This window comes from Nocardia sp. BSTN01, from assembly GCF_015354405.1.
Lineage (GTDB): Bacteria > Actinomycetota > Actinomycetes > Mycobacteriales > Mycobacteriaceae > Nocardia.
In genome coordinates this window covers 230,687-288,357 of sequence record NZ_JADKYP010000001.1, presented here as the reverse complement: position 1 = coordinate 288,357, position 57,671 = coordinate 230,687, and the positions used below count along the sequence as shown (strand labels likewise).

The 57,671-nt window shown below is 69.0% G+C and carries 41 protein-coding genes (2 of these 41 running past the window's edge); 10 read left to right on the top strand and 31 right to left on the bottom strand.

All coding sequences use genetic code 11. The features are described 5' to 3' along the window. On the top strand, window positions 1-352 hold the final stretch of the coding sequence (gene eccE / locus IRT45_RS01130) for a type VII secretion protein EccE (RefSeq protein WP_194803994.1). 1,325 nt of this gene lie to the left of the window's left edge; the window shows 352 of its 1,677 coding nt (coding positions 1,326-1,677); its start codon lies beyond the left edge, outside the window; its stop codon occupies window positions 350-352. 50 nt (window positions 353-402) lie between these two features. On the opposite strand, the gene IRT45_RS01125 is transcribed toward eccE (IRT45_RS01130), so the two are convergent. Then, window positions 403-963, bottom strand: coding sequence for an NADPH-dependent FMN reductase (locus IRT45_RS01125; protein WP_194803993.1), 561 nt, complete (start codon window positions 961-963; stop codon window positions 403-405). A gap of 121 nt (window positions 964-1,084) precedes the next feature. Between IRT45_RS01125 and IRT45_RS01120 the strand changes: the two genes are divergently transcribed. After that, window positions 1,085-2,128: a GAF domain-containing protein gene (locus IRT45_RS01120; protein WP_228533236.1), complete on the top strand. Its 1,044-nt coding sequence runs from the start codon at window positions 1,085-1,087 to the stop codon at window positions 2,126-2,128. A 26-nt stretch (window positions 2,129-2,154) separates the two neighbouring features. Here IRT45_RS01120 and IRT45_RS01115 read toward each other — a convergent pair whose 3' ends face one another. Beyond that, entirely contained in the window at window positions 2,155-2,964 is an 810-nt protein-coding gene (locus tag IRT45_RS01115) for an S-methyl-5'-thioadenosine phosphorylase (RefSeq protein ID WP_194803992.1), read from the bottom strand. A gap of 132 nt (window positions 2,965-3,096) precedes the next feature. Here IRT45_RS01115 and IRT45_RS01110 point away from each other — a divergent pair, with 132 nt between their 5' ends. After that, window positions 3,097-3,447, top strand: coding sequence for a metal-sensitive transcriptional regulator (locus IRT45_RS01110; RefSeq protein ID WP_369974845.1), 351 nt, complete (start codon window positions 3,097-3,099; stop codon window positions 3,445-3,447). Window positions 3,448-3,509: 62 nt separating this feature from the next. Here the strand turns inward: IRT45_RS01110 and IRT45_RS01105 are convergent, their stop codons facing one another. Further along, the gene (locus IRT45_RS01105; protein WP_194803991.1) at window positions 3,510-4,355 is read right to left on the bottom strand and encodes an LLM class F420-dependent oxidoreductase; all 846 of its coding nucleotides are present in this window, start codon (window positions 4,353-4,355) and stop codon (window positions 3,510-3,512) included. A 167-nt stretch (window positions 4,356-4,522) separates the two neighbouring features. On the opposite strand from IRT45_RS01105, the gene IRT45_RS01100 reads away from it, so the two are divergent. Continuing rightward, window positions 4,523-4,975: an Hsp20/alpha crystallin family protein gene (locus IRT45_RS01100; RefSeq protein WP_194803990.1), complete on the top strand. Its 453-nt coding sequence runs from the start codon at window positions 4,523-4,525 to the stop codon at window positions 4,973-4,975. 253 nt (window positions 4,976-5,228) lie between these two features. Here the strand turns inward: IRT45_RS01100 and truA are convergent, their stop codons facing one another. The 9 genes from truA to IRT45_RS01055 form a co-directional block, all read right to left on the bottom strand. Further along, a complete protein-coding gene (gene truA / locus IRT45_RS01095) occupies window positions 5,229-6,158 on the bottom strand; it encodes a tRNA pseudouridine(38-40) synthase TruA (protein WP_194804090.1) in 930 nt (309 codons plus the stop codon). A gap of 117 nt (window positions 6,159-6,275) precedes the next feature. Beyond that, complete coding sequence (rplQ, locus tag IRT45_RS01090) at window positions 6,276-6,815, bottom strand: 50S ribosomal protein L17 (protein ID WP_194803989.1); 540 nt, start codon at window positions 6,813-6,815, stop codon at window positions 6,276-6,278. Window positions 6,816-6,864: 49 nt separating this feature from the next. Further along, window positions 6,865-7,923, bottom strand: coding sequence for a DNA-directed RNA polymerase subunit alpha (locus IRT45_RS01085; protein WP_025347283.1), 1,059 nt, complete (start codon window positions 7,921-7,923; stop codon window positions 6,865-6,867). 96 nt (window positions 7,924-8,019) lie between these two features. Continuing rightward, complete coding sequence (rpsD, locus tag IRT45_RS01080; protein WP_194803988.1) at window positions 8,020-8,625, bottom strand: 30S ribosomal protein S4; 606 nt, start codon at window positions 8,623-8,625, stop codon at window positions 8,020-8,022. 21 nt (window positions 8,626-8,646) lie between these two features. Then, window positions 8,647-9,060, bottom strand: coding sequence for a 30S ribosomal protein S11 (gene rpsK / locus IRT45_RS01075; protein ID WP_025347281.1), 414 nt, complete (start codon window positions 9,058-9,060; stop codon window positions 8,647-8,649). 9 nt (window positions 9,061-9,069) lie between these two features. Then, window positions 9,070-9,441 (bottom strand): 30S ribosomal protein S13, encoded by a 372-nt coding sequence (gene rpsM, locus IRT45_RS01070; RefSeq protein ID WP_030513443.1) that lies wholly within the window; start codon window positions 9,439-9,441, stop codon window positions 9,070-9,072. A 223-nt stretch (window positions 9,442-9,664) separates the two neighbouring features. Beyond that, entirely contained in the window at window positions 9,665-9,778 is a 114-nt protein-coding gene (gene rpmJ / locus IRT45_RS01065; RefSeq protein ID WP_025347279.1) for a 50S ribosomal protein L36, read from the bottom strand. 168 nt (window positions 9,779-9,946) lie between these two features. Then, the gene (gene infA, locus IRT45_RS01060) at window positions 9,947-10,168 is read right to left on the bottom strand and encodes a translation initiation factor IF-1 (protein ID WP_003418601.1); all 222 of its coding nucleotides are present in this window, start codon (window positions 10,166-10,168) and stop codon (window positions 9,947-9,949) included. Between the two features lie 241 nt (window positions 10,169-10,409). Next, the gene (locus IRT45_RS01055) at window positions 10,410-11,678 is read right to left on the bottom strand and encodes an MFS transporter (RefSeq protein ID WP_194803987.1); all 1,269 of its coding nucleotides are present in this window, start codon (window positions 11,676-11,678) and stop codon (window positions 10,410-10,412) included. A 275-nt stretch (window positions 11,679-11,953) separates the two neighbouring features. Between IRT45_RS01055 and IRT45_RS37675 the strand changes: the two genes are divergently transcribed. After that, window positions 11,954-15,151, top strand: a complete 3,198-nt coding sequence (locus tag IRT45_RS37675; protein WP_309240746.1) for an AAA family ATPase — start codon at window positions 11,954-11,956, stop codon at window positions 15,149-15,151. Here the strand turns inward: IRT45_RS37675 and IRT45_RS01045 are convergent. Next, window positions 15,145-16,137, bottom strand: coding sequence for a GlxA family transcriptional regulator (locus tag IRT45_RS01045; protein ID WP_194803986.1), 993 nt, complete (start codon window positions 16,135-16,137; stop codon window positions 15,145-15,147). The genes IRT45_RS37675 and IRT45_RS01045 overlap by 7 nt on opposite strands. A 108-nt stretch (window positions 16,138-16,245) precedes the next feature. Between IRT45_RS01045 and IRT45_RS01040 the strand changes: the two genes are divergently transcribed. Continuing rightward, complete coding sequence (locus IRT45_RS01040) at window positions 16,246-16,755, top strand: hypothetical protein (RefSeq protein ID WP_194803985.1); 510 nt, start codon at window positions 16,246-16,248, stop codon at window positions 16,753-16,755. Window positions 16,756-16,761: 6 nt separating this feature from the next. On the opposite strand, the gene IRT45_RS01035 is transcribed toward IRT45_RS01040, so the two are convergent. Further along, a complete protein-coding gene (locus tag IRT45_RS01035; protein ID WP_228533231.1) occupies window positions 16,762-17,277 on the bottom strand; it encodes a DUF4254 domain-containing protein in 516 nt (171 codons plus the stop codon). 157 nt (window positions 17,278-17,434) lie between these two features. On the opposite strand from IRT45_RS01035, the gene IRT45_RS01030 reads away from it, so the two are divergent. Together IRT45_RS01030 and IRT45_RS01025 are read left to right on the top strand one after the other, a co-directional pair. After that, window positions 17,435-18,274, top strand: coding sequence for a GntR family transcriptional regulator (locus IRT45_RS01030; protein ID WP_194803984.1), 840 nt, complete (start codon window positions 17,435-17,437; stop codon window positions 18,272-18,274). Next, the gene (locus tag IRT45_RS01025; protein WP_194803983.1) at window positions 18,271-18,855 is read left to right on the top strand and encodes a GNAT family N-acetyltransferase; all 585 of its coding nucleotides are present in this window, start codon (window positions 18,271-18,273) and stop codon (window positions 18,853-18,855) included. The genes IRT45_RS01030 and IRT45_RS01025 overlap by 4 nt, the downstream gene beginning before the upstream one ends. A 1-nt stretch (window position 18,856) precedes the next feature. On the opposite strand, the gene eccCa is transcribed toward IRT45_RS01025, so the two are convergent. From eccCa to eccD, 3 genes are read right to left on the bottom strand one after another with little or no spacing between them, the layout of a single operon-like run. Continuing rightward, the gene (eccCa, locus tag IRT45_RS01020) at window positions 18,857-22,930 is read right to left on the bottom strand and encodes a type VII secretion protein EccCa (protein ID WP_194803982.1); all 4,074 of its coding nucleotides are present in this window, start codon (window positions 22,928-22,930) and stop codon (window positions 18,857-18,859) included. Between the two features lie 2 nt (window positions 22,931-22,932). Beyond that, on the bottom strand, window positions 22,933-24,426 hold the full coding sequence (mycP, locus tag IRT45_RS01015; RefSeq protein ID WP_194803981.1) for a type VII secretion-associated serine protease mycosin: 1,494 nt from the start codon (window positions 24,424-24,426) through the stop codon (window positions 22,933-22,935). A 7-nt stretch (window positions 24,427-24,433) separates the two neighbouring features. Then, entirely contained in the window at window positions 24,434-25,903 is a 1,470-nt protein-coding gene (gene eccD / locus IRT45_RS01010; RefSeq protein ID WP_194803980.1) for a type VII secretion integral membrane protein EccD, read from the bottom strand. Window positions 25,904-26,032: 129 nt separating this feature from the next. On the opposite strand from eccD, the gene eccA reads away from it, so the two are divergent. Further along, on the top strand, window positions 26,033-27,850 hold the full coding sequence (eccA, locus tag IRT45_RS01005; protein WP_194803979.1) for a type VII secretion AAA-ATPase EccA: 1,818 nt from the start codon (window positions 26,033-26,035) through the stop codon (window positions 27,848-27,850). 51 nt (window positions 27,851-27,901) lie between these two features. Here eccA and eccB read toward each other — a convergent pair whose 3' ends face one another. After that, window positions 27,902-29,413, bottom strand: a complete 1,512-nt coding sequence (gene eccB, locus IRT45_RS01000) for a type VII secretion protein EccB (RefSeq protein ID WP_194803978.1) — start codon at window positions 29,411-29,413, stop codon at window positions 27,902-27,904. 117 nt (window positions 29,414-29,530) lie between these two features. Here eccB and eccE (IRT45_RS00995) point away from each other — a divergent pair, with 117 nt between their 5' ends. Continuing rightward, entirely contained in the window at window positions 29,531-31,288 is a 1,758-nt protein-coding gene (eccE, locus tag IRT45_RS00995) for a type VII secretion protein EccE (RefSeq protein ID WP_194803977.1), read from the top strand. Between the two features lie 74 nt (window positions 31,289-31,362). Here the strand turns inward: eccE (IRT45_RS00995) and IRT45_RS00990 are convergent, their stop codons facing one another. The 13 genes from IRT45_RS00990 to IRT45_RS00930 form a co-directional block, all read right to left on the bottom strand. Further along, window positions 31,363-31,674, bottom strand: a complete 312-nt coding sequence (locus tag IRT45_RS00990) for a WXG100 family type VII secretion target (RefSeq protein ID WP_194803976.1) — start codon at window positions 31,672-31,674, stop codon at window positions 31,363-31,365. Window positions 31,675-31,723: 49 nt separating this feature from the next. Continuing rightward, entirely contained in the window at window positions 31,724-32,059 is a 336-nt protein-coding gene (locus IRT45_RS00985; protein ID WP_030513428.1) for a WXG100 family type VII secretion target, read from the bottom strand. A gap of 93 nt (window positions 32,060-32,152) precedes the next feature. Next, complete coding sequence (locus IRT45_RS00980) at window positions 32,153-32,941, bottom strand: ESX secretion-associated protein EspG (protein WP_194803975.1); 789 nt, start codon at window positions 32,939-32,941, stop codon at window positions 32,153-32,155. Between the two features lie 8 nt (window positions 32,942-32,949). Beyond that, window positions 32,950-33,918, bottom strand: a complete 969-nt coding sequence (locus tag IRT45_RS00975; protein WP_194803974.1) for a PPE domain-containing protein — start codon at window positions 33,916-33,918, stop codon at window positions 32,950-32,952. A 15-nt stretch (window positions 33,919-33,933) separates the two neighbouring features. Continuing rightward, window positions 33,934-34,230 (bottom strand): PE family protein, encoded by a 297-nt coding sequence (locus IRT45_RS00970; RefSeq protein WP_194803973.1) that lies wholly within the window; start codon window positions 34,228-34,230, stop codon window positions 33,934-33,936. Between the two features lie 9 nt (window positions 34,231-34,239). Next, on the bottom strand, window positions 34,240-35,625 hold the full coding sequence (locus tag IRT45_RS00965; protein WP_194803972.1) for a hypothetical protein: 1,386 nt from the start codon (window positions 35,623-35,625) through the stop codon (window positions 34,240-34,242). Beyond that, the gene (locus IRT45_RS00960) at window positions 35,622-35,936 is read right to left on the bottom strand and encodes a type VII secretion target (RefSeq protein WP_194803971.1); all 315 of its coding nucleotides are present in this window, start codon (window positions 35,934-35,936) and stop codon (window positions 35,622-35,624) included. Before IRT45_RS00960 ends, IRT45_RS00965 begins: the two co-directional genes overlap by 4 nt. Window positions 35,937-36,060: 124 nt before the next feature. Then, window positions 36,061-36,402: a YbaB/EbfC family nucleoid-associated protein gene (locus IRT45_RS00955; protein WP_194803970.1), complete on the bottom strand. Its 342-nt coding sequence runs from the start codon at window positions 36,400-36,402 to the stop codon at window positions 36,061-36,063. Between the two features lie 38 nt (window positions 36,403-36,440). Next, window positions 36,441-36,761: a hypothetical protein gene (locus tag IRT45_RS00950; protein ID WP_036498233.1), complete on the bottom strand. Its 321-nt coding sequence runs from the start codon at window positions 36,759-36,761 to the stop codon at window positions 36,441-36,443. Between the two features lie 47 nt (window positions 36,762-36,808). Continuing rightward, on the bottom strand, window positions 36,809-37,621 hold the full coding sequence (locus IRT45_RS00945) for an ESX secretion-associated protein EspG (protein ID WP_194803969.1): 813 nt from the start codon (window positions 37,619-37,621) through the stop codon (window positions 36,809-36,811). Further along, window positions 37,618-39,567 carry a hypothetical protein gene (locus IRT45_RS00940; RefSeq protein ID WP_194803968.1) on the bottom strand — a complete coding sequence of 650 codons (1,950 nt, stop codon included), beginning with the start codon at window positions 39,565-39,567 and terminating at the stop codon, window positions 37,618-37,620. The genes IRT45_RS00945 and IRT45_RS00940 overlap by 4 nt, the downstream gene beginning before the upstream one ends. A gap of 194 nt (window positions 39,568-39,761) precedes the next feature. Beyond that, complete coding sequence (locus tag IRT45_RS00935; RefSeq protein ID WP_309240745.1) at window positions 39,762-41,369, bottom strand: hypothetical protein; 1,608 nt, start codon at window positions 41,367-41,369, stop codon at window positions 39,762-39,764. A gap of 100 nt (window positions 41,370-41,469) precedes the next feature. After that, on the bottom strand, window positions 41,470-57,671 hold the 3' portion of the coding sequence (locus tag IRT45_RS00930) for a DUF6782 family putative metallopeptidase (protein ID WP_194804102.1). It continues 2,872 nt past the right edge of the window; 16,202 of the gene's 19,074 nt are visible here — the last part of the coding sequence; its start codon lies off the right edge, out of view; the stop codon is at window positions 41,470-41,472.

Genomic DNA, 57,671 nt, shown 5'->3' with positions numbered 1-57,671 from the left:
CACCACCATCGGCAATCCCGAGCGGCTCACCATCGCGGTGGAAACCCATCAGAGCGATGCCGGATTCACCGCGGCCGTGGTCGACGGTGTGCTCGCGCCCGCACCGCACGCCGGCGTGACCACGATCTACGTCACCGGCGATCCGATGGGCTGGCCGGCCACCAAGCCGGATCTGTCCATTCACCAGCCGGGCGCGATCGGCAACCATGTGGTGATGCGGACCGGAACCACCCAGGTCGATCTGACGCTGGTCTCGATTCCCCGGGAAACGACCTACATCGGCAGTCCGCGGGGCCGCCGCCCGATGCCGCAGCAGGATCCCCGGCAACGAATGGCGCAGGCGCACAACTAATTTCGTCGGACGCCGCGACGGCACACAGACCGACGGCGCCCGGAACCGGCTCAGCCCGGATACGGGTCGGTTCTGCGCGCCGTGCGCAGATGCCGTGCCCACCAGGCCCATTGCCGCAGGAGCCGCTGCGCGGCGTCGACGGCGGCCCCGTCGGCGGTGTTGCCGTCCGCGTCGAATTTACGTTTGGCCTCGTGGAAACTCACGCTCTCGCGCAGCGAGACCATGTGGATCTCCGCGACGACCTGGCGCAACTGCTCGATCGCCCGCAGGCCGCCCGACAGTCCGCCGTATCCGACGAATCCGATGGGTTTGGCCCGCCATTCGCGTTTGGCACTGTCGAGCGCCGTCTTCAGCGAGGCGGGATAGCCGTGGTTGTACTCGGAGGTCACCGCGATGAATCCGTCCGCGGCGCCGATCCGTTCCCGGAAGGCCTCCACCTGCGGCGTCGTCGTCAGGTCGGTGGGCAGCGGAGTGTGTGCCAGATCGATGAACCCGACGTCGAGGCCAGTGTCGGCGCGGGCCGTGCGCAGGAACCAGTCCGCCACCACGGGCGCGAACCGCTCGGGCCGCACGCTGGCGACGATGACCTCCAACCGCAGCGGATCGTCCATGGCGTCAGCCTAGTCGGCACACTCGCCGCAGCGACGGCCTGCTCGCCGACCGCGCCGGCGGCACCGATACCCTGTGCCCCGGGCGAAAATCTTCGAGCACCATATTGGACGGCTATGGCCGATGGCCGCGACAGACGGGGCGCCGCGGATCGATCAGGAGGGGGCGAAATTCGTGATTCTCGGACATTGGTTGCTGATCGAAACACTCGACGTTCCGCCCACCTGGTCGGTCCTGGCCGTCGACACCGCACCGCGGCGATGGAAGTCGTTGGCGCGTACCGTTCCCACCCGGCTGATGCCGATCCTCACCGCCGCGGCCGCGAGCGGTGAGAGGGTCGAGCGACAGCTGCCGAAGTCTCGACATGCCTGGTCCGGACACCTCGCCTGCGCGATCGCGCTGACCGGGCCCGACGACCGGGTGCACGCGGTGCAACTGTGGGTGGGTCCCGGCGAGCCACCCGCGCCGCCGCCGGTCGCGACCCATCTGCTCGACGCGCGCACCCGGCGCACGGAAGTACGTTCCGCGGGTCTGGGCCCGGCATTCGATCGCAAACGCAGCGTCTGGATCGGAGCCGAATCCTTCGAACACGTCGAACGTTTCGACGATGCCCTGGATCTGGCCGCGATCGTGGCACGCGCCACACCCGGGTCGCGGTGGTGCGGCGACATCTGCGTGCGCACGCCGGACGGGCTGCGCACGTTGATGATGGCGACACGCAACTCGGCCACCGATCCCTACCTGTGGCGCGGCATTCTGGCCGATGTCACCGACAGCGTTGCGCCGCAGCCGAAGTCGTTCGAGGCGGCCACGGTCGAGACGCTGGTCAGCCGCAATCCCGGAATGTATCTGGCGGTGGTCGACACCGAACGGGTCCGGGTGATCCGGTGGGTCAGCACGCCGGTGCCGGGACTGGACTGGTCCGGCGGCACGGACGAACGCACACTGCCACATCCCGGCGACCGGGAGCGAATCATCGCCGCGCGCACGGCGATCCGGGCCGGCGCACCGTCGTGGACGCTGCCGAACCTACGGCTGGCGGATACGACCGGCGGCTGGATCACCGTGGACGTGGAGGTTTCACCACTACCCCACGGCCCTGACGGCACCGGCATTCCCCACTTCGCGCTCGCGCGGATCGATCTCCGTGAACCCGCCACTCCCTAGCGGTCGACGCGGCGTGGGGCGGTCGGTCAGGGCAGTTCGAACGGCAGCGCCACCCCGGCGTGCACGGTGCAGTGTTCGCAGGTCTCCGTGCCCTCGACACCGGCGACCGCGCGACGCACCAGGGTTTTGAACGGCACGAGGTTTCGCTCGAATTCGGCGAAGACGGCGGCCGCGCTGACACCCTCCCCTGCCTCCAGACCGGCATCGAGGTCGGTCACCAAAGCGATGGCGGCGTAGCACATTTCGAGTTCGCGAGCGAGCACGGCTTCGGGGTATCCGGTCATGTTGACCAGTTCCCATCCCTGTCCGGCGAACCAGCGGCTCTCGGCCCGGGTGGAGAAGCGCGGACCCTGCACCACGACCATCGTGGCGGCCGATTGCATCGGCAGTTCGGGCACCGCCGCCCGCGTCGCCACCGAGCGCAGGTCGTCACAGTACGGATCGGCGAAGGAGACGTGGATGCCGCCGTTGTCGAAGTAGGTCTGTGCCCGGCCGGAGGTCCGGTCCACCAGTTGGTCGGGAACGGCCACGGTGCCCGGTCCCCAGTCCGCCCGCAGGCTGCCCACCGCACAGGGCGCGAAGATCCGCCGCACGCCGATCGACCGCAGCGCCCACATATTGGCCTGATACGGCACCGTGTGCGGGGAGTACTCGTGCTTGCGCCCGTGCCGCGGCAGGAAGGCGACCTGGCGGCCCTCGACCTCTCCGACCGTGATCGGCGCGCTCGGCACACCATAGGGTGTCTCGACCTCGAGGGTGGTCGCGTCGTCGCCGAAGAAATCGTAGAAGCCGCTACCGCCGATGATGGCCAGCGCGGGGCGGGGATCCGAACTCATACCCGCAATTCTCGCGTACGCCGCGGCGGCGGCCCCAGTCGCCTCACCCCGCACCGGCTACCCTGACAGTACCCCTCCGATAATGTACCCTAGGGGGGTATGAACCACCAGGGCGGGAGCGAGGAAAAGCCGGTGAGCGAGGATCAGATCAACACGGTTCGGACGGCCGAGGCGGCCGCGCAGCCCGGGCACGACCACGCCACCCACGGCTATATCACCGCCAAGGACGACTACCTCAAGCGGCTGCGCCGGATCGAAGGGCAGGCGCGCGGCCTGCAGCGCATGGTCGAAGAGGAGAAGTACTGCATCGACATCCTCACCCAGGTTTCGGCCATGACCAAAGCCCTGCAGGCGGTGGCCATGGGCCTGCTGGAGGACCACATCAGTCACTGCGTGGTCGATGCCGCGGTTCAGGGCGGCCCCGAGGCCGATGCCAAGATCAAAGAAGCCACCGACGCCATCGCGCGGTTGGTGCGCTCCTGAGCGTCGGCGAGATCCCCCGCGACCGCCGCTGACATCGGCCGCGGCGGTCGCGGCGGAGACGATCAGACTCGCGCGGCGAGCGCCGGGGCCAGCTCCCGCAGCACCCCGATGTGGTCCTTGTCGGTGACCTGGATGGCGACCTGATCGGCGCCGGCCTTCAGATGTTCGACCAGCGCGTCGGCGATCCGATCGGCGGAGCCGTGCAGGGCCAGGGCGTCGATGAAACGATCGCTGCCGGGCGGAGTCAGATCCTCGTCATCGAAGCCCAGCCGACGCAGATTCGCCACGTAGTTGCGCAGGTTCAGGTAACCCTCCGTGCGCGGGCGGGCTGTCAGGCGGGCCTGGACCGGGTCGGTGCTGAACGAGATCTTGTGTTCGGGCACGAGCAGCGCATCGGGACCCAGAATTTCGCGAGCCTGCCGGGTGTGTTCGGCAGTCACGAGGTAGGGCAGCGCCCCCGCGGTGCGGTCGGCGGCCAGCTTCAGCACCCGCGGTCCGAGTGCCGCGAGCGCGAGCTGCTGTTTCGGGACGCCGTTGGCATCGAGGACGTCGACATAGTCGACGAGCGCGTCGTAGGGCTTGCGGAAATCCGAATCCTGCTCGGGATGCCCGGCGCCGAAGCCGAGGATGAAGCGGCCCGGGAAGCGCCGGTCGATGCGGTGGAACGACTCGGCCACCTGCTCGGCGGGCGCGGACCAGATATTGACGATGCTGGTGCCGACCGTCAGGGTCTCGGTCTCCTCGAGCAGCGCCTCCACGGCCGGTAGATCCGCCGGGGGCGAGCCGCCCAGCCACAATGTGCTGTAACCGAGACCCTCCAACTCACGAGCCTGCCCCGGTTCGAAGCCGGCGTAGTACCGCCAGACGCCGAATTTGCCGATATTCGTGGTTCGCGCACCCTCTGTCATAGTCGTTGCGAACTCCGTCGCTGGGGCGACTATTCCACCCGGCGCCGGAAAAATTCCCGGTTACACAATCTGGCACTCGTACGAAGAGAGTGCTAAATTTGGCATCGGACAGCTTCCGGCGCTCGCCGCCGAGGCGGGCGTCATCACTGGATATGGAGGTGATTCCTGTGCTGAGGTTCGACCCGTTCCACGACATCGACACCGTTGCCCGGCAGCTCTTGGGGGATGCCGCCGGAACCACACGCGCGCCGCGTTTCATGCCGATGGATCTGTTCAAGGCCGGTGACCACTACGTCCTCAATGCCGATCTCCCGGGTGTCGATCCCGGTTCGGTCGACGTGAGCGTGGACAACGGCACCCTGACGCTGAAGGCGCAGCGCAGCCTGCCCGGTGACGAGCACGTGCAATGGATCGCGTCGGAACGATTCGCGGGAACGTACATGCGCCAGCTGTCGCTCGGCGAAGGCATCGATACCGACAACATCAGCGCCACCTACAACGACGGCGTGCTGTCGGTGACCCTGCCGATCGCCGAGAAGGCCAAGCCGCGGCGCATCGAGATCGGCGGCATGGGCCGCGGCCCGAAGACCATCGAGGCCGGGCGTTCCGAGGGCACCTGACCGGCCGACCGGGCCGTCCAGCCACTGCGTGCCCGCGCCCCGGCAACGGGTGAGAGCGTAACCCTCACAACACTGTTCACCGGTCGAAGGTGGCCGGTCGACGCGGGCGAAACCAGAGGTTCACCGTGGCGACGAAGGAGGTGAGAACGCGCGACCCTCGAATAGCGACTGCGTGCTGCCCCGCGATCTCGCGGGGCAGCCGCCTGTCCGGCCCGCCGCGGAACCGGGGGACGACCGGGGCGCGATCAGCGGTTCAGTCGCCGCAACACCCCTCGGCGGACGGAATCGTCCGCATCTCACGGGTTTCGGCGTTGCGGGCGGCCAGATCCGCGTCGGCCGGATAGTCGACTGCGATCAAACTCAGGCCGTGGGCCGGGGCCACGGTGACCGAACTGGACCGTTCCCGCTCCGCGAGAAGGCTTTCCACCCACTCCGGAGTACGGCGCCCCTCTCCCACCGCGAGTACCGCGCCGACCAGACTGCGAACCATGGACCAGCAGAAGGCGTCGGCGCTGACGTAGGCGGTCAGCATGGTGGCTTCGCGTTCGGGGCCCCCGAGCGCGCCGCCGCCGTGGCTCGAACCGGCGGCACCGATTCGAGCCACGCCGGGATGACCGAGCGGCGTCGTCACCCACTCGAAGCGCTGTAGTTCGCGGACCGTCGTCGCACCTTCGCGCCGACGGCAGAACGCGGCGAAATCGTGCAGCCCCAACAGCTTTCGCGATGCCTCACGCATGGCGTCGAGATCGACGCCGGGGCGGCAGGCGACCACACTGCGAGCCAGTAGCGGCGGAGCCCCGTAGGGCGCGGTGGTGAGCCGGTACGCGTAGTGGCGGCGGATCGCGGAGAAGCGGGCGTCGAATTCCGGTGGGGCCGAGCGGATTCCGGTGACCCGCACATCCTTCGGCAGGAAGCGCGCCAGCCGGTGCAGCAGCTTGTCGTAGTCGGGCAGCGCGGTCGTGTCGAAATGCGCGACCTGCCCTTCGGCGTGGACACCGGCGTCGGTCCGGCCGGCCACCGTCAGCTGAATCGGTTCGCGCAGGACCTTGCTCAGCGACTCCTCCAGCACACCCTGCACGGTCCGCAGGCCGGGCTGGCGGGCCCAGCCGGTGAAATCGGTACCGTCGTAGGCGATAGCGAGCCGTACTCGAACCGCAACCGAGGTTGCCGCCGGATCCTGCATGGTCACAGCCAATTCCTGGTTAACATGAGCGAAGCCCGCCGACCCGGAGGGGACGGCGGGCTCACTCGTGAATTCCCGACGCAGATCGAGAGGTCCCCGCACATGGCGGGGACCAACTCATTCCGCCTTGTCCTCGGCGGGAGCCTCGGTGGACTCCGCCTCGGCGGCCTCGTCGGCCTTCGCCTCAGCAGCCTCGTCGGCCTTCGCCTCGGTGGCCTCGTCGGCCTTGTCCTCCGCGACCTCGGACTTGGCCTGCTGGGCGGCGACCCGGCGAGCGCGATCGGCCTCGTTGGTCACGGTCTTCTCCCGGACCAGCTCGATGATCGCCATCGGCGCGTTGTCACCCTTGCGGGGCACGGTCTTGATGATGCGGGTGTAGCCACCCTCGCGGCCCTCGAACGACGGTCCGATGTTCGCGAAGAGCTCGTGCAGGACATCCTTGTTGCGGATGACCTTGAGCACCTCGCGGCGATCGGCCAGCGTACCGGCCTTGGCCTTGGTGACCAGCTTCTCGGCGTAGGGGCGCAGCGCCTTGGCCTTGGCCTCGGTGGTCGTGATCCGACCGTGCTCGAAGAGCGCCGTGGCCAGATTGGCGAAGATCGCCTTCTGGTGCGACGCCGACCCGCCGAAGCGAGCACCCTTCTTGGGCTTGGGCATTGGTTGTTCTCCTTAGGAAAGGCCGAGCGGGGCTGCCACCCCGGAAGGCCTAGAGCTGTTCGGTCTCGGCGTAGTCCTGCTCGCCGTTGTCGGTATCGCCGAAGGAGCCGCTGTCACTCCAGGTTCCGGTGGCGGCGTCGTAACCGACGACGCTCGACGGATCGAAGGAGGCCGGGCTGTCCTTCAACGACAGGCCGAGCGAATGCAGCTTGACCTTCACCTCGTCGATGGACTTCTGGCCGAAGTTGCGGATGTCCAGCAGATCCGATTCGGTCCGCGCAACCAGCTCACCGACGGTGTGCACACCCTCGCGCTTGAGGCAGTTGTACGAACGCACGGTGAGGTCCAGGTCCTCGATCGGCAGCGCGAACGAGGCGATGTGATCCGCCTCGGCCGGGCTCGGCCCGATCTCGATACCCTCGGCCTCCACGTTCAGCTCGCGCGCCAGGCCGAACAGCTCGACCAGGGTCTTACCGGCCGACGCCAGCGCATCCCGCGGGGAGATCGAGTTCTTGGTCTCGACGTCCAGGATGAGCCGGTCGAAGTCGGTGCGCTGCTCGACACGGGTGGCCTCGACCTTGTAGGTCACCTTCAGCACCGGCGAGTAGATCGAATCCACCGGGATCCGGCCGATTTCCGCACCCGAGGCCTTGTTCTGCACAGCCGGGACGTAACCGCGACCGCGCTCGACGACGAGCTCGATCTCCAGCTTGCCCTTGTCGTTCAGGGTGGCGATGTGCATGTCCGGGTTGTGCACGGTCACACCGGCCGGGGGAACGATGTCACCGGCGGTGACGGTGCCCGGACCCTGCTTGCGCACGTACATGGTGACCGGCTCGTCCTCTTCGGACGACACGACCAGGCCCTTGAGGTTCAGGATGATGTCGGTGACGTCTTCCTTCACACCCGGGACGGTGGTGAACTCGTGCAGCACGCCGTCGATACGGATGCTGGTCACCGCGGCCCCCGGAATCGAGGACAGCAGGGTACGGCGCAGCGAATTGCCGAGGGTGTAACCGAAGCCCGGCTCGAGCGGTTCGATGGTGAACTTCGAGCGGTTCTCGGCCAAAACCTCTTCGGCCAGTGTGGGTCGCTGTGAAATCAGCATGAGGATCTCCTCCTTCAGGGGCGCCCGCTATTTGACGCCCACGAACTGGGGTGTGGGTGAACACGTTCGCGCTCACCCACCAGCAGCACGAACGGCTTACTTCGAGTAGTACTCGACGATGAGCTGTTCGTTCAGCGGCACATCGATCTGCGCGCGTTCCGGGAGCTGGTGGACCAGGATCCGCAGCCGGTTCGGAACGACCTGCAGCCAGCCCACGTTCGGGCGGTCGCCGATGGTCTCGCGAGCGACCTGGAACGGCAGCGTCGGCAGCGACTTCTCCTTGACATCGATGATGTCGTACTGGGAGACCTGGAAGCTGGGGACGTCGACCTTGCGGTTGTTCACCAGGAAGTGGCCGTGCGAGACCAGCTGGCGGGCCTGGCGGCGGGTCCGGGCCAGACCGGCGCGGTACACGACGTTGTCCAGACGCGACTCGAGCAGCTGCAGCATGTTGTCGCCGGTCTTACCCTTGCGACGGTTCGCCTCTTCGTAGTAGCGGCGGAACTGCTTCTCCATGACGCCGTAGGTGAAGCGGGCCTTCTGCTTCTCCTGCAGCTGGAGCAGGTACTCGCTCTCCTTGATCCGCGCGCGGCCGTGCTGGCCGGGCGGGTAGGGACGACGCTCGAACGCCTGGTCGCCTCCGACGAGGTCGACACGCAGACGACGCGACTTGCGGGTGATGGGGCCTGTATAACGAGCCATTTTTCGCTAAATCCTTTCCCGCTAGACGCGACGCCGCTTGGGCGGACGGCAGCCGTTGTGCGGCTGCGGGGTGACGTCGGAGATCGTGCCCACCTCGAGGCCGGCGGCCTGCAGCGAGCGGATCGCGGTCTCACGGCCCGAACCCGGACCCTTGACGAACACGTCGACCTTCTTGACGCCGTTCTCCTGCGCCTTGCGGGCGGCGTTCTCGGCGGCGAGCTGCGCGGCGAACGGGGTCGACTTACGCGAACCCTTGAAGCCGACGTGGCCCGACGACGCCCACGAGATCACGTTGCCCTCGGGGTCGGTGATCGAGACGATCGTGTTGTTGAACGTGGACTTGATGTGCGCGTGGCCGTGCGGAACGTTCTTCTTGTCCCGGCGACGCGCCTTCTGGGACTTCTTGGGGCCGGAGGCCCGACTCTTCGGAGGCATCGGTTATCCCTACTTCTTCTTGCCGGCGACGGTCTTCTTCGGACCCTTGCGCGTGCGCGCATTGGTCTTGGTCCGCTGTCCGCGCACCGGCAGGTGGCGGCGGTGGCGGATGCCCTGGTAGCAGCCGATCTCGATCTTGCGGCGGATGTCGGCCTGCACCTCACGGCGCAGGTCACCTTCGACCTTGAACTCCGACGCCTCGATGTAATCGCGCAACCGGGTGACGTCGTCGTCGCTGAGATCCTTCGACCGCAGGTCGGGGCTGACGCCGGTGGCGTCCAGGATCTCCTTGGCGCGGGTACGACCGATGCCGAAAATGTAGGTCAGCGCGATCTCCATGCGCTTCTCGCGCGGGAGATCGACGCCCATCAGACGTGCCATGTGGCAGCTTCCTTAACTGTTGCGGAGGTCTGCTCCCTGTCCGTCCCCTCGAATGGGGCCCCGGCCTCCGTTCCGGGGGTAGGTCGTCCGTCCGCTCTCCGCTCGTTTCCGAGGCGGCGAGCTCGCCGACGGCGACTGGCGCTGGGAGGTCTTCTTTTCTGTGCCAATCCGAACTGCGTTCGGTGCTTGGCTGGTGAACCCCTGCGTCGGGGTGCAGTCCAGGTCAGCCCTGACGCTGCTTGTGACGCAGGTTGTCGCAGATCACCATGACCCGGCCGTTACGGCGGATCACCTTGCACTTCTCGCAGATCTTCTTGACGCTCGGCTGAACCTTCACGTCCGTCCAATCTGGTTGTGGTTCACACGGGTGTGAACACAGGTGTTCCCCAGTCGTATGACTGGGGAAGTCTTTTGTCGCAGATCCCGAGGCCAGGACCCCGAAATACCACGAGAGTTCCGGAGCCGAGGCTCCCGAACTCCCTCCGGGGATCGCTCCCCGGAAAACTCACTTGTAGCGGTAGACGATGCGACCGCGGGACAGGTCGTAAGGAGAAAGCTCCACGACCACGCGGTCCTCGGGCAGGATGCGGATGTAGTGCTGACGCATCTTGCCGCTGATGTGCGCGAGAACCTTGTGACCGTTCTCCAGCTCGATGCGGAACATCGCATTCGGCAGTGGCTCGACAACTCGACCCTCGACCTCGATGGCCCCGTCTTTCTTCGCCATATCCTCCGCGATCCCGCTTACGCTGAAACCCTGTGTGGTCTCAACTCTTCGGCTAGCTTGTCACTGCAGTTACCGGTGCACTCCAGTCGACCCGGTGCCATACTCTTCGTAGTCACATGCGGACGTGCAGTCACAGGAACTACGCGCATTCGCATGAACACAGACGTCGGGCAGGTGCACCGCCGACCAAGCTTACCCGTGCGCCCACGATCCGGCCAAATGCGGTCCCCTCGTGCCGTCGCTAGTGGTCGGCGAGCGGGCCGCGCCCAGTGAGCGGGCCCCACACCGCGATCAATCCGAGCATCAGCACCAGCGCGATCGTGATGACCGTGAACACCGTGCCGGGACCGTGGCTGTCCAGCAGCGGAAGCAGCAGGAACGGCTGGACGGCGGTGCTCAGTTTCGACAGAGAATAGGCCGTGCCCGAGGCGGTGCCACGCACGGTCGTGGGAAACGACTCCGGCAGATACGTGTGCAGGGCATTGGAGAAGACGTTGCTCGCCAGGGTGAATAGGCCGCCCGACAGCAGGATCAGCGGCACGCTCGTGGCGAATCCGAAGATCAGGCCGAACAGTGCCATCAGCGCGGCCGACGCCATCACCAGATATTTGCGCTCGATGCGCTCGATCAGCGGAATGGACAGCAGCGAACCCAGCGGATAGCCGAGGTAGGTGACGGTCAGATAGCCGAGGGAGTTCACCACCGTGAACCCCTTGTGCTGCAACACCAGCACCGCCAGCGTGCCGAAACCGTAGTAGCCGAAGACCTGCAGGATCATCACCGCGGAGAACAGCAGGGTGCGGCCGCGGTTGGCGCCGCGCAGGATTTCGGTGAACGACACCTTCGCCCTGGTGGTCGCGGCCTTGTCGTGCTGGGCCTGCCAGTGCGGCGATTCGGGCATGTGCCGACGGGCGACGAACACCAGCGCGGCGCCGAGGCCGCCGAAGACGAACAGCCAGCGCCAGCCGTCGGTGCCGAACGGTTCCAGCGGAACCAGCCACCGAGCCAGGAATCCGACGGTCGGCACCGCGCAGAAGCCGATGGTGTAGGCGATGGCGATCATCCGGCCGCGGACCTGCGGCGGCATCACCTCCGACAGGTAGGTGTCGGAGACGGTCATCTCCGCGCCGATGCCGAGTCCGGCGAGCACGCGGGTCGCCATCAGGAACCAGACGTTGGGGCTGAACGCGCCGAGCAGGGTGAACCCGGCGTACACCCCGATATTGATCATGAACATCCGGCGCCGGCCGAAGAGGTCCGAGAGCCGGCCGATGACCAGGGCGCCGAGGAATTGGCCCACGAAGGCCGAGGCGAGGATGCCGCTCAACTGATAGGTCGACAGCGCCAGTTGCTGCTTCAGCACGCCGGTGATGGTGCCGGCGAGGAACAGTTCGTAGAGATCGAAGAACAGGCCCAGACCGACCAGGGCGACGAGCTTGCGATGAACCGGCCGGACGGGAAGTTCGCCCAACCGGGCCGCGCGGGGATCATCGCCCGCGGTGATTGCCATTTCGATACGCTCCCGACTCGCAAATAAGGGGCAACCGAACCCGCCGGCAGGCGGCGCGGCGCGTCGTCCGACCGGCTCGTCGGCTGTGGGTAGGACGCCCGTCACGGCCGATAGCCCTCGCGTAAACTACCGGCTGTCCAGGAAATCGGTCCAGCAGATCCCAGGGGGACACCCGTGAGCGTGCGCAGCGAGCGAATTACGGACGCAGCGCCCTCGAACCCGATCGGCACGATCCTCGGCGAGGCCCCGACCACGAACCGCGGTGAGGTACTGCCGTGAGTCGCAACAACAACGATCTGCCCATGCTGCCTCCGTGGCTGTCGGAGAGCGACGTCACGCAGACGGGCTACGAAGCGCCGGTCGAGAACCTTCCGCACGAGGAATACATCCCGGAGGACAACGGTCCGCGGCGGTTGTTCTCCCGCAAATCCGACGATCGGGCGGAGTCCGACAAGAAGGAGTCCGACCGGAAGTGGCGCAAGTCCCGCCGCAAGGACAAGGCAGATGCCGAGCCGGCCGTCGGTGAGGGGTCGCCGTCGTGGGGGCCGCCCGATACCGCCCGGCCGCAGGGCGATGCGCAGCCCGGGCCGGAATCCTTGCGCGGCAACGGTTCTCAGGGCTCCGATTCCGCACCGTGGCAGCAGCAGACACCCGAGGGCTACCGTCCGGACGGCATCCAGGGTGTGATCCCGGCCGACTTCCGTGCGCAGCAACAGAATCAGTTCGCGCAGCCACCGGCACAGCCGCAACCGCCGATGCCGCAGCAGCCGCCGGGGCCGTGGAATTCGTCGCCATCGACGCCGCCTCATCCCACGGGGGAAACGCCGCGCATTCCCGCACAGCCGCCGACCGCAAATTCCTCGTCCACTCCAGCAGCGCCGTCGCGCCACGACTTCGGCCGACCGCCCGGGACCGCACAGCCGAATCCTGCTGCGGTGCCGCCGGAACCGACCACGCCACCTCCGAATCAGCCGCCCGGCCCCCTCCCTTCCGAGCCGCTGTCCGGCGAGCGCCCTCCCGCACCACCGCAGGCTTCCGCCCGCCCACCGATTCCGCCCGCACCGCAACACCTGTCGAGCGCTGGTGTCCCGGCCGCCGACGGCGCGGACGCGGAGATGACCGTGCGGGTGACGCGGCGGCCCGACCTGCCGCCACCGCCCCAGCAGTCGGCCCCCACTCCGCCGCCGCTGCCCGAATGGCCGGATCCGGCTCCCCCGACCCGATCCGGTCCGCCGCCGCGCCTGGGCGTGCCGGAGGGATATGAGAGTGCGTCGTCGGACGCGAACAGGGCTGGTACACAACAACCTTCGTCCGCGTCGAACTACACCGCGTCCGCCCCGGCCGCAGATGCGCTGGGCCTGCCGCAGCAGTCGGCGGACACACGACCCGCCTCGGTCGATATACCCGCCGGTACCGCTGCCCCGGCGCCGGCCGACGTTCCCGCACACGGATCGGCGAGCATCCCTGTCGGGTCGGCCCCGGACGCGAGTGGTCCAGCCGAGAAGGCGAACGCTGAGACTTCGGGCGTCGCGGAGGCGGCACCCGCGTGGCTCGGCCGTGCGACGGAGTCCTCGCCTGCGCCGGGCGAATCCGCACCCCGGCGCGACGACGCTACGGAGGCGTCGGTCGCGCATCGACCGACCGGGGATTCGGGCGCGCCCGGCGAGACCGCGGTAGCGAATACCTCTGGCGCGGATCTGCCCGTCGCAGCGGACGATACGGGGCATGGTGGCACCGGCACCTGGGATGCCTTCGCAGCCGGCAACGCCGCAGTTCCGCACGGCGCCGCGGCCGCTGGCGATTCGACTTCCGGTACGCGGCCTCTTCATCCGCCGACGGTGGGAGCCCATGCGCCGGAAAGTGATTCGGGTGCGTCGTCGGTGGTCGGCGGTGTCGGGTTCTACGGCGCCGGTAACGCGGACAGCGGTACGGCCGGTTCGGCGGGGCAACAGTGGAGCGGGCGGCATCGGCTCGCCTCCGAGCCGGTGGCGGCACAGGATCCCGGCGTGCGGCCCGGACCGGATGCGGGTGCCGCCGCGTGGAACGGCGCCGACGCGGCATCAGCGCAGTCCGAAGCGCGGCCGCAGACGCCCCACGCCGCGGGCCCACAGTACGGCGCGGCGCCACAGACACCGCAGTATCAGCAGCCGCCCACTGCGGAATTCGGTACGCACACAGCACATTCCGGCCCGATGCCGCCAGCTCCGAATGCCGAATCGGCGATGGTCGCCGGTCCCCAGGGCATGTCGCAGCCTCGGATTCCCCAGGCGGCCCCGGACGCACAGTGGCACAGCGCACCGCAACCGCCGCCACAGGTGCCGGGTCCGGCGACCGGTCCCGAACAGCAGTGGGCGGCACGGCAGGCGGATCAGTATTCCCAGCCGCAGCAGTACGCTCAGCCGAATCCGTATATGCCGGGGCAGCAGGCCGCTTCGCCCGAGCAGTATCAGCACGCCCCCAATCCGCAGGCCCATCAGCAGCAGGCGCAGTATCAGCAGTACCAGCAGGGTCAGCCGCCGCAGCAGTATCCACCGAACGGCGTGACGCCCTCGCTCGAGGATGTGCCGATGCGCCGGGCGAAGAAGGCCCCCGGATCGGGCTGGCGGCGCGCGGTGCACCACATGTCGGGCGGCGCCATCAATCCGGGTATGTCCGCGGAGGAGCTGCGCCTGCAGGAACTGGTGGCGCGCATCCGGCAGCCGGTGCGCGGCGACTACCGCATCGCCACCCTGTCCCTGAAGGGCGGTGTCGGCAAGACCACCACCACCATGGGCATCGGCTCGATCTTCGCCTCCATCCGCGGTGACCGCGTGATCGCCGTCGACGCCAACCCGGACTTCGGCACACTGTCGCAACGGGTGCCGCTGCAGACCCGCTCCACGGTGCGGGACCTGTTGCTGGATCAGCAGATTCGCAGTTACGGCGACGTACGCCGGCACACCTCGCAGGCCACCAGCCGGCTGGAAGTGCTGGCCAGCGAACGTGATCCGGCGGCATCGGAATCGTTCAGCGAGGACGAGTACCGCCAGGTGCTGCGCGTGCTGCAGCGGTTCTACAACATCATCCTCACCGATTGTGGTACCGGACTGATGCATTCGGCGATGGCGGGTGTGCTGGATCTGGCGCATTCGCTGGTGCTGATCTCGTCGTCGGCGATCGACGGCGCCCGCAGCGCGGCGGCGACGCTGGACTGGCTCTCGCTGCACGGGCACGATCACCTGGTGCGCAATGCCGTCGTGGTGATCAACCTGCCGCGCGAGGGGTCACCGAATGTGGCGATTCAGCATCTGCGCGAGTACTTCCTGGCCCGGTGCCGCGCCGTGCACGTGATCCCGTACGACCCGCATCTGGCCGAGGGCGCCGAGATCGACCTGGCCCGGCTGCACAAGAACACCAAGCGTGCGCTGGTGGAACTGGCGGCGACGGTGGCCGACGATTTCGCCACCGACCATCGGCGGTTCGGCGGTTACTGAGTGCCGCTGTCCTGCCAGGCCATCGGGGTCGCCCGGATCTCGGCGATGCTGCGGCCGCGGCGGCGCCGGAACAGTCCGCGCAGGGTGCCGGCATTGAGATAGCCGACCCGCGCGGCGACCGCCTCCACGGTGGCATTGGTGGTGCGCAGCAGCCGGGTGGCGCGCTCGAGGCGGATTTCGTTCACGAAGTCCCGTGGTGACATTCCGATTTCGGCCTGTGTCGCACGCTGCAGGCTGCGGACGGTGACACCGAGTTCGCGGGCGGCGTCGGTGATCAGGAACTGCTCGGCGATATGTCCGCGCACCCAGCGTTCGAAGGCCGCGACCAGTGAATTCCCGCGCGCGATCACCTGGGGAACGATGTAGTCGCGTTGCTCGCCTCCGCTGCCGGCCAGCAGCATCCGGGCCGCACGTTCGGCTTGGGCGGGACTGCGTCCGGCCACCGTGGCCAATGCGAGGTCGAGATGGGCCAGGGCCGCCGCGGCCGTCGCGATGTGACCGGAGCGGCACAGGATGCGTCCCTCGTCCAGATCGACGTTCGGATAGCGGCGGCGGAAGGCCGGGCCGAGCCACCAGCTCGTCGTCGCGGGCAGCCCGTCGAGCACCCCGGCCTCGGCGAGGAAGAAGGTTCCGGTGCACGCGGCGGCCAACGGCGTCCCCGCCAGGTGTGCCTGCGAAATGCGCTCCAGTACCGGCCGATTGGCAGGCGCGGCGATCAGGTCGACCACCGCGTCCGCATCCATCGCGAGCACGGCGGGCACGATGATCGGGCCGATGTCGCCGGGCACCTCGGCCAACGGTGTGGTCGGGATGAGATGGCCGTGGCCGGAGCGGACGCTGCCGCCGAGCGCGACGGTGTGTACTCGCCACGGTTCGGGCTCCAGCTCCGGATCGTCGACGAGCGAGTTCGCCGTGTTGAAGACCTCCAGCACGGCGGCGAGACCGAGGTCGCCGACACCGTCCACGACGAATACCGCCACATCCATGTCGCAAACAGTACTGAATGCGTCGGATACGACACTGATATTGCGCGCATCCGCCACCTAGTGTTGCCCTATGACGATGTGGGCGAACAGAGGTGCACGATGCGCATCGTGAGCAGTGTGTGTCACCTCTTCGAATACGAGGTCACCGCGGCGGGGCCGTGCGCGGTCGCGCTGGATCCGGCGGCGGTGCGCGCCCGGAAGTTGTTCGTGGACTGCCTCGTCCTGCAGGTCGCGGTCGAGCCGGGTGATGCCGTGGTACTTCCGGCGGCGGTCGAGGTCGTGAAAACCACTGCGGCACACGACGACGCCGGCTACATCGTGATCGAAGGTGTGGCGCCGTGGGCGCGCAGCGACCGACGCGGCGCATACGAGGACGTACTCACCGGTCTGGCGGATGCCCTGGACGTCGTATCCGAGCTCACCGAGCGCTTGGAGGAACGCGGTGAACTGGTACACCTGATGCCGTTCGGCTGGAACACGATTCGCTTCACCGAACTGGCCGGTGGGTCACGACCGCGGCGGGTGACCCGGCTGAATCCGGCACCGCTGCCGGCGGATCGGTCGCGGCACAGTCGCGCACCGCGGATGGCGGGCTCGTGCCGATCGCTGAGTTACTAGCCTGACTCACCAGGTCGGCAGGCGACGCCGTCCGGCGAGGACCTCACGCACCAGATCGTCGTAGCCGTCGGCCAATTCCGCCAGGTGGTGCCAGGCACCGTGCAGCACTTCGTCGTTCGCGTCGAGTGTCATCAGCGCGTGGTGCGCGCGCACCGACGCCTCGGCCAGCCGGTCGATGACAGCGCCGATGGTCTCGGTGTGCAGGGTGGCGCCCGGGCTCTGCTGCGGGAGGGCGCGGACGATCCAGTCGTCGATCGCCATCACCAATTCCATTCGCCGTCTGCCGATTTCGATCATCAGCGCGGAATCCGGATCCGGGGTGGAACCGCCGCGGCCGAGCTGGCGTTCGAACAGCACCGCCAGGTCGCGCGCGAACCACAGGATCGGGCCGCCGATCACGCGGTGCCCCCGGCACGCGCGCAACAACAGATCCGAACTCGGCAGAACTTCGGTCGTCAGGAACTCGACGGCCGTCGGTGTGTGTGGTGTGTCGGGCAATGCCACGACCACCATCGGGGACATCTCCAAACCAGCCACGGTGCCTCGCCGTCGTCGCCGTACAACCAATGGTCAGGACGTTCATTACAATAAACCTCTGAATGTGTGTGTCAAGGGTCACACTGCCCCGTCAACCAGCAGAGTAGACTTTCCCTCGTTGAAGGTACAACCGAGGAGCGAGATGGCCGCCGGTCCGAGGTACCAGCGAATCGCCGACGTCCTACGGGAGGCGATCCGCGACGGCACGTACAAACCTGGTGATCGCCTGCCCAGCCACAACGAGCTGGCCGACCAGATGCATGTCTCGATCACCACCGCACGCAACGCGATTCAGGTGCTCGTCGCCGAAAACCTGCTGTTCACAGCGACTTCCCGGGGCACGATCGTGCGCAGCCAGGAGGTCCTGGAATCCGTGGTGACCAACCATATTCGACGCGACCGCCCCACATCGGCACACGACATCTTCTCCGAGATCGCGCGCGCCGCCGGGCGCGAACCGGCCAAACAGTTCAGCGCCCGGATGGAACCGGCCGGTACGGAAGTCGCGCACTGGCTCGGTGTGCCGAAGGACTCCTGGGTCGTCTCGCGCACCGTGGTGCAGTACCTCGACAACGAACCGTGGTCGTGGGAGGTCAGCTACTACCCACGCGACCTCGCCGAACTCACCGGAATCGATTCTCCGCACGATATTCCGGAGGGCACCACGCGGCGGCTGGCCGCGCGCGGCTATCCCGAAACCGCCCATCGGGATACGGTCGTGGCCCGCCCGGCGAGTGCCGACGAGGCCGCCGTCCTCGGTGTCGGAGCCGGCACCATGCTGCTCGATCATCTGCGCATCGGCGCCAGCAGCACCCGCATCATGCGGGTCACCCGCCAGCGGTCGCTGGCCGCGCGCAATCGGCTGGCCTACGAACTCGGTGACGACGAGGGCACCGCCCTGATCCGCAAAACCCTGGGGGCGCCGCATCCCCCGGGCAACTCCCACTCCTTCGGTAACTCACTGGTCCCCGGAATACCATGAGCATCCGCATCCGCCAGGCCCGCTCGGCCGACCTCGGCAACATCTGCCGACTACGGCTCCAACGCACGGCTTGGCTTGCGGCACGCGGCTCGGACCAATGGACTCGGCAGGGCCGAGGACTGCCGATCGAACGGTTCGCCCACGCGGTCGGCCGGTCGGTCTCGGCCGGGGAGACCTGGGTCGCCGAGGTCGGCGGCGAATTCGCGGGAACCGTCACCGTGAACGACCGCGCGGATCCCGGGCTGTGGTCGCCGCGGGAGATCACCGACGCGGTGATCGTGCACTACATGATCGTCGATCTGCGCTTCGCCGGATACGGTGTCGGCCGGGCGCTGCTCGCCCACGCCGCCGGGCTGGCCCTTGTCCGGCAACGTGATTGGGTGCGATTGGACGCCTGGACCAGGAACACCGAGCTGCACCGGTACTACCGCTCGGCGGGATTCCGGCTGGCCCGCATCGCGAATCCGGCGGTCAGCGGACCGTCGGCGGCGCTGTTCGAACGCCGCGCCGACAGCTGGGACTTACCGGAACCGATCGTGCGACTCCACCTGCACGCGGACCGAGGCGATCCGGTGCCCTGACTCAGACCGGCGGCAGATAGCTCACCTGCACCATTTCGTTCTCGCGGGCACGGGACACGAGCGTGCCCCGGCCGGGCGCGAGCTTGCCCGACCGCACGTCGCCGAGCAGTTTGCCCTCGTCCTTGGGCGCCGACATCAGCAGCGCGTCGACCGAGAGATCCTTCATCATGCCCAGCACCTTGTCGTACAGCGCCCGGGAGGCGCCGCCGGAGCGCCGTGCCACGATCAGGTGCATACCGATATCGCGGGCCTGCGGAATGAATTCCAGCAGCGGTTCGAGCGGATTGCCCGCACCGGTGGCGACCATGTCGTAATCGTCGACCACGATGTAGATCTCCGGCCCGGTCCACCAGCTGCGATCCCGCAACTGCTGCGGCGTGATGTCCGAACCCGGAATCCGTTGCCGCAGATAGGCGGCCACCTCCTTGATCATGTCGAACGACGTCTGCCCCGAGGTGGAATAGCCGGCGAGCTGCTGGCCCTCCAGCACGCCGAGCATGGTGCGCCGGTAGTCGATCAGGATGACGCGCGCCTGTTCGGCCGTCGAATTCTCGGTGATGCCGAGCACGATGTTGCGCAGCAGCGTGGTCTTGCCGCACTCCACGTCGGCGAAGGCCATCAGATGCGGCTGCGTGTCGAAATCCATGACCAGCGGGGCCAACTCGTTCTCACCCAGACCGACCACCACCCTGGTGGCGCTGCATTCGATGCCGTGTTCGGCCGCCTCGGCGAGCACCTGTTCGCGCGGCACCCGCAGCGGCAGCATCCGGACCGCCGGCGCGCGCCGGTCGCCGTAGAGTTCGGCGAACTGACCGCGCGCCAGCGCGATACCGTCGGACAGAGTCGCCGGATCGGAGTTGGAGTCCAGTCGCGGCAGGGCGACCAGCATATGCAACTTCTCCGGGGTCAGACCGCGGCCGGGGCGGCCCACCGGCACCAGAACCGCTGTGCGCCGGTCCATTTCGGAGTCGCTCGGGTCACCGAGGCGCAGTTCCAGCCGCGTGCCGACGAGATCCTTGACCGCCGGCCGGATCTCGCCCCAGCGGGTGGCGCCGATCATCAGGTGGATGCCGTAGGACAGGCCCTGTGCGGCCAGCGCGTTGAAGGCCGGTTCCAGCACGTCGAATTCGGCACGGATGGTCGCCCAGCCGTCGACCACCAGGAAGACGTCACCGAACAGGTCCTGCGACAGCGGGTCCGCCGCTCGCTCGGCCGGACTCCGCTGCGCCAGTTCGGCTTTGCGGCGGCGGAACTCGTGGATCGACTCGATGCCCAGTTCGCGGAACCGCTCCTCGCGCTGATGCAGCAGGGTCACCATCTCGGCGACCGTGCGGCGCACCCGGTCGATGTCCATGCGCCCGGCCACCGAGCCGACGTGCGGAATATCGGCCAGACCCGCCAGCGTGCCGCCGCCGAAGTCCAGGCAGTAGAACTGCACCTGCTCCGGCGTGTGGGTGGCCGCGGCCGCCATGATGATCGACCGCAGGGTGGTCGACTTACCCGACTGCGGACCGCCGACCACGGCCAGATTGCCCTGTCCCGCCGACAGATCCACGATCAGCACATCGCGGCGCTGTTCGTACGGCTTGTCGATGACACCGATCGGCCACCACAGCCGGCCGTGCCGGTTCACCGGCGATCGCCAGTCCGGATCGGGCAGCAGCATGTCCACCGACGGTGATTCGTCCAGCGGCGGCAGCCACACCTCGTGCGCCGGGCGGCCGTGACCGCGCAACCGGTCCACCACCACGTTGAGCAGCGTCTTGGGCACCGTATCGGCGGGTGGCAGCTCGAGCTCCGCCTCGGGCGATCCGGGCGGCGGCGGAAGTTCGGGCCGGCCCAGCGGCCCGCGTGCCGGCGCGGCCGCCACCGGTGTGCGCACCGGGACCGGCGCGGCGGTGAAGACCACCGGCTCCTGTCCGCCGCCGCGCTGCCCGCCGCCGATGCGGCCGGGCGCGTTCCCCGCGGGCGATTCGTATGCGCCGGAGACGTAACAGGCGTTGAACCGCAGCGGATCGTCGGCATCGCTCTTGAGGTAGCCCGAACCCGGCACACTCGGCAGGTGGTAGGCGTCGGTGATACCGAGGACCGCGCGTGATTCGTTGGCGGAGAAGGTGCGCAGGCCGATCCGGTAGGACAGATGGGAGTCGAGGCCGCGCAGTTTGTTCTCCTCGAGTCGCTGCGAGGCCAGCAGCAGGTGCACGCGCAGCGAGCGGCCCAGGCGACCGATCATGACGAACAGATCCGCGAAATCCGGTTTCTGCGAGAGCAATTCGGAGAACTCGTCGACGATGATGAACAGCGCGGGCAGTGGGTCGAGGGCCGCGCCGGCCGCGCGGGCTCGCTCGTATTCGGTGACGTTGGCGAAGTTGCCGGCCGAGCGGAGCAGTTCCTGGCGCCGGGTCATCTCGCCCGACAGCGCGTCCTTCATACGATCGACGAGGGCGATCTCCTCCTCCAGGTTGGTGATCACCGCGGCGACGTGCGCGAGCGATTCCAGTCCGAGGAAGGTCGCGCCACCCTTGAAGTCGACCAGCACCATGTTCAGCTGATCCGGCGAATGGGTCGTCACCATGGACAGCACCAGGGTGCGCAGGAATTCGGATTTGCCCGAACCCGTTGCGCCGATGCACAATCCGTGCGGACCCATACCGTTCTCGGCCGACTCCTTGATGTCGATCTCGACCGGCGTGCCGTCGGGAGTGATACCGATCGGCACCCGCAGCCGCTCGCGGTCGTTGCGCGGGCGCCACACCGACGCCGGATCGATCTGCGCGGCATCGGGAATCTTCAGCAGTTCCATCAGGCCGGGCACGGCTCGCGATTCGTCGCCGAGGCTCACGATCTGGGCCGCGGTGGCCACCCGGTAGCGGGCCAGCGCCCGTGCCAGGGTCTGCGCTTCGGCGATGGTCACCGGGTCGGAGGTGGCGAACTGTTCCACGCCCGCGGCGGATCTCGCGGCGACGGTACCGTCGGCGACCACCAGCTGCAGACCGCGGCGCACCGCGAGTCCGGCCTGCGGCGCCGTCAGGTCGAGCACGGTCACCGAATCCAGGCCGGCGTCGCTGACGATCCGCTCGGTGCCGCTGACGTAGCCGTCGTCGATGATGACCAGCAGGTGGATGCGCCCCGCGGTGGGCTGCGCGTTGCGCATGAACCGGCCGCGTTCGAGCAGTTCGGCCGCCATGGAGGTCTCCAGCTCGGCCAGCGACCGGTACATCATCCGGGCCGCCCCCATCCCGTCGCGATCGACCGGATGTTGCAGGTGCGGAAGCCATTTCGCCCAGGACCAGGCTTCGGTATCCGGATCGGCGCAGATGATCGCGACCGCGGCGTGGTCGGGGCCGTGGAAGGTCACGTATTCCATCAGCATGGCGCGCACCAGCATGCGCGTCTCGTCCGGGCGGCCCTCGATGTTGATCGCCGGGAACGCCCGCAACGACAGGGCCGTGGGAAGGCCGTGCACCACCGAATGGGTGCGCACGAAGCGACGCAGCGCCACCGTGGACACCGGCTCGAGGTCTTCGAGCGGACCGGTCTCCGGGCGGGCCAGTTTGGTGGCCAGCCGGTGACTGCCGACACCGACGCGCACATGCCCGAAATCCGGGTCGTTGGGCCGGCGTTCCCACATCCGGCGGGTACCGGCCACGGCCCGCAGGTCGGCCGGTTCCGGATGGCTCCAGATCAGCGATTGCAGCTGTGCGCCACCGGTTTTGCGGACATCGCGGCGGACCTGGTCGAGGTAGCGGAAGTAATCCTTGCGTTCCTCGTTCAGTTCGGCGGCGCGCTTGGGGCCGCCCGAGCCGCGCATGCCCGCCATCATGCCGACCATCGACATCAGCATCATCATCGGGAACATCAGCATGAAGGGGTTGGCGAGCAGATTGCGCCCCATCATCACCATCATCGCGATCATGCCGACCACCGCGACCACCATGACCACGGGCATGAGCCGCATCAGCAGCGCGGGCGGCACCGGCCGCGGAATCTCCGGCGGGGCGGTCAGCGCCACCTCACCGCCCGGTGCGCGCGGCGGGGCGATCCGCGGTCGGCGCACGAATCCGTCGGTGGACATGCCTACTCTCCTCGAGACGAGTCGGTCCCGGTGGGAGCCGGGGTGGCGGAAAGGTATCCGGCGGCCGGATCGTCGGCGGCCGGATCGGGCCGCCTGCGCCGATACGGCAGGGCGGCGGCCCAGCCGACGGCCAGCAGCGCCAGCAGCGCGCCGGAGCCGATGATCGCCACCCGGCGCGGCAGTGGATCGGGGCCGCGATCCGGGTCGGGCGGCGCGATGGCCCGCGGCAACTGGGCCGCCTGCCCGGCGGGCGGCGGCAGCTGCGCGGTGAGGGCCGCCAGCGGATCGATGAGCCCGAATCCGACCCGATCGTCGCGGCCCGCACCCGGGTTGTGCGCGGTTCGCTCGATCCGGTCGATCACCTGCGCCGCGCTCAGATCGGGAAATCTGCTGCGCACCAGCGCCGCCAGGCCCGAGACGAACGCCGCCGAGAAGCTGGTGCCGTCGATGGTGAGCGGTCCCTCGTCACCGTGTTCGGTGTCGACCAGGCCGGTTGCGCCCGGCTTGCTGTCGAGGGAGATGATCGAGCGACCGGGTGCGGCGACGCCCACCCACGGGCCGTGGATCGAGAACGGCGAGGTCGCTCCGTCCGGATCGGTCGAGGCGACCGACAGCACATACGGGGAGAACCAGGCCGGGCTGATGACGGTGCGCACACCGTTCCAGCCGCTGGTGTCGTTCTGGGCCGAGCAGGCGGCCTGGTCGAGGTTGCCGGCCGCGGCGACCACCACGACATTGCGGTCGGCGGCGTATTTCACCGCCGCACCCAGTGCGCCGTCGGCGGTTTCGGAACCCGCTGGGGTGCAGGACACTTCGGAGATATTGATCACGGTGGCGCCCATGTCGACCGCGCGCACCACGGCGGCCGCCATCGTCAGCACGTCACCGTATCCGCCGGCGGCGACCTTGCCGGTCTCGTCGTTGTTGCGGTTCTTCGCCTCGTACTGCAGGCTCAGCTGCCGGATGGCCAGGATCTGCGCGTCCGGGGCGACCCCGGAGAAGGCGTCGGACGGGCTCGGGCGTGCGGCGATCAACCCGGCGACCAGGGTGCCGTGGCCGTCGCAATCCTCGGTGCCGTCGCCGGCGGTGACGAAGTCGCCACCGGGCTGCAGATCCGGCAGGCGCGGATGGCGGTTCACACCGGTATCGATCACAGCGACCTTCTGCCCGGCGCCGCGACTGAACTTCCAAGCCCGGTCCAGATCGAGAATGCGTTGCGGCAGTGGCGGATCCCGCGGGATCGCCCCGGTCAGATACGGTTCGGCGCAGACCGCGCGCTTCTCGGTCTGGTCCGGCGGGCCGTTCTTGGCGTTGACGGCCAGCGCCTGCCCGAGAGCCCCCTCGTCGATCGCCGGCGGGGCGACCGCGGTCGCGGAACCACCGCCGAGCAGCGATGCGCCGAGTACCGCCGCGGCAGCGGCCACGCGTAGCCGGCGAGTCGCCCCGCGCACGAAACCCGCTATCGGACAATCGCTTCCGTAGCGCAGCACAGTCATCGCCCGATCAGATGTTCCGCGCGGCCGAGTAGACGTCCATCAGCCACAGCGACAACGGCACGATGGCGATGATCAGCAGGTACTCGAAGATCTCGATCGCCCGCCGCAGCACCGGCGACACATCCGCGCGAGGTCCGAGCACACCGAAGGCGACCACCGCCCCGGCGACGATCAGCAACAGCCCCGCACCGACGGCACGCCAATCCTCGTGCGCCACAGCGGCGCCGGCGAGAACGGCCAGCGCCACCACCGTGCCGCCCGCGATCATCGTCGACGCCTGGGTGAGATCCGCGTACGCCCGGCCGCGCAGGCACAGCACCACCGCCGTGATCGCCGCCAACGCCAGCCCCTGCCAGCGCGCTTCGCCCAGCGGATCGGCGCCCAGAATCGCCCCGAAACCCGCTGCGAGCGTGGCGCCGACGAGAATTCCGGACTGGTACTGGTTGGCCGCCCGGGCGCGGCGCTCCAGTCCCGCCGCCGAGGGCAGTGCGGTCGCGCCGATGACACCGATGTCGGCGATCGTCGGGCGGGGTTCGTGATCGGTGGGGTCGATGGCGCCGCCGGCGGTCGGCACCGGGGGAACCGGCAGGCGCGCGGCGGCGACGGCGGCCCGGGGTGCCATCGTGATCAGCACCAGGCCGGCGATCAGCACGCCGACGGCGATCTTCGCGATGTCGAAGTCCCACACCATTCGTACGGCCGCGGCGACCGCGAGCACCGCGGCACCGGTGACCACCGCGGCGACCACGAGCGATCCGGCGCGGGTCATCGAATACAGTGCCAGCGCCACGACCAGTGCCGCCACCGCCGAGAACAGCAGGTGTGGCGACCCTGCCCGGCCCGGGGTGAGCAGGCCCGCGCTCGCGCCCAGCAGTGCAATCGCGAACAGCGACAACACAATCGCCGTCGCGCGCTCAGCCGGATAGCGGCGCGCGACGATCACGGCGGCGCCGGCGGCGAGCACACCCGCGCCCAGCGCGATGAATCCGTTCCAGATGCCGGTGCCCTTGCCGGACACCAGAACCGCTACGGCGACAAGTACCGCGATCAGCCCGGCGCCCAGACCCATTCGCCGCGCCGCCGTCGGTGACCAGGCGTTTCCCGATTCGGCGGTGAGCCGCGAGACGGCGTCGATCACATCGTCGAAGAGCGCGGGCGCCTCCTTGGCGGTCACCGAGCGCAACACCAGCAACTCACCGTCGAAAACCTCTGCATCGGTGAGCGATTGGTGCGGCGGGATGGGGTCGCGGCCGATCCGCGCCAGCGTCCAGTGCTGTGCGCGCACGGGCGCGCCCTCGTCGTGTTCGGTCAGGTCGGGATTGCGGGAATCGATCAGCTCGACCAGGTCGGTGATGTAGGCCGCGACCGGCACGGTCGCGGGCAGGCCCACATCGAGTTGAGTATTTCCGCCGATCACCGACACTCGGCACAATTCCGGGTCAACGGCCCCCACGCCGCTGCTCGACGACTCGGTCACGGATTACAGAACTCCCTACGATTTTCGTCGCTGTATTGCGACGTTCCAAACTTAACCGAGATCGGCTGTCACGGCAGCCGGTATGCTGAGCGAGAATTAGCACATTCACGCGTTTAGGGGACTGTCCGTATGACCGGCAACCGCCAAGCACAACGCGCCTTCGATGCCGGCGTATTGTCATTGGGTATCGCTATCGACGGCCAGGAATCCACGCCCGATCTCGAATATGCGAAGCTCGCATTCCAGCGCGCCACCGAATGGGATCCGGGTATGTGCGACGCCTGGCTGGGCCGGGCCGCGGCCGGGGAGATCACCCCCGAGGTGGTGTTCAACCTCTACAAGACCAGCGGCTCCACCCTCTACCGCGAACAGCGCCGGCTCGGCCTGGCGCCGCGGCAGCTGGCGGGCCGGTTCGTGGTGGGTCAGTACATCGACTATCCGCTGGCCGGGTACACCGAGATCTGGCTGGCGCAGGCGACCCAGCTCATCTCCGCGGGCGATTACGACGAGGCCGAGCAGGTGCTCGACGAGCTGGCCCGGCATCGCGCGGGCCTGCTGTCGCAGCCCGATCAGGACCTCGACGACCGGATCTGCCAGTACGTTCGCGGCCTGCTGCACTACGCGACGCAGCGCTGGCCGGATGTGATGACGGTGCTGGCCGGTTCGGCGGACTGGCAGGACTCTTATCTCGCCGCCGGCGCGCACGTGATGGTCGGCACGGCGTGTGCGCAGCTCGGCCTGTTCGGCGAGGCGATCCGCCGGATGGAGGCCGCCGAGAACGGCCCGATTCCGGCCGCCGCCACCACCGCCCGGTTCTGCCGCGGGTTGTGCCTGCGCGAGATGGGCCGCGAGGACGAGGCCCAGGCCCTGTTCGAGAAGGTGTTCTCGGAGGCGCCGGACTTCGCCGCGAACACCCAGGCCATGCGCGATCGCAAGTACCGCCTCACGGTGACCTCGAAGGAGCTGATCGACGCGCGCACCGACCGCTGGGATCCGGCCTCGGCGCCCACCGCCGAACAGGTCGAGACCGAGGAGCGCGGCGACCGGGCCAAGCGCCTGCTCGAGGTCGCCCGCGCGGAGCTGGACGAGCAGATCGGCCTGGCCGCGGTGAAAACACAGGTGGCGAAACTCCAGGCCACCGCGCAATTGGCGAAAATCCGAGCCGAGAAAGGTATGTCCAGCGCGCCACGCGGACAACACCTTGCGTTCACCGGCCCGCCAGGAACCGGTAAGACGACGATTGCCCGAGTGGTGGCAAAAATTTACTGTGGGTTGGGTTTGTTGAAAACCGATCGACTGGTAGAGGTAAAGCGTTCGGATTTCGTCGGTGAACATTTGGGAAGCACCGCGATAAAAACGAATAAATTGATCGATTCCGCGATGGACGGAGTGCTGTTCGTCGACGAGGCGTACACACTCATTCAGACCGGTCTGTCCGGTGGTGACGCCTTCGGCCGCGAGGCGGTGGACACCCTGCTGGCCCGGATGGAGAACGACCGCGATCGGCTGATCGTCATCATCGCGGGATACGACGGCGAGATCGACCGCTTCCTCGCGTCCAACGACGGTCTGGCGTCCCGCTTCGCCAAGCGCGTGAAGTTCGAGTCCTACACACCCGAGGAACTCGGCCGGATCGGTCAGTTCATTGCGAGCAAACGGGATTCGGAGGTCGCCGAGGATGCGCTGGAACTCCTGCAGGCGGCGTGCCGGGAGCTCTACGAGCGCCAGGTGACCGACCAGAGCGGCGAGCAGCGACGCGCGGTGGACCTCGCCGGTAACGGCCGGTTCATCCGCAATGTGATCGAGGCCGCCGAGGAGGAGCGCGAATACCGTTTGGCCACCGACGAATCCATCGATCTGTCGGCGGTGGACGAGACCGTGCTCATGCGCATCGAGGGCACCGACATGGCCAAGGCGCTGGAAGGTGTGCTCGGCGGATTGCGCTGAGCCGCAGGATGACCCGACCTACCGGGCGCCCACCCGGGCGGCCGGTGGCGATCAGTTGTTCTTGCCCGGTGGTGGGATCGGCCGGGCGCAGGCCACAGCGCTCGGGCCCGCGTCCGGGCACTGCGGCAGGCTGTCGTGACTCATCAGAGCGTCCTGCCGGGTCAGCGCCGGTCCCGCGGACAAGGCCTCCACGATCGGTTTCGGCGCCGGCTTCGGAGTCTTCGGCATCCCGAGGACCTTGGCGGTGTCGGCATCCGGGATGCCGTATCGAATTCCGTTGTCGCCCACGTAGAACAGCGGCCCGTTGCTCACCGCTCCCGGCTCCGCGCCGACCGAGCGCACGAACTCCCCCGTGCCCGGGCGCAGATAGACGCCGTCGATCCGATCGCCGGCGCCGTCCGCGGTCGCCGGGACCACCGGCTCCGCATCCGCGGGCAGGGGCAGCGCGCGGCCGGCGAGCAGTGTCACCGTGGCGCGCGCGTCGTCGGCGGCACGGGTCCACGACAGGCAGGCCACCGGATCCGCATCGGGCGCGAGCACGGCCGGAACCTGCTGCGGGAAATCGTCGATCGGCAGCCGGTGCAGAACCGGAATACCGACGATGCGGTCCGGCGGAACGGTCGAGATCTCGTTCATCCCTTGCGAGTTCGCGTCGCGGATCAGGCCCGCGGCGAACGGCGTGACCCGTTGCACGCCGTCGGCGAGGACCACGTACAACTCGTCGGCGTCCACGCCGTGGACCCTGATCACACCGCCCACCGGCACATCCGACAGCTTGCCCGGGCCTGGACTGCCGTGCCCGCCGATCTCCGGAACCGTCAGCGGCGGAACGGGTTCGGTGGCGTCGAGCAACGCGCCGCCGATCGGGCGCGGGCGCTGATCCCGCAATCCGAGCGAGCGGATCAGAACGGAATCGCCGGGATCGATCTCGGCCCGCTTACCGTCGTACACGAGAAACGTCTTGCCGCCGTGGGTGGCCAGCAGCGCCTGATCCGCGCGCACCGGCACCGCGTGGGTACCGCCGGCCGGATCGTCCAGCGGTCCGGCGATCGCCGTGGTGAGCGGCCCGGTCGCGGCGGCGCCGCCCCCCGTCGTGGGCGGCAGCAGGTTGTCGCACATCGTCCAGGTGGACCGCCGGGGATCGCCCGATCCGGACAGTGCGCCGGGCGCGCCGGGAATGCCCAGCAGCGGACCGCGCGGCTGCGTCAGTTTGCTGTCCTTGACCGAGGCCGGGGAGGCGGCGGCGCCGGTGATCAGACGCGCCGAGGCCAGGTTGAGCACCGGATGCAGGGTTCCGTCCACGAGGACGTAGAGCGCGCCGGAGTCCTTGCCCATCACGATCTTCGAATCACCCACCGACCCCTGCGGGTGCAGGAAGGCCAGGATCGCGGCGCCGGCCACGCCCAGCAGGCCCAGGACCGCGCCGATCACCAGCGACCGGAACTGGGTGCGCATGGGGTCGTGCAGCATCCGCACGTCGCGCCGCACCAGGGCGTGTTCATAGCGCTTGAGCAGGAACCGGTAACCGTTGACTTGGGCACGGGTGGTCAACTGCGCCGGCACAACCGCCTCCCGATCCCCACTAGCTGATTCCGATGACCCGATTCGAATGCGCGAACCGTATCCGGCCGCGCTTCGACAGACTAGCGAAGCCGAACGAGTTCGGTCCATTATGTGCGCATGAACTCCACCGCGCGCGGAGATAAAGACATACCGTCCGAGGACGATTCATCCGATGCCTCCGAAAGCCGCTCGAACACACCGCAATTGCGCTCGACGGAATTCTGGCTCTTTCACCTGCTCCCCCTGCGTCTGGTGCTTCCGGTGCTGGTCACAGCGGCTGTGGGCGCGTTCGTCGCCAGGGTTTTCACCCCGTTGTGGTGGGTTCCGATCGTCGTTGCCGCAGGGGTGACGATCGTCGCGCTCACGCCGATTCGCGGCACGTCGCTCGCACAATCCCTGGCGCGTGGAATTACCTTTCGTTGGCAATTGTTTCGGAATCGTTCCACCGCCGTTCAACATTCGCCATTCAATGTTCCACTGGCCGAAGGCGGAAGTTACGGAATGCGCTGGGACGGTGACCGGCTCATCACCATGTTGCGGATCGACGCACAGCCGCGAACGGTCACCCGGCTCAGCCCCAGCGGACTGCTCGGCGACGATATGCTGCCGCTCGCCGAGATCGCGCGCTGTCTCGATCAGTTCGACATCCGGCTGGCCGCCATCGATGTGATCAGTACCGGATCGCGCAGTGCCGGCACCGGGGCGGTGGCACGCGCCTACGAGAGCATCCTCGGACCGCTGCCGGCGGTGGCGCATCGGACCGTGTGGGTTGTCCTGCGGCTCGATCCGCTGGCCAACGCGCCGGCCGTGGATCGGCGGGGCGGCGGGGCGGAGGGCACCTTGCGGTCGGCGGTCGTGGCCACGCGTCGGGTGGCCAATAGGCTCGCCGCGCGCGGTCTGTCGGCGGTCGCGCTCTCGGCGACCGAGATGAATCAGGCGGTCGCCCAGCTGACCCTCGGCGCGGCGCCGGAGGAGTTCGAGGAGACCACGGACAGTCTGATCCACAACGGTTTTCACCACACCACCTACCGCATGACTCCCGAGGCCCTGGGTTCGCGCGGCATCGCCGAGGTGTGGTCGACACCGACGGTGACCTCCACGATCACCGTGCGGCTGCAGCGGGTGCCCGACGCCACCACAGCCGCGACCACCGATCCGCCGATCGCCGTGACGGCCACCGCACGCTTCGCGACCCGCGACGCGCCGTGCCGGGTGCGCTCCGCCGGACTGATTCCGCTGCCCGGAAAGCAGCGCCGCGCACTGCTTTTCAGCCTGCCGCTGGGCACCGGAGTGCCGGCGCTGCCGCTGGACAGCTATCTCGGACCGCCGGACGCGCTGGATCGGGTGCCGATGCCGATCGCCGGATGCGGACAGCTCATCGGCGCCGACAACTCGGGGCAGGGCGTGGCCCTGCCGCTGGTGAGCCGGCACGTGCGGCGGGTCGAGGTGATCGGCTCACCGCTGGTCGCCAAACAGGTGATCCTGCGCGCCATCGCGTTGGGCGCCAGTGTGGTGGTGCATACGAATCGGCACGACGAATGGCGGCCGATGGTCGGCTATGTCGATATGCCGCAGGCGCTCACGCTCGCGACCTGGTCGGCCGGTTCCCAGCAGGCCAGTTCGTATCGGTTCGCGACCATGGTGGTCTTCGACAGTATCGCGCCGAGCGGGCACCACTCCGATGCCACCGTGATGGTGCTGCGCCAGCACGGACCGGTGGCCGACGGCTTCGAACCCGATGTCACCCTGATCGAGGACCCGGTGACCGCGAATATGGTCACCGTGCGCACCGAGAGCGGGGAGACCAGCGTGTACATGGTCGCCACACCCGAGGAACTGCGGTATGTGGGGGCGAATCCGCCGGTCCCGGCCTGAACGGCGAAGGTCCCGCCCGATCTGGGACATCGGGCGGGACCTTTGTGGTGAAAACCGCTGCGGCTGTGGCTGAATCAGCCGCCGAAGCCGTTGGCGACGACCTTGTCCGCAGCGGTCGCGTTGTTCATCGCGGCGGAGACGGCCTTGGACAACGCCGACACCTTGCCCATCGCGGTGCTGGGGTCGCTGTCGCCGTTGATGTCACCGAACTGCTGGTCCCACTTCTGCTTCGACTGCTGGAACGCCTCGAGACCGGCGTTGCCCTCCCAGGCCTGGGCCAGCTTGGCCGCGCAGTCCTGCAGGTTGCTCGCCTCGGACTGCAGGTCCTTGTGGAAGCCGCTCAGCAGGTCGGAAAGCTCCTGGAGAACTGTTCTTTCGTAAAGCATGTCGCTACCTTTCGTACGTGTGCGGTGGAACGGTTGTGCTGGATTCGTCTCAGACGCCGAGGTTGGTCAGACCGCCGGTCTGCGAGATGAGCTGACGGAACTCGTTCTCGTTCTCGCTCTCCAGGCCGGTGTAGGTCTTGTTACCGTGGCCGACTTCCTCGGTCATCTCGTTGAGGATCTGGTTCAGCTTGGCCGCTTCCTCGTCCCAGTCCTGGGCGGCCTTGTTGCACGCCGAGAACGCGTCGCCCTGCCAGCCGCGCTTGGCGGAGTCGACCGCCTCGGTCACGCGGGCGATGGTGGCGCGGATGCGATCGACCGAGTTGGCCATATCGGTCTGCGCCTGCGAAGTACTCGCTGCATCGTTACTGATTTGCTGTCCGGCCATCGTCGGGCCCCTCTCTGTGTTTTCCGGTAATGCGGCGTTTTCCGGTCATGCGGTTCGGTAGTACAGGTGGTCACTGGCACGGGATTTCGCGAGCTAGGGCATCCACCTTCCCCCGGGCAAGGTGCCGATCAGCGCCGTAATCGCCTGTGCGACGCGGTGATCGGATCCCGGTGTGAAGGTGGTCCACATCCGCTGGTCGGATGCGGCGCCCGGGCTGGCCGCGATCCGGCCCCGGGCGGTGTCGTACACCGCCACGGCGCCGGACGATCGGGTGGTGATGCCGTCGGCGTGGAGGTAGGCGACGATCTCGGCGTGCGCGTGACACTGCGACAGCGCCATGCCGAATTCGATCGCCGCGCGTTCCGCGACGTCGATACCGTGCAGGGTTTCGGCGAATTCGGTTGCCGTCGTGGCATTGTCGAGCCGCTGCGCGAGCTCGTCGGTGGCAGCGCTGAAGCTCGCGATTTCCGCGGGTTCGGCGGGACCGAGTACGTCCAGGACCGGGCGGGCCAGCGCCGCACCGTCCTCGTCGGCCCAGATGGTTCGGACGTCGATCTTGTCGCCGGTTCGGACGGCGACCGCGTGCCCGGCGCCGCGCCGTACCACGGACGCTCGGCACACACCGGCCGTGGTGACGATCCGCGCCGCGAGTTCGCGTTCCGGCTGGGCCAGAATCGACAGGGCCGCACCGAGTTCCGGGTCGACGTCGTCGTAGCGGTCCACGAGTCCGGCGCCGCGCAGCCCGCGCAACGCCTCGGCTCGCGCGGCCATGAAGGCGTCGATCGAGTCCTGCCGCGGACCGACCTCGAGCACCAGCGGCAATGTCTGCACGCCGAGCAACTCGGCGACGGCCAGGACGGCGTCGTTGGTCAGGGTCGCCATAACACTCCTTACGCGGGACTCGCGGTTCCGGACGCGGGCGGGGCCTCGACACCACCGAGAACCGGTGGGGCGGCCGCGAATCCGGCATCGAGCTCGAATTCGCCGACGCCGGGTGCGTCCGCCAACCCGGCCCGGGCGGTGCGTTCCTCCTCGGACTGCGCGGCGGCGGGACCCGCCGCGGCGGGGACCGCTTGGCCGGCTGCCGTGCCGGTCTGCGTGGGCGAGGCCTGCAGCGCGGTGAATTCGGTCGATTGCGCGGCCCGGACGACGGTCTGGACGCGGGTGGCGGTGAGGGTGCGCGGCATCTCGAAGGCGGCCAGGTTCGGCATGGCGGGCATACCTGCGATCGCGGGCATCGCGGGCGCCGATTCCGCGGCCACCGCGGCGGCTGCCTGCTCCCCCGCGAGGGCGTCGCCGGTGGCCAGCACCGGCGGCTCGAGTTGCTGCCACGGCAGCGCGAGCGGTTCGGTGGCGGCCTCGTAAGTGCGCATCACCCGGGCCGCACCGGCTTTGGCGACATCCTGATCGGCGCTGATGTCGGCGGCGGCGCCGACCAGCGGCGCGCCCATCGCGGCCCCGATGGCCTGCACGGTGTGCATCGCCTGTTCCAGCGCCGCGATCTCCGCGATATGCGGCATCGCCAGCCGGGCCACCTCGTACGCCGCGGCCTGTTCGGCGGCGTGGGTGGCGTTGCGCCCGGCGGCGGTCGCGGCGTCGAGCAGCCAATCCCGCATCCGCGCGATACGTTCCAGCACCTCGTCACTGCGGTCGGACTGCCAATGGCCGCGGATGTCGGAGACGATCCGGTCGTAATCCAGCACGGCGGCACCGAAATTCGCGGCCAGGCGTCCCCAGGCGGAAGCGGCCTCGGCCATCGGCACCGAACCCGGGCCCGTCGTCAGCTCCCGCGCCAGCCGCTCGGTGGGCCTGGCCTCCCAGACCACCCCGGTGAAGCCGTCACCCGGCGGTTCGACCATGTCGTCGTGCTCCGATCAGGCCGTGGCGCCGAGGTCGGCGGCGTTGTCGGCGTCCATCCGGGACAGTCCGCGCGACTGCGCCCGGAGGGTGGCGGCCAGTTTGCGCAGCTCCTGCACGCCGAGGTTGCCGGACGAGTCGAACGACGCGCCGACCTCGGTCAGCGTCGTCGCCGCGCGTCGCGACACCTCGTCGATACCGGGAGCGGCGATCGACAGGGCCGGAGTATCGGCCTGCAGGCCCGACTCCAGACGGTCGGCGAGTGCGTCGAGATCGGCGGCGGTGCGCGCCGCGACTACGGGATCGAATTCCATCGCGAACTCCTAGAGGGTGAGAGCTTTGTCCGGTGGCTCGGTGTCCGGGGTGGTGGTGACCGCGTCGGCGGCGCCGACCACGGGAAGGGAGACTCCGGCGATATCGCCCACGACGTCGTTACCGTGAGCGGCCGTGACGAGCTGACCGCGCACCGCCTCGCTCGCGCTGCCGGAATCCGAAGCGGCGCGCGCCATTCCGGCGGCGCCCGCTCCGGGCGTCATCGGCATCATGCCGGGGCCGCCGGTCGTGCCGGTCGAGGCGATCGCCGACTCGGTGCTCGCGGTGACGGCCGCCTCCGTCATGATCGACGGGGTGCGCGCGGCCTGCAGCGGCGACGACATCTCGGGTGCGCCGGCCGCCGGGGCCCCGACTCCACCGGCTGCGCCGGCTCCGGATCCGGATGCGGCCGGAGCTCCGCCCGAAGGCGGAACCGGCGCAGCGATCGGTTTCGCGGCGCGGCCGGTGAGGCTCGTGGCCGCCTGCGCGCCCGCCCCGCCGACGGCCGACAACGATTGCACCATCTGCAGTGCCTGCGAAACATATTGTGTCGCATTGCCGGCGGCGCCGCCCGAACTCGACGCGCCGGTGGCCAGCGACATGCCGGACGGAGTAGCGCTGAGCCCGGACGTGGTACCGGCCACGGACTTCAGCGAGGACTGCGGCACCGCCACCCGCTGCGCGGCGACATTCGACACCCCGTGCGGCACATTGGTGATCTTGACCTTCTGCCCGGTGTGCGCCATCTTCGCGCTGTGCGCGGTCAATTCCACTCGCGTCTTGGTGACCACGGCGAGCGCCTCGGCCAGCGTCTGCGCCGACATCGCCAGCACGAACACTTGCCCCGGCGGGGTCACGATGAACGGGGCTGCCGCTGCGAGCGTGGTCAGATATTGCGAGGTGATGCCCGTCATCAGCGCATTGCCGGTGAAGACGCTGCCGGCCGCGGCCGTGGTGCCGAGCGACATCTGCGCACCCTGCCCCGCCACCGCGGTTCCGTCGGCGGCCGCCTGGGTCGATGTGGCCGCCGCCGACAACGCGCCCGCGCCCTGCCACAGCGACATCGCCGTCTGTATCGCCGTGGTGCCCAGCTGAACGACGGTCTGCAACACGGCCGACACCTGGGAGAGCACCTGCGTCGGATCCGCACCCGGGCCGGAGCCGAGTTTGCCGGTCCCGAAACTGCTGGCCAGATCCGTGATCGGTTTGGTCAGCGCGTGCAGGTCGAGCACCGGCAGCGGCGGTAGCTGCGGCAGCGGTGGTGCCGGCGGCAGCTGGGGCAGGGCCGGCAGCCCCATTTCTCGCAGTACGTCGTTGACCGGCCGGTCCACGATCGACCCCATCGCGCTCTGGCGCAACAGGTCGACGATCGACCGGTCCAGGCCCGGTTCCATCACGCGCGACCGATTCCGCCGAGCAGGTCGGCGTTGTCCTGGTCGGTCGTCGCGTAGGTGGCGGCACTCTGATGCGCGGTGACCGCGGCTCCGGCGTGCACGGTCGCCAGCTCCACGACCGAACTCAGGTGATTGGCCTGTGCCAGCGCGTATGTCGCGAGAAAGTCCTGGCCGATCAACCCGAAGACCGGAACGGCCGCGGCGATCGCCACCGCCTGGTTCACGGTGCCCGCGGAGAGTGTTTCGGTGGCCATCGCGGCCGCCGTGTCCCCGTAGCGACGGATCGCCTCGGGTACTGCTACCAACTCGCCCATCTGAAAGCCCCTGCCCGGTAAGCCGATTCGCGCTCACGTAACCGGCGGATCGAACATCTACCGAGCAATTGCAACAGGCGACGACGTAGATTGGCACGCGCGCAGCTTAAGAACGCGTTACGCGTCAGTGAATCTCGCGCGTACCCGCGCCGTTCTCCTCGTTGAATGCGGCGACCAGTTCACCGCGTCGCGCGAACGCCCGGGCGGCGGCGCTGCGCGCGGTGGACACTACCAGCTGCTCGAATTCCACCGGGGTGAGTCGATTCACCAGCGGTGAGAAAATGAGATCGAGTAATGCCCCGTTTCCGTCCACCTCCACCGTGACGGCGCCGTCCGGTGACGTTTCGCGAGCGCGCACAGCCGCCATCCGGTCGCCGAGGTCGCGCATGCGTTCCAGCTGCCGCTCCGTGCGCGCGACCAACTCGTCCATCACCGAAACTCCCGTCGGGTCAGGCGGATTCGGCATGGGCTCCCCCTCGCTCGCGTCGTCTCCGGCGTCCTGGGCTACCACTCCACCGACCTCAGCCAGCTCTGCGGCTCCGTGTCGTACTCCTGCTCGTCGATCAGTTCCTGCCGCTCGACCTGCTCCGCCGTGGGCAGTCCGGTCAAGGCGAGCAGATCGCTGCTCACTCCGGCCTCGGCGAGTTGGCGTCGCCGCGCGAGCCCGGCCCGATCGGCCGCGCGCGAGCACAGCCGGAGCAGTTCGGCGGCCAATTCGGCGGGATCGCGGCGCAATTCGCTCGCTTCGATCGAAATGCGCAGCGGCAGACCCTGTTCGGTGGTCTCGACCGCTATCGCGCCCGATCTCGTTGTCGCGGTGGACATCGTGCTCCTCGTTGGTCGGTCGGAATTCGGCTCGTTCGGCCGCGGGATCAGACCCGCTCGTCCTTGATGGCGCGGACGACGGTGATGATCTCGGCGTTGACGGCCGCGATCAAGCCCTGCCGGTCCACGCCGGTGGCGGTGCGCGGCGGGCCCGCCTGGATCACGTAGCGGCCGTCGCCGGACAGGTCGCGCCAGTCCAGATGGCGGACGGTGCGACCACGCGGGCCGAAACGCGAGACGCCCTGGGCGATTTCGATCGTCCCGGAGCGTTCCGGAACGATATCGAGAAAGCGCTGCCCGGCGGCGTCGGCGGGCTCGTCGTAGCTGTCCCACAGTTGGGGGGCGCCGCCCGCGCCGTCGGCCGATATGTAGTGCGCTTCGGCGGCGCCGGCCACCGATTCCGGATCGGGCGGCAGCAGGATGTGCCCGGAGACACCGGCGTCGACCGGCGGCAGCGCATCCGCGACCATATCGGCCAGCCGCAGCGGATCGCACTGCACCATCGTGAATCCGCCGGCGTGCAGCAGGGTGCGCCCGGGCAGCTGGGTCAGCAGGTAGCCGCGGTCCTCGCGGCGCGCGGCCAGCAGCCGGACCGCCCCCTCGCCGCGGTGGGGATCGTGGCCGTCGAATCCGGTGACCAGGACGGCGAGATCAGGACGCGTGCAGTCGCGGACCGCGTCGAACAGGGTGTGGTCGGGCCGTGCCAGCATCCGGTCGCGCAGCCGCGTGCATTCGCGCTGGAAGTCGTCCTCCAGTGGAATGTCGGTGGTGTAGACGAACGGCCGCGGTGGCCCCTCGTCACCGAAATGCCGCCACAGGACCACGAATTCGAGATCGGTGAAGCTCCAGCTGCGAGTCATTTCTCGACGACCGGTTTCACGACCACGGGCGCATCGCCGAGCGCGTCCTCGAGATGTTCGACCGAATCCAGATAGGCGGGCCGCTTGTGCTCCTTGCCCTGCTGGTTCTGCGTGCCCGCCCCGGCCGCTCCCGGCGATCCGGGAGTGCCGGCCATCGGCGCGGCGCCGGCCCGGCCGGTCGCGGAATCGACGGTAGTGGCACTCAACGCCGTGCTGAGCGTGCTCGCCCGCGGGAACAATTTGGACGCCTGCGCCAGATCGCGACTGAGCGCGGGCAGTGCCGGCACCCCAGCACCGCCGCCGGGCACACCGCCACCGCCGCCCGCACCGCCTCCGGCGCCGCCCAGGGCGGACAGCGGATCGGAACCGTCCAAGCCGGGAATACTCAGTCCCGGAATATCACCCAGCCCGGCCTTGGCGAGCGCGTCCTGCTGCTGTTGCTGGGTCAGGGTCTGGGCGACCTGCTGGAACGCCTGCATCAACTGCTGCACGCCCTGCTGCGCGGCCGACATCAGCTGCTGGACAGCGGACATGACCTGCTGCTGTTCCTGCTGTTGCTGGGCGGCTGCCTGCTGCTGTTCCTGCTGCTTCTGAAGTTGTTCCTGCTGCTTCTGTTGTTGTTCCTGTTGTTGCTGTTGCTGCTGCTGTTCCTGCTGTTGCTGCTGCTGGGCTTCCTTCTGCTGCTTCTCGAATTCCGCGGCTTGTTTCTGCTGCTGCGCCAACGCCTCCCGCTGCTGCCGGGCCGCCGCCTCCTGCGCGGCCTTGGCCTGCGCGTCGCTGGGGGTGCCGCCCGGAGTCGTACCGCCGGGTGGGGTCGAGCCGCCGGGTGGGGTGCTGCCGCCCGGCGGATTCTGACTACCGGGCGGGTTCTGGCTACCGGGGGGATTCTGGCTGCCCGGTGGGTTCTGCCCGGTCGGGTTGTACGGATTGGCGGGAATCTGGCCGAAGGCCGCGGCGGCCGCGGGCAGTACCGGCACGTGCGACGAGGACTGGTTCATCCCGTAGACGTAGGTGCGCCGGAAACTGTCGCGAACGGTCTGGATCCACTGCTGCTGCGTCTTCGCGTCGGCATCGTTGTTCGGCGGCATGCAGTACTGAGTCTCGTTCAACCACCCCGAGCTGTAGACGAGCAGATCACCGGTGCCCCTGATCGCGGTGGACAGCCCCGGGATGCTCTTGCCGTAGGCCTGCACCGCCGCCACCGCGGTCTCCTTACCCGGCCCGCTCCACTTGTCGACGGTCACCGAGTCGATCTTGTTCAGCAGATCCGAGTACACCTTGTTCACCTCGGTCGCCATCCACCACCAGGTGCCCGCGTGGTTGGCGAGATTCTCGGCCACCTTGTTCACCCGGATGTAGTTACCGACCTGGAACAGGTCGTACCAGCTCATGTAGTCGGGCGCTTCGGGACTGATGGTCGAGGACTGGAACGACTGCAACCCCGCTTTGTTGTCCATCGCGTTGACGGGATTCTTCAGATTGTCGTTCGTCCCCGGCACTTTCGGCGGATCACCCATCGGGTCCAGGCCGTCGGCGTCCCACATGTAGTCCGGTTTACCGCTGACGTTGTCGAGCAGCGCGGAGTTGAAGCCGTCCATCTTGCCGTAGGCCTTGCCGGCCGCGATGAACGTGTCGATCATCTGGCCGAGGATCGTCTTGTGGTCCTCGAAGACCGTCTTCAGATCGGTGGCCTCGGTACCGAATTTCTTGCCCAGCGCGGTCCCCGACACGAGATTCGACACCGGCGAGCCGGCGGTGAGGTCGTCGGTGTAGAGCTGCAACGTCTTCAGCGCGGCGATCGTGCTCTCCGCGGCCGCGGCCACCTCCAAGGCCACGTCCGGCTCGAACTTCAACGCATCCTTGCCGGACGTGTGGTTCTTCGTGTAGTCACTCAACGCCGGCCACGGATTACCCGTAGCGACGGGCGTAGTCGGATCGGGCGCCATCGGTCGTGCTCCTCGAATTCGGTACCAGCGGAAGCTGCGCGTTCACCCCGTCGGCGATACCGGCCGGGGTCGTCCCCCGTCCCGACCGATATGCGAATAGCAAGTGCCGCATCATCTTTCGAACATGTTGCGACCTGCGAGCAACACCGGCGGCAACGGCGGTTGAACGCGGGATGAAACACCGGCGGCGAGTGTCATCCGGCCCGCAGGACGCCGCGCCGCTCCCGGAACCGCTGTTCGAAACCCTCGACATACACCGACGGTGCGATCGAGGACGAGGACTGTTCCAGCACACCGTCGTCGGCGACGTAGAACACGGCCCGCCCGATCGCCACCTCGTCGGGTTCGGCGGGCACGTACACCATCCAGCCCACCGAGATCCGATCCGCGTGCAAACGATCCAGCGGATATCCGTCCGTCTCGATCCCGGCCTCGTCGAGATGGCCACGCACCCGCTCGAGCGCCTCGGGCTCGGGCAGCGGCGCCGGACCCGTCGGCGTCGCACCGGCGAGCGTGAGCTGGTTGAAAGCACCGTCGATATCGAAGCCGCCGTCGTCACCGAAGACGGCGACCAGGGTTTCACGGGTGACCACATTCGCCTCGGCCGCGGCGACCAGAGTGTCCACCGCAGAGCGCAATTCGTCATCGGCGTCGCCGTCGATCACGCCACGGATGACCTGCGCGACCGTGGCCGAGGTCCACACGCCCGGCAAGGCGTCGCTGAGGTGATCGGACGACGGCGACTCACCGCGATACCACCGCCCGTCCTCGAACCAGTAGCAGAACGACAGCAACCCGTCGCCGAAGCGCGGATTGAGCACCGAATTCGACACCCATTCCGGTGCACCGGCATACAACTCCGGCAGCGGTGCGCCACCGTTGTAGGCGGCATCGAGCGCCGGCGCCTCCCACACCCCTCCGGAGAGCACGGCCCGGCCGCCGGGCAGGAGATACAGCGTGCTGCCGCCGCGCCGGGCGCCCTCGAACCAGCCCAGCGAGGGCAATACCCGCGGACCCCACTGCGATCCGGCGGCAACGAAGGCCGCCGCCATCACCGCCCACCGGCTCCACAGCGTCGACAGATCGGGAAAGTCGTCGTCCGACAGCACGGGCACCACACCCGCGGCGCGATCGGCGCGAGCCTGCCGGGCCGCGACCGCCGGCGGGCGGGACTGCCGGTCACCGTGCCCGAGGTAGGCGCCCAGCCAGACCGGCACCCGATCGCGCGGATACGCCTGCAGATCGGCCAGATACGCTTCCGGCGCCAGCAGTTGATCGTCGGGGAACGGTTCGTCGCCGTAGTCGTAGTCCACCTGCAGATGTCCCGCCTTGTCCAACCGGACGAACAGGCGCCACCAGGGACCGCTGGCGAAGGCCGCCGACAGATCGCGGTGCTCGCGCACCAGTTCCAGGACCGACTCGGGCGGATCGGCGCGCAGCATGCGGTCCTGGTCGTCGGTGAAGACGACCTCACCGCCGCCGACCACGACCGTGATGGCGAAGACGGCGGTCAGCTCGTGCCAACCCTCGGGTGCGACCGCCGCCAACTCGCGGGCGATCCCGTGCGCCAATTCCCGGGCGCGAGCCTCCGGATCGACTGTCGCCGCAGGGGATTCGGGGACTCCGCCGCCCAGGGTGAAGCCGACGTCCGGTTCGTCGTCGGAGTCGGGTGCCGCGTGGTCGCCGAGCGCGGAATCCGGCGCGGAGGCCGCCGGTGTGCCGACCGGTCGGGCCGACACCGGCGTGACATCCGGATCGAATTCCGGCTGCGAATCCGGGTTGTGGTCATCGGGGCGGGTCACGTCGCGGTGTTCTCCTCGTTCGCGTCCACCGTCCGGCGCGGCCGGTTGGGGACATCCTCATCGGTGCGATGCTCGGTAACAGTGTGCGGTGCTGCGCTTTTCATCGCACACCCCGGACTTCGCCGAAGATCTGCGTACGGCGGGCGGGATTGTCGAGCACATCGCGAATCCACAAGCCGAGATCGAGTTCGGGCTTGCGCTGGCGGTAGCGCACCGTGCACACCGCCAGTCCCGCTCGGGTCACGGTGAACTCGGTATGCCGGCGCCCCGCGCGCTGCCAGTGCACGATGACCGCCAGATCGTCGGCATCGATCAGCTGCCCCGCGACGCGCAGGAACAGCCGATCGTCGGTGCGGAAGAAGACGAACTCCACACCGTCCAGATCGCCGTACACCCCGCTGAACGGGCCCATCGGCTCGGCCGCCTCGTGTAGCGATCCGGTGAGCGGATCGACCTCCGCACAACGATGACCGTTGAACTCCTGCACCAGGATGCGGGGTGGGGTGGGCGCCGGTGAAGCGCTCGCGCTCGGATGCGCGGGGCGGCGCGCCGATGCGGAGGCGGGGTGGCCGCCGTTCGGCATCGGGGGTGCAAACGGCGGGAACCCGTTCTGGGGCAGATCGTTCTGTGCTTGCGTGACCAAATCTGGTTGTATCGCAACATATCCCGCAGAGCCCGCACCGGGATCGCCGAGTGAGAACGGTCGATCCACGGAGAATCGCTGATTCTGGGCGTTCCCGTTTCCGAATCCCGAGCCGTATCCGCTGCCCTGACCGTTCCCGGATCGCGGGTCGTATCCAGCGCCATGGCCGTTCCCGGATCGCGGGTCGTAATCGGAGCCATGGCCGTTCCCGGATCGCGGGTCGTAACCGGAGCCATGCCCGTTCCCGGATCGCGGGTCGTAACCGGAGCCGTTCCCGTTCCCGGATCGCGGGTCGTAGCCGGTGCCGTGACCATTTCCGGCGCCGTGCCGATCGGCACCGCCATTCCCCGGCCCGCCCTGATCCGGGGGAATCGCCGCGGGTGAATCACCGACGGCCGCATTCGGGTCGAGGGCCGGCTCCGACGGAAATTGCTGCGGCGAAGCCGGTTCGACAGGCGGATGCACCGCACCCAGCGGCGCACCGAACGGGTTGGGAACGGTTCCGGCGGGATTCACGTCCTGGTCGATCCCCGCGCGCGATGGGATCTGTTGCGGAACCCCGTCGCCCGGCCGGTCTCCCGCATCCGAAAGCCACGGCGGTACAGGGATGTGCGGGCGGTCCTGTGAACCCGGCGTCGGCACCTGTGGGACACCCGGATTCGAGAAGCCATGGCCGGTATCGAACCCGCGGCCATCTCCACCAGGCCAGACCTGCGAACCGCCGTAACCACTGCCGGGCAGCCCGGGAACGGAAGGACGGTGCCCACCCTCGCGCCCGAAGTCGTGGGGCCACGGACCACCGTGATCGTCGCGACCGTAGCCGACTGCTCCGGCGTTGTCGTCACGACCGTGGCCGCCCGCTCCGGCATTGTCGTGGTGCCACGGACCGGTGTGGTCTTCGTGGCTGTGTCTTCCAGGGGCCGAGTGTTCACCACGGATTGAATCATCCGGCTCGCGATGGTCGTCGCGGGGATCGTCATCCTCCCGACGGGGGTGGTCGTGGTCGTCGCGATCATGGTGACGACCGACGTCATGGCCGTGATCGTGGTGCTGCGGGCCACGATGGTCGCCACCGTCACCCGCACGATCCGGGGCATGGGAAGGGTGCCACGGGCGGCCGCCGTCGCCGGGACCTGGACGCTCGTTGTCGTCGTGATCGTGATGGTGCCCGCCGTCGTGGCCCGGGCCGTGGTGCTGCGGGCCACCCGGGTGGTCGCCGCGAGCGTCATCATGGCCGTCATGGTGGTGATGACCGTGACCGTCACGGTGGTGATCGCCGTGACCGCCGTGATCGTGATCGCCGTGACCGCCGTGATCGTGATCGCCATGACCACCGTGGTCGTGATGCCCGCGACCGCCGTGATCGTGATCGCCATGACCGGGATCGCCGTGATCATGCCCATGATGGTCCCGGTGACCATGGCCGCCGTGACCGTGCCCGTGGTCATCGTGGTGACCGTGCCCGTCGTGGTCGTGATGGCCGTGATCACGGCCGTGGTCGTGCCTTCGGTGATCGCCGTGGTGATCGGGGTCGTGACCGTGGTGGCGACCGTCGGGGTCGTGGTGGCCTACGCCGGATTGTCCCCGGCCGGGCTTTCGCGGCGGCTGATGGGGCGGCGGCTGATGAGGAGGCGGGGGCTGATGCGGTGGCGGGGTGGGGATCGGCGCGGGCGGGAGGTTGACGTCGATGGGCTTCGGTGTGTAGTCCGGCCACTCGAATTCACCGTTGTGTGGGACGTGCGGGACCGGCGTGATGTACGGCTTGCGCGGATCGCGAGCGCGCGGGTTCCCAGTGCCCGCGCGATCGGGCTCGCCACCGCCCGGAGGTTGCTGCCCCGCCCGTCGGCCGGTACCCGCGTGGCCATCGTCTCCGGACTCGCGCCGGCCACTGCGGCGCGGTTGTGCAGGGCGGGATTCCTCTGGCCGGTCTCCCTGCGGATCTCCCTTCTGTCCGGCTTCCCCGGAATCGCCGTCACCGGCCGACCCGCGTTCCGTATTCGGCTCGCCCCCTTCACCTTCCGAAGCTTCGGCGCCGCGCACCGGCACCACCGGACGCTCTCCACCGTCGTCGGAACCCTCGTTGCGGCCCTGTCGCTGCGGGGCGGCAGCAGGGTTCTCGGGCGCGGACGGATTGCGGTCGGAATTCGAATCCGGCACGAGCGGGGTGGTTTCGGGGCCTGATTGCGGCGGACGCAGGTCGCGTGTCGGCGCTTCCAGGGGGGCGACGAAGGCCCTGCCCTGGGAGTCGACGGTCAAGCGGATGTAGCGGATCTCCACGTCCGGATGGGCCAGAGCCTGGGCCAGTTCCGGGTGGGCGTCGGCGGCGGCATCGAGTTCGGCGTGGTGGGGAGAACCACCGGCGCCGTCGGAGCGCAAGCCCAGCACGATCACGGTCGGGTGGTCGCCCTCGATGAGGCCGACGCGGTTCGTCACCTGCCGCGCGCCCTGCGCGGCGAGGAAATCGGGGCCGGCCGCATCGGTGATCCGCTCGGTGAGCGCGAAGACCCGGGCACGTGTCTCCTCGTAGGCTCGTGCGGCGCGCTCCCGTTCGCTGCCGGTGGCGGCGTCGCGCTCGGCTCGCAACCGGCCCAGTTCATCGGTGAGGCGGGCACGTTCGGTCGCGAGGCGCTCGACTTCTGTTCGGCCCACAGACAATTCGTGGGAACGCATCGGTCCCGGTTGCCGCAGCGGACCCTCACCGGATCCCGGCGGCGCTTCCTCCGGATGCGGTGCCACGGCACCACCGGAATCCGAACCAGGACGATTCGGGGTATCCGGTTTCGCACCGCTCGCGCCCGTATCCCCCTCATCCGGACCATATTCGCCGGTGCCGCCTTCGTTTGCGCTGCGCTCGTCTACGCCGGGTTCATGCGCCCCGCGCTCGTCCACGCCACGCTCATCCACGTCGCGGTCATCCGCCCCGCGCTCGTCCACGCCACGCTCGTCCCCGCCGCGCTCGTCCACGCCACGCTCGTCCCCGCCGCGCTCATCCACGCCACGCTCATCCGCGCCACGCTCATCCACACCGCGTCCGACCACGTCCCGCTCGTCTGCGCCGGGCTCGTTCAGGCCGCGCTCGTTGGCGCCATCCCCATTCGCATCATGCTCGTCGGTGCCGGGACCCTCTGTCGTCTCGTCTGCACCGTCACCGAGGGCGGGTCGCGGTGCGTCCGTGCCATCGAGGACGGGCCGGGTCCGATTCGGCTCACCCGCCCGCTCACCGGGCCCAGCCGCGCCGAGCTCGTCCAATCGGCGGGTGAGGTCGCCGCGCAGGCGCCGCAGGGTGTCGGGCAGTTGCCTCGGCTCGACCGCCGCTTCGGGTTCGCCGAGGCGTTCGGCCCAGACGAAGCGCTCGCCCGGGTCGGCGGCGTCGGCGAGTTGTTCCACGCGGCCGGCACGCAGCAGCAGATCCAGCAGCGGGTCTCGGGCGCCGGGGGCGGGCAGGGCGCGCAGCGGTCCCGCATCGCGCGCCGCCAATTCCTTCAGTGCCGCGACCGGATCGCGTGGCAGTCCCGGAAAGCGTTGCCGCGCAGCGGTTTCGTCGAGTATCTCGGCGGCACGGCGTTCGCGCGGCGAGAGCCACGCCGGGTCGGGCGCGGGTGCGTCGACCGCGTACGGAATCCGCGACATCCGCAGTGTCTGGTCGCGGTCGTGCTCGGGCGCGTCGGGCGGCAGCTCGTCGGGATGGACGGGTACGCCGTCGCGGATCACGAGATGTCCGCTCAGGCGGCGCCGGTTGGTGTCCCAGTCGTAGCCGTGCCGGGCCGCTTCGAGGTCGGCGTCGTGCCAGGTGGCGTCGTCGTGGTCGGCGAGGTACTTGGCTTCGACGTAGGCGTCGTCGAGCAGCAGCAGGTCTTCGTTGTGCGGCGTGGTCCGGCCGTCGCCGTCGCCTTCGCCGGTGAGCCGCAGCCAGGCGTCGGCCACGTGCGGGAGCCGGTCGTAGGTCTTCTTGACCATCCGGCCCGTCGGATCGGCGTGGTCGCGCACCCACATCTCGTTGCGCATGAGGTGGTCCTTGACCAACTGGATGCGCTCGGTCAGTTCCGCGCGGGTGAGCGGAGTGCCGTCCGGATGCCGCGCCAGGTTCAGCGCCTCCAGCCGGGCGCCGCCGGGATCGGCGGGGTCCAGCAGCGGATCGCGGGCCCGGGTCAGCAGGTCGACGATCCGGTGCACATCGGCATTGCCGGCATCGTCGGCGAATCCTCCGATCACGCGGTCGGCCCAGCGCTGCACCGCATCCCAGCGCGCGACATCACGGTCCTGACGCGGTGTGGACCACTCCACCCGGTCGCGAGGCGGTACGTGATCGGCGGCCGACCACGGCCGATGCGGCGGCTGCAGATCGATCCGCGGTCCGGCACGCCAGCCCTTCCAGCCACGGAAGGAGCGCACGACCGGGATCTTGCGCAGCACCGGATGATCCGGATCGAACGCGCCGTCGGGCAGCCAGGTAGTGTGCCCGCGCACCCACTCCCCGATCTCCGGCCGGCGCTGCAACGGACCCAGCACCCACGGGTGTTTGCGAGCCATGTCGTAGAGCTGCACCCACCGCTTGCCGATGGTGTAGAGCGCGCCGTCGAGCGGCATGCCGTGATGGGCCTCTTCGTCCCAGCCCGGCGGCGGTTCCGGTTTCGGTCCGGGTCCCTGATGCCACCACAGTTCGGCGCGGCCGGCTTCGCTCAGCGTCAGGATCTGCTCGTAGCTCAGCTCCGGCCAGTGATCGGTGAGGAGCCGAAGTACCAACGGCTCCACCATGTTCTGGAACGGTTCGGCGCCGAGTGTGCCGCTGAACCCGTCCGGCATCTTCTCCTCGCGCTGCCGGTACGGGATGTGGGAGTTGTCCGTACCGCCGAAGGCCGCCCACCCCTTGGGCGGCAGCCGCCAGCCGTCGACCTCCTTCTGCCAGTATTTGTCCAGCTTGGTTCCGCGCGGCAGTTCCGGCTGGTAGGCGCGGAAACCGCGGGGCTGGCCCTCTCTCGTGTCGTGCCACTGCCCGTCGGCGCCGCGCCAGCGCACCATCGTGTCGCCGGCGAACGGCAGGGTGTCCTCGCCCAGCCGGCCGTGCGCGGGCAGCCCCGTGCGCTCGATCTCCACCGGCGCCATGGTCTCGACCCGCGCGCGGATCTGGCCGGCGCCGTCGCGATCGCCGCCGGCCAGTTCACCCGTGACCGTCAGCCGATCGATGGTGGTGGCCGGATCCTTCAGCAGCGGAGCCAGATCGGGATGCCGGGCCAGCGCATCCAGCAGGGGAGCGTCGAATCGATCGTCGGCGGGCCGGCGGGGACCGGCCGGATCGTCGGCACGCACCGGCACGTCCGGATGGTCGAATCCGGCACGTCCGGCGACGACGATGAAGCGGGCCGGGCGACCGCCGGTGCCGTCCTCGTCGGGTGCACGACCGTGGTCCACCCACACGTTCTCGCTGATCCGGCGCAATGCCGGCGCCTCATCTGTGCCCACCGCGGCCCGCCAGTGGTCGGCGACGGCATCGGGCCACGCACCGGTGAGTGCGACCCGCTCGTCGTTGAAGCGGTCGATCTCGTGTTCGGCGCGCTCCACCGCTTCCTCCGCGTCGGCGAGCCGGCGCAGGTTCTCCGGTGTGCGCTGCGCGGGGTCGTCCAGGAGCCGGTACAACTCGTCCCTGATGCGGCGCAACGGTTTCGCGCGCTGCACCGCCGCGCGATGGTCGTCGGCCACCCGGCCGAGTTCGTCGCGGACCGCCTCGGCCTGCGATGCGTCGTGACGGGCGCCCCGTCGTTCCAGATCGTGGATCTCGCGGTCGATGGCGTCGAGCCGGTCCTCGAAATGGAACAGCCGGTCCAGCGCCTCGGCCAGTTTGTCGACGTGGTCGGTCTGCTCGCGCTCCTGCTCCGGATTGAGCTGCTCGTGCCGGGCGACGTCGGGACTGTCCGGGCCCGCGCTGTCGCTGACGTAACGCCCGGTGTCCGCGCGCAACTGACGCAGAGTTTCCGACCAGCGGTTGCGGCTCAGATCCACATCGCCGAACGGGTCGGCGCGATGGTCGACCTTGGTGCGCCAGAACTCGAGATCGGCTGCCACATGGGCACGTTCGCGCACCTTGGCGTCGAGTGCGGCCTGCGGGTCGGATACCGGCGCGGCCTCCGCCGGTCGGGGGCCGTCCGCACCCGGCTCGGCGGATTGCGGCGATTGCGGCTCGGTTCCGGTCCGCCGCGGCTGCTCGAGTTCGGCCGGTCGGTGGGCGTCTGCGCCGAGTTCCGGTGGCGGCTGGTGCATGTCGTCGAACCGAACGCGTCCGTCGGCATCCACGCGAACCTGCTGGAACACGAATTCGCCGTCGTCGCCGAGTAGTGCGCGGCGGACAGCGGGATCCAGGACATGATCCGGATTCGCGCCCGGCGCCACCACCACGAGCCGGTTCGGTGCGCCGTCGCGGCCCGGAACCAGCCGCGCCACTTCCGGTTTCGGATTCGCCGGATCCACGGGACGTCCGTCGGCATCCAGCGCAATGCCGTCGTGACCGGCCAGGACATCGCGCGCAGCGAGTAGCGCGGCGTCGGCGGCCACCCGGTCGCGCGCGGCCACCAACGTCTGATCGTGCACCCGCAACAGCCCCAGCAGGGCCTTACCGAGCGATTCGGTCTCCTCGGCCCGCGCTTCCTCGGCGCGGCGGTCCTCGAAAAACCTCCGCAGATCGGCCCGTGGGATGTCCGCGCGGTTCCACAGTTCGTCGGCCCGTGCCCGGCGCTGGACGATCAGATCGCGCACCGCACCGGCCAGCTCGCGCGGCCGCATCCGCCACGCGTCGTCGATGCCCAGATGTTCGGCGAGCTGCACGATTTTGGCGAAGTTCTTGTCCACCTGATCGTTTCGCCGGCCCAGCTCCGCGCCGAGGTCGCGCAGCTGACGGCGCAACGCCCGGGTGCTCGGCTCGTGCTCGTGCTCGTCGCCGGCGATCCAGTCACCGGGCCGGCGCGCCGGCTCCGGCCGCGTGGCAACGGGTTCCGTCGACGCCGGATGGTGCTCACTCACCCAGATCTGGCCGTTGTGATCCAGTTCGAGCCGGTAGTAGACGGCGTCGAACCCCTCGGACGCGTGCCGGATGCGCTCCCGCGCGGGCAACCGGAGCTCCGGATCACGCCCCGCCCCGACACCGACCCACCGGCCGCGTTCGCCCGGTGCGCCGTCCACGCGCAGGTGGTTGGGGGCGTCGAAACGGAAGCGGCGATAGGAAACGCCGGAGATTCGCGGTCCCCGATCGTCGAAACCGGCACGCAGCTGCAGTATTTCGCGTTCAGCGGCATGCTGGGCGGCGGCCCGGCGGGCGGATTCGTTCGCCGCCGCCGCGCGATACCGGTCCACCAGCTCGACGGTGGCGCGGCGCCGGCGCTCGGGGATGTGGTCGCGATGGTCGTTCACCGCATCCCGGACCGCACGTTGCAGTTCCGGTCGCGACAGCCCCTCCGGATCGACGCCGAATTCTCGGGCGAGCCGCTCGAGCCGGCCCAGGTCGACGGTGCGCCGATCGTTGAGTTCGATGGACAGTTCGGCGCGTCGCTGGGCCGGGGGTGCCAGCCGATCGCGGATCGCGTCGGCGACCTGATGGTCGGACGGCAGCGGAACACCCAGGCGCGCGGCGCGCCGATCCACCTCGATCCGGGACGCGCCGCGGTCGAGATCACCCAGCAGGTCGCGCAATTCGCCGCGGATCGCGGGCGCGGTGTCGGCGGCATCGGCGGTGCGGGCGATCGTCTCACGCAGGATCTCGCGCCGCATCTGGTCCGGCCGCACTCCGAGATCATGAGCACGCGCGGTCATTCGCGTCCAGGCGCGGGCCCGCGTGGCACCGGCATCCGCCAGTTCCCGCAGCGCCTTACGCAAGGCACGCGTCACCGGACGATGCTCACGCTGCGGGCCGTTCTGGTCCCACGCCTCATGCGCGGGCCGTTCGCCGCCGTGCGGCGCGGGCGGGTCCGACTGATGCGGGAGCGGCAAGGTGTCAGAATCCTGTTGCACCGGAAGGTTTTCTGAGCTGTCATCGCCTTCGCGCGGCGGGCCGCCGTCGTCCGAACCTCCACCCGTCGGAGGTTTACCACCGGCACCATCGTCGGTCCCGCCGCCCGACGCATCGGGTTCGGGTTTCGCGCCGGGTTCCGCCTCGGCCTGCGGCGCAGCACCGCCGGGCCGGTCACCGCCCGGCTTCGCGGGCGAACCACCGGTGCCGTCGCTACCGGAACCGGCCCCCGGCTCCTCGCCCTCGCCTCCGCGTTCGGTCGCGGACCGCTCGTCGACGGCGGGCAACTGCTGCTCACCGGACCTCGCCACAGCACCTTCATCGGAGGCGTTTCGGGCGTCCTGGTTCGTAGCGGAACCCTCCTCACCTGCCGTCCGCTGCTCGCCACGGGTTGCGGTGGAGGCTTCCGCACCCGGTGCACCGGTGTCGCCGGGTGCCGCAGGTCGGCGACCATCGGCAGACGCGCGCTCGCCGGATCCTTGTGCGCGCTGGGGATTCGCGGCCCGCAGTGTCCGTTCCTCGATCCGGGCGGCCTGGTAGTCCCGGGCGGCGCGCATCATCTCGCGGCGCAGGCGGTACAGCTCGTTCAACCGCTGCTGGGCCCGATCGCGGGCGGCGGCCCACTGGTCCGGACGCAGATCATTCCGGGCGATCGTGGCCTGATGTTCGGCCGACTCGTCCTCGATCCGCCGGAGGATCGCGGCCTCCAGATCGCGCGCGTTACCGTGATCCGGAAGCCCGAGTTCCCCTGCGATCCGGCGCAATTCGTTGTGCGCGGCCACCTGCCGGGCCAGTGCGCCGTCGACCGGATCAGATTGTGCGCCTGCAACTCTCGCCGCTCGGTGCGGCGATTCCGTCTTCTCGGCCTGCTGCTCCGACCGGGGCGACTCGGCCCCAGCGCCCTGCTTCGGTGCGGCGACGTCTCCAGGCCCCGGCTCGCCGGCGTCCGGCTTTCGCACCGCGGCGTCTCCGCCGTCCGGCAGCGGGCCGTCCGGCTTCGTCGTCGACGTACTCGATTCTGGTTCGGGTGCAGCAGGTTTCGACTCGCTGCTCGATGGCGGAGGAGGCGGTTCGGTGGGTCCGCGGTGGTCGCCGACGATCTTCCACAGCCAGTCGGCGTGCTGGGCGGCTTGCCGTGCCTCCCATTCCGCTTGATCGGCGCGCATCCGAGCGGACCAGGTTGCCGGACCTTCGGGACCGTCCGGATCGCGGGCGACCATCTCGTCGGCGAGTTCGCGCATGCGGATGGCATGACGGGCCGCCATGCGCGCGTCCCAGCTCGCATTCTCCGCACGCATCCGCATACCCCATTCGGTGGGCGACTCGATGCGCGGTCCGGTGGCACCGGAATCGGATGCGGGGCCCTCGTTGTCGCCCGGATGCGGTGGATTCGGGGGCGCGGACTCGCCCGCGGCGCGGCCGCCGGGCGTCTGCGGTGAGGTTCCATCGGGGTCCCCGCCTCCGGGCTCCCGCGGTTGCGCACCCTCCCCCGGTGAGCTGGGCGGCTTCGACGGTGGCCCCTGCGGCGGGGCGGCGGCAGCGCCGTCCTCGCCCTCGTCGCCTTCGGACAGCTCCACATCGCGTGCCACGGCCGCGCGCAGTTCGGCGTCCAGATCCGCCACCCGCACATCGTTGTCGTGGAATCTGCGCGTCGCCTCGAACAGCGCGTCGTGTCGGCGGGTGAACTCCTCGAACCGCCTCCGGTAGTCGGCGAGATTCTCACCCCGGACGGTGCGCGAACCCAGGTCGTCGAACAGATCGTGCAGGGCCGAGCCGTTTTTCAGGTCGTCGGAGAGCAACTCCTCCGGCGTGACGCGGAGTTCGTAGGCGTGGTCCTCGATATAGCTGCGGGCCCGTTCGCGCTCGGTCCAGGCAGCTGCCCATTCCCGGCTGAGTCGATCGATGGTCGCCTGGCGGTTCTCCGGCAGATCGGCGACCGCCTGGTGGTAGCGATCGTTCAGTTCCGCCAGCGCCCGCAGATCGGCAGCCCGCTGCCGCACCTCGTCGCGCAGTTCGCGCTGCACCTGCTCCCGCTGCGCCGGGGTGAGCCGCTCGTGCTTCTCGATCTTTCCGTCGCGATAGGCCTCGTAGGCTCGCACGTACTGTTCCGGCGTGGCGTCGGTGAGGTCGTGGCCGAGCAGCCGGGCCCAATCGCGATTCGGCCGCGATCCGGACGCGACCGGCTGATCCGGGTCGGGTGTGCCGAACAGCCGCTGCCCATCGCCGATGACCTCCCGCAGGTGGGTCAACGCCTCCGGATCGTGCATCGGCACTTCACCGTCGAACACCCGCGGATCGGTCGCCGGATCGAAACGCAACCCGTTCGTGAACGGGTCGGCGTCCGCGAGGGTCCGGATGAAATCGGCGAGCGCCGCGGCGGTGCCGGCGTCGCGGAGCCGCCCGCGGATCAGCGAGGTCAGCTCGCCGGGGTCGATTCCCTGCGGATTCCGCCGATAGTCGAGTTCCTTCGAGTACTTCTTCGGGAAGACGTCCTCCGGTTCGCCGCCCAGAGCGCGCACGAGGTTGTCGCGGGCCTCGACCAGGTGAGCCGGATCCTCGCCGCGCCCCTTCAGATAGCTCGCCAGTTTGTCGTAGTACTTGACCAGCTGCTCGACCTGCTGTTTACGCAGCGCGTTGCGGGTGCCGCGGTCGGCGATCGAGTCGGCGACCCGCTCCGGTGTCGCATGTTGCGCGTCGTCGATGCCGCTGGTCTGCGCGACCCGGTCGCGCGCGTTGGCCAGATCGTGGAAGGACTCGATGGCGTCGCTGCTGCGCGCATGATCCAGCAGCGCCTCGATCTGGAGGGCGCGCAGATCGTTGGCACGCAGTTCGTGTTCGATGAGTGCGGGGGTGATCTGGTCGGGGTCCAGACCGAGCTCACGCGCGAGATCGTCTCGCACGGAGCGGATTTCCTCCGGCGTGCGGGCGTGCGGCGCGACCGGGGCCGGCTCGGCGGGCGGCTGGGTGACGTGCCAGGTGCCGTCGGTGTCGCGGAGCAGCAGACCGTCCAGATGCCTGCCCTCGATGTCCACCGAGATCGCCCGGCCCTCGATATCGCCCAGGTGGCGGACGTGTGCCTGATTGTTCGCGTCGACGACGACGGTCCACTTCTCCGCCCGCACCTCACCGTTGTTGAGGCGCGCGGCGAGCCCGGGATGGCGATCGAGCGCATCGGCGAGCGTCTGCTCGTGGTCGCCGTGCACATCGAGGATCACCAACCGGCCCGGCTCACCCGGCCGCTCCGGCGGCAACTCCCGGACATCGTTGGCGGGGAAGCGTTCCCGGAATTGCGCCACCTGGTCGGCGAAATCGCGGATCTCTCCGGCGCGTTCGTGTACTCCGTCGCGCAGGTCGTTCAACGCACGGTCGAGTTGATCCGGTTCGAGCCGGGACAGTTCGGCGGCGAGCAGATCCGCCCAGGTCGCGCGTTCGTCGCGAATCTGGTCCCGCCGCAGCGCATTCTCGAAATACGTCCGCAGGCCCTGGTCGCGACCCGACTCGTCGTCCGGGTCGTATTCGATTCGCTCATCCGGATTTTCGACGTTCAGCACGTCGAAGTCGCGGCCGGATTCGGCACCGTTGTTCACGCCGCGCCAGTTCAGCAGACCCGGATCGTCGCCCTGGGCGATGATCACTTCCTTGAGGAACCGGCCGAGCGGATTGTGGTCGGTGATCGACTGCGGCCGATACGGGATATCGGCGTGTTCGGCGTTGTAGCGATGTGCCGCGTCGCGCAGGGCCTCGATGACGGCGGCCCGGCGTAGATTCTGATATTCGGCGGTATCGAGTGCGCGGCGCAGCGTCTCCGGGCTGATGTCGGTCAGGTCGATGCCCAGGCGATCGGCGGCGGCCCGCAAGTCGTCGGCCGGATTGTCCTGCGGCGCTTCGGCTTCGCCGTGTTGCGGCGCGGAATGGCCGGGCTGGTCCTGAGACTGTGATTCATCGACCAGATGGCCCAGCCCGATATCGCGCAGATACTTGTGCATCGCCGCGACCTCGGCCGGGTCCGCGTCCTCGTTCCAGTAGGCGTACTCCCGGCCGTCGCGGGCGTGCATCGGAATATGCTCGCCCGCTTGCAGATCCATCCGAGCGGTGAGGTGGTTCAGCAGCGGCGCGTGCTCCCGGTTGATCCAGAGCGTGAACGACTCCTTCAGCAACCGGGCGTAATTGATGCTGATGTTGTGATCGCCGAGGGTCTCGAGCGCGTGGATGTCGAAAAGATGACCGAAATCCTCGGTCATCTCGGTCTGATATTTGCCGTCCTGACCACTGCCGGACGGATATTTCGGATAGTGCCCCTCGTATCCGCCGGTGAGCCGCTGCCACAGCGAACGCAGCCGGCCTGGTTTCGCCGGCTCGACCTCACCGCCGGCCGCCTGCTCACCTTCCCGGACCGGCTCCACGGACTCGACCCGCCACCGCCCGCCGCCGTCGGCGAGCAGCCGCAACCGCACGTGCTCACCGTCGACGGCCACGACGACCTCGGCTCGACGCGGTGGCTCATCGGGGGCCGCACCCGGCGTGGGTGTCTCACCGGGCGGACGACCCGCACCTCCGGCGCCGTCGGGCAACTCGGGACTGTCCACGTGCGGTGCGCCGTCGAACCCTTCGGGTCGCCGGAAAACGACTGTGACGCCGCTGTTCTCACCCAGCCGGCCTTCGAGCCCGGAGTCACCCGGCAGATCCGGATCGCCGAAGATGACCTCGGTGTAGCCCAGTTCCTCGGCGAGCTTGCCGGTGAACGTCCGGCGCGCCGATTCTTCCGGCGTGAAGCCGTCCTGCACTCCCGCGTTGAAACTGTCCAGATTGTCGGTCAGCGCCCCACCGTCGTACCACTCGTCCTGGATCGCTTCGACCCGGTCACCGAGCTCGTTCATCAGATCTCGGAACATCTCCCGCCCGGATGGTGTGTCCGGACCGACGTTCACCTCGTAGTGGAGCACGCCGTGCTCGTCGACCCACCCCTTGATGCCGTAGGCGGTATCGCCTTCGTAGGTATTGACGTAGGTCGATCCACCCGGCTCGGGTGGTCCGGCTGCCGGACGAGCGGATTGCCCGTCGGTCGAGTCGTCCCGGGGCGGGTGCGCTGAATCCCATGCTTCGCCGTAACCGTGCGCGTAACTCGCACCGCCGTCGGGCGCATGATCACCCATCGCCGGGCGGATGGCGTCGACGCCGGCCTGGTTCGCGATCCGGTCCAGTTCGGCGGCCCGCGCCGCCGCATCGCCCGGCAGATCGTCGCGCGTGGCCGCCCGTTCGCGCGCCGCGGTGAACGCGTCCCGGTAGATCCGCTCCAGCGGACTGGTCGCGATGTCGTGGCCCGCCTCGCGCAGCTGCGCGAGCGCGTTGAATTCCATTGCGTGCGCGTCGGTTTCCTCGTCCACCATATGGTCGACGTAGTCCTCGCGCGACATCCGATCGCGGTCGAGCACACCCTCGGCGGTGTTACGCTCGTGCGCCCGCTCGGCATGGATGGCAGCGTGGACCAGAGCGGCCATCTGCTCACCGTCGGTGCCGCCGATGTCGAGGGTGAGCCGGTTGCGGGCGGGCTCGTACCGATGACCGCCGCCGGAGTCGTGTTCGATGGTCACGCCCCGCGCGCGCAGGGTGTCGACCGCCCAGGCGCCCACCGGCACCTCCGCCAGCTTCCGCCGCAGTTCGCCGATGATCGCCTCGGACGCCTGCGCCGCGAGGTCCTGCGGCTCGACGGGTTCGGCCGGATCGTCACGAGCGGGCCCCGGCTGGTCGACCCGCTCGTAGCGGATCTCACCGTTGTGACGGGTGTCGACGTTCAGGTGTTCGGGCTCGACACCCGGTCGGGCCAGTCGCTCCACGATCTCGGGCGGCGCGGCCCTCATGACCCGCTCGTGATCGCCGGGTGCCGCGGCGACCATGATCCGTTCCGGCTCACCGGGAATCACCGCGAAGTGATCACCGAACAATTCGGCGCCCGGGGCGTCGGCGATCATGTCACCGAGCAGCCGCCGCGCGACGTCCGCCGCGGCGCCGGCCCGCAGCCGGTCGACCTCCGCCAGGGCGTTGTGATGGCGATCGACGAGATCCGACATTCGCCGTAGATCGTGGGCCAGCCGCTGTAACTCGGCGCGCCGCTCGGGCGCCGGCCCGTCGTGCCCGAGTTCGCGGCCGATATTGCGCAGCTGTTCGGAGATCAAGTGCTGCACCATATCCCGGCGCATCGTCGGGTCGTAGGGGATGCGATCGGCCACCCGGTCTGCGAGGTGGGCCAGCTCCTGCGCATGCTCGTTCAACCGCACGGTGGCGATATGCCGTTCGAGCGCGGCCGAGCGGATGCGGTCGCGGACCACCGGATCGTCGGGCACGTAACGGATGCTCTGATCGGTCGGAGTGCGGGCGCCGTCGTGCGCGCGATCCCAGATGTCGCGGTAGTGATCGGCGTAGGTTCGGCCACTGTCGTTCGGCGGGACATGCTCGAGGTAATTGCGCAGATGGTCGACCGCCACCTCGTGCGCGATCTCGTGCGCTCCCGGGCCCTCGAGTCCGCGCAGCGCGCGCTCGTAGGCATGGCGGTAGGCGACCTCGGCGGGGTGTTCGGCGATGTCGTAGCCGAGTTCGCGCAACTCCGCCGCCAACTGGAATCGGCGTCCGGAGGCCATCGCCTCCTCGTGCACCATCTCGCGCACATAGTCCTCGCGCGAGAGCTCGAGGGGCCGATCGGCGGGAGATTCGCCGTTGAGATAACGCTCGGCGTGCACGCTCTCGTGCGCCAGGGTCAGTGCCTGACCGATCTGGCCGCGTCCCTCGGCGTACAGCACCGCCGTGATGTCGCGGCGCCGGAACGACCCGGATCGGCCGTCGCTGTGCGAACCCTGATCGATGTGCTCGCGATAGCGGCGATCGGTGAGTTCGCCGAGAATCCTTCTGCCGGTGGGTGTTCGAAGCAGCAGTTCGTGGACGCGGCCGACATTGTCGTCGAGCGCCTGCCGAATCCGCACGGCGGACGGATCCTGCTGTCGCGCAAGGGCTTCGCGATGCTCCGGGGTGAGCGGATGGATGGGACGCCCGCGGTGGTCGAACAGGATCATATGGGTGTCGTGCAGATCCGAGGGCACGCTCGCCGGATGGTCGGTCACCACCCCCGTACTCGGATCGCGCACCACGATCCGCCCGCCGCCCTCGTGGACCATGACGTAGGCGTGCGCACCGACGACTCGGCGGCCCGGACCGGCGTGATAGCCGTCGACCACCAGTGCCGATGCCCCCTTGCGCATCCGCGAGAGCCGCCGCGCGATCGCGTCGTGATCGCCGACCTTCACCATCCGGCCACCGGCGTCCGCCTGCACCTCCGCGGCGGTCATACCTTCCGGCCCGACCGCCCGCTCGGGTAGCCGGATCGTCTTGCTGCCGGTGAGATCCCGAATCAGCTTCAGCGCCAATTCGGCACAGCGACCGCGGGTCGACTCCGGACGAGGGGTGGCGGGTTTCGCCGCTTCTGGCGCACCGGTGTGATCGGCCTGCTCGCTCCGCCCGGACCGCACCGGCTGATGATCACCGACCGCCGCCGGCATCGGCGGAGCACCCGGCACCACCTGATCTTCGGGCCGGTCACCGTCGGCGTCGTCGCGGTCGTGCCGGGTGCCGTCCTCGCCGGCCTCGTCGCGGACCGGTTTGCGCACCGTACCGTCGT

Excerpts from the sequence above, each read along its gene's own strand:
- IRT45_RS01125 (WP_194803993.1), bottom strand. The coding sequence starts at position 963 with ATGGACGATCCGCTGCGGTTGGAGGTCATCGTCGCCAGCGTGCGGCCC.
- IRT45_RS01120 (WP_228533236.1), top strand. The coding sequence starts at position 1,085 with ATGGCCGCGACAGACGGGGCGCCGCGGATCGATCAGGAGGGGGCGAAA.
- IRT45_RS01115 (WP_194803992.1), bottom strand. The coding sequence starts at position 2,964 with ATGAGTTCGGATCCCCGCCCCGCGCTGGCCATCATCGGCGGTAGCGGC.
- IRT45_RS01105 (WP_194803991.1), bottom strand. The coding sequence starts at position 4,355 with ATGACAGAGGGTGCGCGAACCACGAATATCGGCAAATTCGGCGTCTGG.
- truA (WP_194804090.1), bottom strand. The coding sequence starts at position 6,158 with ATGCAGGATCCGGCGGCAACCTCGGTTGCGGTTCGAGTACGGCTCGCT.
- rplQ (WP_194803989.1), bottom strand. The coding sequence starts at position 6,815 with ATGCCCAAGCCCAAGAAGGGTGCTCGCTTCGGCGGGTCGGCGTCGCAC.
- IRT45_RS01085 (WP_025347283.1), bottom strand. The coding sequence starts at position 7,923 with ATGCTGATTTCACAGCGACCCACACTGGCCGAAGAGGTTTTGGCCGAG.
- rpsD (WP_194803988.1), bottom strand. The coding sequence starts at position 8,625 with ATGGCTCGTTATACAGGCCCCATCACCCGCAAGTCGCGTCGTCTGCGT.
- rpsK (WP_025347281.1), bottom strand. The coding sequence starts at position 9,060 with ATGCCTCCGAAGAGTCGGGCCTCCGGCCCCAAGAAGTCCCAGAAGGCG.
- rpsM (WP_030513443.1), bottom strand. The coding sequence starts at position 9,441 with ATGGCACGTCTGATGGGCGTCGATCTCCCGCGCGAGAAGCGCATGGAG.
- infA (WP_003418601.1), bottom strand. The coding sequence starts at position 10,168 with ATGGCGAAGAAAGACGGGGCCATCGAGGTCGAGGGTCGAGTTGTCGAG.
- IRT45_RS01055 (WP_194803987.1), bottom strand. The coding sequence starts at position 11,678 with ATGGCAATCACCGCGGGCGATGATCCCCGCGCGGCCCGGTTGGGCGAA.
- IRT45_RS01045 (WP_194803986.1), bottom strand. The coding sequence starts at position 16,137 with ATGGATGTGGCGGTATTCGTCGTGGACGGTGTCGGCGACCTCGGTCTC.
- IRT45_RS01035 (WP_228533231.1), bottom strand. The coding sequence starts at position 17,277 with ATGTCCCCGATGGTGGTCGTGGCATTGCCCGACACACCACACACACCG.
- IRT45_RS01030 (WP_194803984.1), top strand. The coding sequence starts at position 17,435 with ATGGCCGCCGGTCCGAGGTACCAGCGAATCGCCGACGTCCTACGGGAG.
- IRT45_RS01025 (WP_194803983.1), top strand. The coding sequence starts at position 18,271 with ATGAGCATCCGCATCCGCCAGGCCCGCTCGGCCGACCTCGGCAACATC.
- eccCa (WP_194803982.1), bottom strand. The coding sequence starts at position 22,930 with ATGTCCACCGACGGATTCGTGCGCCGACCGCGGATCGCCCCGCCGCGC.
- mycP (WP_194803981.1), bottom strand. The coding sequence starts at position 24,426 with ATGACTGTGCTGCGCTACGGAAGCGATTGTCCGATAGCGGGTTTCGTG.
- eccA (WP_194803979.1), top strand. The coding sequence starts at position 26,033 with ATGACCGGCAACCGCCAAGCACAACGCGCCTTCGATGCCGGCGTATTG.
- eccE (WP_194803977.1), top strand. The coding sequence starts at position 29,531 with ATGAACTCCACCGCGCGCGGAGATAAAGACATACCGTCCGAGGACGAT.
- IRT45_RS00990 (WP_194803976.1), bottom strand. The coding sequence starts at position 31,674 with ATGCTTTACGAAAGAACAGTTCTCCAGGAGCTTTCCGACCTGCTGAGC.
- IRT45_RS00985 (WP_030513428.1), bottom strand. The coding sequence starts at position 32,059 with ATGGCCGGACAGCAAATCAGTAACGATGCAGCGAGTACTTCGCAGGCG.
- IRT45_RS00980 (WP_194803975.1), bottom strand. The coding sequence starts at position 32,941 with ATGGCGACCCTGACCAACGACGCCGTCCTGGCCGTCGCCGAGTTGCTC.
- IRT45_RS00975 (WP_194803974.1), bottom strand. The coding sequence starts at position 33,918 with ATGGTCGAACCGCCGGGTGACGGCTTCACCGGGGTGGTCTGGGAGGCC.
- IRT45_RS00970 (WP_194803973.1), bottom strand. The coding sequence starts at position 34,230 with ATGGAATTCGATCCCGTAGTCGCGGCGCGCACCGCCGCCGATCTCGAC.
- IRT45_RS00960 (WP_194803971.1), bottom strand. The coding sequence starts at position 35,936 with ATGGGCGAGTTGGTAGCAGTACCCGAGGCGATCCGTCGCTACGGGGAC.
- IRT45_RS00955 (WP_194803970.1), bottom strand. The coding sequence starts at position 36,402 with ATGCCGAATCCGCCTGACCCGACGGGAGTTTCGGTGATGGACGAGTTG.
- IRT45_RS00950 (WP_036498233.1), bottom strand. The coding sequence starts at position 36,761 with ATGTCCACCGCGACAACGAGATCGGGCGCGATAGCGGTCGAGACCACC.
- IRT45_RS00945 (WP_194803969.1), bottom strand. The coding sequence starts at position 37,621 with ATGACTCGCAGCTGGAGCTTCACCGATCTCGAATTCGTGGTCCTGTGG.
- IRT45_RS00940 (WP_194803968.1), bottom strand. The coding sequence starts at position 39,567 with ATGGCGCCCGATCCGACTACGCCCGTCGCTACGGGTAATCCGTGGCCG.